The organism is Candidatus Pantoea bituminis, assembly GCF_018842675.1.
In the GTDB taxonomy this organism is placed as follows: Bacteria; Pseudomonadota; Gammaproteobacteria; order Enterobacterales; family Enterobacteriaceae; genus Pantoea; species Pantoea phytostimulans.
The window spans coordinates 2072795-2130465 of the sequence record NZ_JAGTWO010000004.1 but is presented as its reverse complement, the minus strand read 5'-3'; the positions used below and the strand labels follow the sequence as shown (position 1 = coordinate 2130465).

41 protein-coding genes, 3 tRNA genes, 1 other RNA gene and 14 pseudogenes (2 of these 59 running past the window's edge) are annotated in these 57671 nt (G+C 49.4%); 29 read left to right on the top strand and 30 right to left on the bottom strand.

Annotated elements, in window-relative coordinates; translation table 11 throughout:
- On the top strand, positions 1-365 hold the end of the coding sequence (locus KQP84_RS13750) for a protein adenylyltransferase SelO (protein WP_215846944.1). It extends 1072 nt beyond the left edge of the window; 365 of the gene's 1437 nt are visible here — the last part of the coding sequence; its start codon lies off the left edge, out of view; it ends in the stop codon at positions 363-365.
- Position 366: 1 nt separating this feature from the next.
- Here KQP84_RS13750 and KQP84_RS13745 read toward each other — a convergent pair whose 3' ends face one another.
- Both KQP84_RS13745 and ppsR read right to left on the bottom strand, forming a co-directional pair.
- Positions 367-1413, bottom strand: coding sequence for a 3-deoxy-7-phosphoheptulonate synthase (locus tag KQP84_RS13745; protein ID WP_215846943.1), 1047 nt, complete (start codon positions 1411-1413; stop codon positions 367-369).
- Between the two features lie 163 nt (positions 1414-1576).
- Positions 1577-2404 (bottom strand): posphoenolpyruvate synthetase regulatory kinase/phosphorylase PpsR, encoded by an 828-nt coding sequence (ppsR, locus tag KQP84_RS13740; protein ID WP_215846942.1) that lies wholly within the window; start codon positions 2402-2404, stop codon positions 1577-1579.
- A 451-nt stretch (positions 2405-2855) separates the two neighbouring features.
- Here ppsR and ppsA point away from each other — a divergent pair.
- A pseudogene (gene ppsA, locus KQP84_RS13735) lies at positions 2856-5239 on the top strand (phosphoenolpyruvate synthase).
- Positions 5240-5302: 63 nt separating this feature from the next.
- Here the strand turns inward: ppsA and rprA are convergent.
- Together rprA and ydiK are read right to left on the bottom strand one after the other, a co-directional pair.
- Positions 5303-5391: antisense sRNA RprA (gene rprA / locus KQP84_RS13730), an RNA gene on the bottom strand.
- A gap of 293 nt (positions 5392-5684) precedes the next feature.
- Positions 5685-6800, bottom strand: a complete 1116-nt coding sequence (gene ydiK / locus KQP84_RS13725; RefSeq protein ID WP_215846941.1) for an AI-2E family transporter YdiK — start codon at positions 6798-6800, stop codon at positions 5685-5687.
- 210 nt (positions 6801-7010) lie between these two features.
- Between ydiK and ydiJ the strand changes: the two are divergent.
- Positions 7011-10062 (top strand): annotated as a pseudogene (ydiJ, locus tag KQP84_RS13720) (D-2-hydroxyglutarate dehydrogenase YdiJ).
- Between the two features lie 33 nt (positions 10063-10095).
- Here ydiJ and KQP84_RS13715 read toward each other — a convergent pair.
- Positions 10096-10500 (bottom strand): hypothetical protein, encoded by a 405-nt coding sequence (locus KQP84_RS13715; RefSeq protein WP_215846940.1) that lies wholly within the window; start codon positions 10498-10500, stop codon positions 10096-10098.
- 390 nt (positions 10501-10890) lie between these two features.
- Between KQP84_RS13715 and sufA the strand changes: the two genes are divergently transcribed.
- Genes sufA through KQP84_RS13680 form a run of 7 tightly spaced genes read left to right on the top strand, consistent with a single transcriptional unit; the run spans position 10891 to position 17560 of the window.
- Positions 10891-11265, top strand: a complete 375-nt coding sequence (gene sufA, locus KQP84_RS13710; protein WP_215846939.1) for a Fe-S cluster assembly scaffold SufA — start codon at positions 10891-10893, stop codon at positions 11263-11265.
- 7 nt (positions 11266-11272) lie between these two features.
- Entirely contained in the window at positions 11273-12766 is a 1494-nt protein-coding gene (gene sufB, locus KQP84_RS13705; protein WP_215846938.1) for a Fe-S cluster assembly protein SufB, read from the top strand.
- 43 nt (positions 12767-12809) lie between these two features.
- Complete coding sequence (gene sufC, locus KQP84_RS13700) at positions 12810-13556, top strand: Fe-S cluster assembly ATPase SufC (protein WP_215846937.1); 747 nt, start codon at positions 12810-12812, stop codon at positions 13554-13556.
- A complete protein-coding gene (gene sufD, locus KQP84_RS13695; protein WP_215846936.1) occupies positions 13531-14808 on the top strand; it encodes a Fe-S cluster assembly protein SufD in 1278 nt (425 codons plus the stop codon). Before sufC ends, sufD begins: the two co-directional genes overlap by 26 nt.
- Complete coding sequence (sufS, locus tag KQP84_RS13690; protein WP_215848290.1) at positions 14808-16031, top strand: cysteine desulfurase SufS; 1224 nt, start codon at positions 14808-14810, stop codon at positions 16029-16031. The genes sufD and sufS overlap by 1 nt, the downstream gene beginning before the upstream one ends.
- Positions 16032-16052: 21 nt before the next feature.
- Positions 16053-16469, top strand: a complete 417-nt coding sequence (sufE, locus tag KQP84_RS13685) for a cysteine desulfuration protein SufE (protein WP_215846935.1) — start codon at positions 16053-16055, stop codon at positions 16467-16469.
- A gap of 56 nt (positions 16470-16525) precedes the next feature.
- Positions 16526-17560 (top strand): L,D-transpeptidase family protein, encoded by a 1035-nt coding sequence (locus tag KQP84_RS13680; RefSeq protein WP_215846934.1) that lies wholly within the window; start codon positions 16526-16528, stop codon positions 17558-17560.
- A 68-nt stretch (positions 17561-17628) separates the two neighbouring features.
- On the opposite strand, the gene KQP84_RS13675 is transcribed toward KQP84_RS13680, so the two are convergent.
- From KQP84_RS13675 to KQP84_RS13650, 6 genes and pseudogenes are all read right to left on the bottom strand, one after another.
- Positions 17629-17865, bottom strand: a complete 237-nt coding sequence (locus KQP84_RS13675; RefSeq protein WP_006118977.1) for a major outer membrane lipoprotein — start codon at positions 17863-17865, stop codon at positions 17629-17631.
- A 302-nt stretch (positions 17866-18167) separates the two neighbouring features.
- Positions 18168-19580 carry a pyruvate kinase PykF gene (gene pykF, locus KQP84_RS13670; RefSeq protein ID WP_215846933.1) on the bottom strand — a complete coding sequence of 471 codons (1413 nt, stop codon included), beginning with the start codon at positions 19578-19580 and terminating at the stop codon, positions 18168-18170.
- Between the two features lie 344 nt (positions 19581-19924).
- A tRNA-Val gene (locus tag KQP84_RS13665) sits at positions 19925-20001 on the bottom strand.
- Between the two features lie 10 nt (positions 20002-20011).
- Positions 20012-20088: transfer RNA gene (locus KQP84_RS13660), tRNA-Val, on the bottom strand.
- A 3-nt stretch (positions 20089-20091) separates the two neighbouring features.
- Positions 20092-20168: transfer RNA gene (locus tag KQP84_RS13655), tRNA-Val, on the bottom strand.
- 153 nt (positions 20169-20321) lie between these two features.
- Positions 20322-21694: pseudogene (locus KQP84_RS13650) on the bottom strand (MATE family efflux transporter).
- 203 nt (positions 21695-21897) lie between these two features.
- On the opposite strand from KQP84_RS13650, the gene KQP84_RS13645 reads away from it, so the two are divergent.
- Complete coding sequence (locus tag KQP84_RS13645; protein WP_215846932.1) at positions 21898-22551, top strand: riboflavin synthase subunit alpha; 654 nt, start codon at positions 21898-21900, stop codon at positions 22549-22551.
- A gap of 44 nt (positions 22552-22595) precedes the next feature.
- Here KQP84_RS13645 and cfa read toward each other — a convergent pair whose 3' ends face one another.
- A complete protein-coding gene (gene cfa, locus KQP84_RS13640; protein WP_215846931.1) occupies positions 22596-23744 on the bottom strand; it encodes a cyclopropane fatty acyl phospholipid synthase in 1149 nt (382 codons plus the stop codon).
- A 313-nt stretch (positions 23745-24057) separates the two neighbouring features.
- A complete protein-coding gene (gene punC, locus KQP84_RS13635) occupies positions 24058-25260 on the bottom strand; it encodes a purine nucleoside transporter PunC (protein ID WP_215846930.1) in 1203 nt (400 codons plus the stop codon).
- A 107-nt stretch (positions 25261-25367) separates the two neighbouring features.
- Between punC and punR the strand changes: the two genes are divergently transcribed.
- Complete coding sequence (gene punR, locus KQP84_RS13630; RefSeq protein WP_215846929.1) at positions 25368-26273, top strand: DNA-binding transcriptional activator PunR; 906 nt, start codon at positions 25368-25370, stop codon at positions 26271-26273.
- Here the strand turns inward: punR and purR are convergent.
- On the bottom strand, positions 26270-27295 hold the full coding sequence (gene purR, locus KQP84_RS13625; RefSeq protein WP_215846928.1) for an HTH-type transcriptional repressor PurR: 1026 nt from the start codon (positions 27293-27295) through the stop codon (positions 26270-26272). The genes punR and purR overlap by 4 nt on opposite strands.
- Positions 27296-27571: 276 nt before the next feature.
- Here purR and cydH point away from each other — a divergent pair, with 276 nt between their 5' ends.
- Positions 27572-27664, top strand: coding sequence for a cytochrome bd-I oxidase subunit CydH (gene cydH, locus KQP84_RS13620; protein WP_215846927.1), 93 nt, complete (start codon positions 27572-27574; stop codon positions 27662-27664).
- A 42-nt stretch (positions 27665-27706) separates the two neighbouring features.
- Here cydH and KQP84_RS13615 read toward each other — a convergent pair.
- A pseudogene (locus KQP84_RS13615) lies at positions 27707-28482 on the bottom strand (C40 family peptidase).
- 361 nt (positions 28483-28843) lie between these two features.
- Here KQP84_RS13615 and KQP84_RS13610 point away from each other — a divergent pair.
- Positions 28844-29179, top strand: a complete 336-nt coding sequence (locus KQP84_RS13610) for a Grx4 family monothiol glutaredoxin (protein WP_208612774.1) — start codon at positions 28844-28846, stop codon at positions 29177-29179.
- A 36-nt stretch (positions 29180-29215) separates the two neighbouring features.
- Here KQP84_RS13610 and rnt read toward each other — a convergent pair whose 3' ends face one another.
- The 4 genes from rnt to KQP84_RS13590 form a co-directional block, all read right to left on the bottom strand.
- Positions 29216-29884: a ribonuclease T gene (gene rnt / locus KQP84_RS13605; RefSeq protein WP_215846926.1), complete on the bottom strand. Its 669-nt coding sequence runs from the start codon at positions 29882-29884 to the stop codon at positions 29216-29218.
- A gap of 125 nt (positions 29885-30009) precedes the next feature.
- Complete coding sequence (gene gloA / locus KQP84_RS13600; RefSeq protein WP_215846925.1) at positions 30010-30417, bottom strand: lactoylglutathione lyase; 408 nt, start codon at positions 30415-30417, stop codon at positions 30010-30012.
- A gap of 114 nt (positions 30418-30531) precedes the next feature.
- Positions 30532-31629, bottom strand: a complete 1098-nt coding sequence (locus KQP84_RS13595) for an alkene reductase (RefSeq protein ID WP_215846924.1) — start codon at positions 31627-31629, stop codon at positions 30532-30534.
- 92 nt (positions 31630-31721) lie between these two features.
- Positions 31722-32318: a TetR/AcrR family transcriptional regulator gene (locus tag KQP84_RS13590; RefSeq protein ID WP_215846923.1), complete on the bottom strand. Its 597-nt coding sequence runs from the start codon at positions 32316-32318 to the stop codon at positions 31722-31724.
- A gap of 172 nt (positions 32319-32490) precedes the next feature.
- Here KQP84_RS13590 and KQP84_RS13585 point away from each other — a divergent pair, with 172 nt between their 5' ends.
- The 4 genes and pseudogenes from KQP84_RS13585 (at position 32491) to KQP84_RS13570 (ending at position 34883) form a co-directional block, all read left to right on the top strand.
- The gene (locus KQP84_RS13585) at positions 32491-32730 is read left to right on the top strand and encodes a DUF1289 domain-containing protein (protein ID WP_215846922.1); all 240 of its coding nucleotides are present in this window, start codon (positions 32491-32493) and stop codon (positions 32728-32730) included.
- A gap of 65 nt (positions 32731-32795) precedes the next feature.
- A pseudogene (locus tag KQP84_RS13580) lies at positions 32796-33691 on the top strand (aldo/keto reductase).
- Positions 33692-33773: 82 nt separating this feature from the next.
- A pseudogene (gene sodC, locus KQP84_RS13575) lies at positions 33774-34285 on the top strand (superoxide dismutase [Cu-Zn] SodC).
- Positions 34286-34415: 130 nt separating this feature from the next.
- Positions 34416-34883, top strand: a complete 468-nt coding sequence (locus KQP84_RS13570; protein ID WP_215846921.1) for a hypothetical protein — start codon at positions 34416-34418, stop codon at positions 34881-34883.
- Here KQP84_RS13570 and KQP84_RS13565 read toward each other — a convergent pair whose 3' ends face one another.
- The 3 genes and pseudogenes from KQP84_RS13565 to KQP84_RS25975 form a co-directional block, all read right to left on the bottom strand.
- Positions 34884-36884, bottom strand: coding sequence for an FUSC family protein (locus tag KQP84_RS13565; RefSeq protein ID WP_215846920.1), 2001 nt, complete (start codon positions 36882-36884; stop codon positions 34884-34886).
- Entirely contained in the window at positions 36881-37738 is an 858-nt protein-coding gene (locus tag KQP84_RS13560) for an efflux RND transporter periplasmic adaptor subunit (RefSeq protein ID WP_215846919.1), read from the bottom strand. Before KQP84_RS13560 ends, KQP84_RS13565 begins: the two co-directional genes overlap by 4 nt.
- A 4-nt stretch (positions 37739-37742) precedes the next feature.
- Positions 37743-37981: pseudogene (locus KQP84_RS25975) on the bottom strand (DUF1656 domain-containing protein).
- A gap of 145 nt (positions 37982-38126) precedes the next feature.
- Here KQP84_RS25975 and slyA point away from each other — a divergent pair.
- Entirely contained in the window at positions 38127-38564 is a 438-nt protein-coding gene (gene slyA, locus KQP84_RS13550; protein WP_215846918.1) for a transcriptional regulator SlyA, read from the top strand.
- 74 nt (positions 38565-38638) lie between these two features.
- Here the strand turns inward: slyA and KQP84_RS13545 are convergent.
- Positions 38639-39105, bottom strand: a pseudogene (locus tag KQP84_RS13545) (outer membrane lipoprotein).
- A 285-nt stretch (positions 39106-39390) separates the two neighbouring features.
- Between KQP84_RS13545 and anmK the strand changes: the two are divergent.
- Positions 39391-40511 (top strand): annotated as a pseudogene (gene anmK / locus KQP84_RS13540) (anhydro-N-acetylmuramic acid kinase).
- A gap of 298 nt (positions 40512-40809) precedes the next feature.
- A pseudogene (gene katE, locus KQP84_RS13535) lies at positions 40810-43073 on the top strand (catalase HPII).
- Between the two features lie 139 nt (positions 43074-43212).
- Here katE and KQP84_RS13530 read toward each other — a convergent pair.
- From KQP84_RS13530 to aspT, 3 genes and pseudogenes are all read right to left on the bottom strand, one after another.
- On the bottom strand, positions 43213-43470 hold the full coding sequence (locus KQP84_RS13530; protein WP_215846917.1) for a hypothetical protein: 258 nt from the start codon (positions 43468-43470) through the stop codon (positions 43213-43215).
- A 339-nt stretch (positions 43471-43809) separates the two neighbouring features.
- Positions 43810-45404, bottom strand: a pseudogene (locus tag KQP84_RS25425) (bifunctional aspartate transaminase/aspartate 4-decarboxylase).
- A 42-nt stretch (positions 45405-45446) separates the two neighbouring features.
- Positions 45447-47138, bottom strand: coding sequence for an aspartate-alanine antiporter (gene aspT / locus KQP84_RS13515; protein ID WP_215846914.1), 1692 nt, complete (start codon positions 47136-47138; stop codon positions 45447-45449).
- Positions 47139-47962: 824 nt separating this feature from the next.
- On the opposite strand from aspT, the gene KQP84_RS13510 reads away from it, so the two are divergent.
- The 3 genes and pseudogenes from KQP84_RS13510 (at position 47963) to KQP84_RS13500 (ending at position 51853) form a co-directional block, all read left to right on the top strand.
- Positions 47963-48487: a phenolic acid decarboxylase gene (locus KQP84_RS13510; protein WP_252515279.1), complete on the top strand. Its 525-nt coding sequence runs from the start codon at positions 47963-47965 to the stop codon at positions 48485-48487.
- Between the two features lie 70 nt (positions 48488-48557).
- Positions 48558-49761: pseudogene (locus tag KQP84_RS13505) on the top strand (FAD-dependent oxidoreductase).
- A gap of 309 nt (positions 49762-50070) precedes the next feature.
- Positions 50071-51853, top strand: a pseudogene (locus tag KQP84_RS13500) (sensor domain-containing phosphodiesterase).
- A gap of 58 nt (positions 51854-51911) precedes the next feature.
- On the opposite strand, the gene KQP84_RS13495 reads toward KQP84_RS13500, so the two are convergent.
- From KQP84_RS13495 to KQP84_RS13485, 3 genes and pseudogenes are all read right to left on the bottom strand, one after another.
- On the bottom strand, positions 51912-52268 hold the full coding sequence (locus KQP84_RS13495; RefSeq protein ID WP_215846913.1) for a hypothetical protein: 357 nt from the start codon (positions 52266-52268) through the stop codon (positions 51912-51914).
- A 230-nt stretch (positions 52269-52498) separates the two neighbouring features.
- The gene (locus tag KQP84_RS13490; RefSeq protein WP_215846912.1) at positions 52499-52732 is read right to left on the bottom strand and encodes a hypothetical protein; all 234 of its coding nucleotides are present in this window, start codon (positions 52730-52732) and stop codon (positions 52499-52501) included.
- Positions 52719-53599 (bottom strand): annotated as a pseudogene (locus KQP84_RS13485) (alpha/beta fold hydrolase). Before KQP84_RS13485 ends, KQP84_RS13490 begins: the two are co-directional and overlap by 14 nt.
- A 283-nt stretch (positions 53600-53882) precedes the next feature.
- Between KQP84_RS13485 and KQP84_RS25970 the strand changes: the two are divergent.
- The 5 genes from KQP84_RS25970 (at position 53883) to hchA (ending at position 56902) form a co-directional block, all read left to right on the top strand.
- Entirely contained in the window at positions 53883-54173 is a 291-nt protein-coding gene (locus tag KQP84_RS25970; protein WP_309140153.1) for an ABATE domain-containing protein, read from the top strand.
- Entirely contained in the window at positions 54170-54469 is a 300-nt protein-coding gene (locus KQP84_RS25965; RefSeq protein ID WP_309140152.1) for a CGNR zinc finger domain-containing protein, read from the top strand. Before KQP84_RS25970 ends, KQP84_RS25965 begins: the two co-directional genes overlap by 4 nt.
- Positions 54470-54646: 177 nt before the next feature.
- Entirely contained in the window at positions 54647-55327 is a 681-nt protein-coding gene (locus KQP84_RS13475) for an SOS response-associated peptidase family protein (protein ID WP_215846911.1), read from the top strand.
- 265 nt (positions 55328-55592) lie between these two features.
- The gene (locus KQP84_RS25420) at positions 55593-55835 is read left to right on the top strand and encodes a hypothetical protein (protein WP_243078040.1); all 243 of its coding nucleotides are present in this window, start codon (positions 55593-55595) and stop codon (positions 55833-55835) included.
- A gap of 215 nt (positions 55836-56050) precedes the next feature.
- Positions 56051-56902: a glyoxalase III HchA gene (hchA, locus tag KQP84_RS13470; RefSeq protein WP_215848288.1), complete on the top strand. Its 852-nt coding sequence runs from the start codon at positions 56051-56053 to the stop codon at positions 56900-56902.
- An 8-nt stretch (positions 56903-56910) separates the two neighbouring features.
- Here hchA and KQP84_RS13465 read toward each other — a convergent pair whose 3' ends face one another.
- A protein-coding gene (locus tag KQP84_RS13465) for a LysR family transcriptional regulator (protein ID WP_215846910.1) crosses the window boundary here: on the bottom strand, positions 56911-57671 show its 3' portion. 163 nt of this gene lie beyond the right edge of the window; 761 of the gene's 924 nt are visible here — the last part of the coding sequence; its start codon lies beyond the right edge, outside the window; its stop codon occupies positions 56911-56913.

Below are 57671 nucleotides of genomic sequence, written 5' to 3'. Positions count from 1 at the left end.
ATTACACCCTGACTTTCCGCATGCTCAGCGATACGCAACAAAATGAGGCGCGTTCACCTTTGCGTGATGAATTTATTGATCGGCAAGCTTTTGATGATTGGTATGAGAGCTATCGTGTGCGTCTGTTGCAAGACGAAGTCAGCGATGAAACACGACAAGCGGCCATGAAGAAGGCGAATCCGGCGCTGGTGTTGCGTAACTATATGGCACAGCAGGTCATTGAAGAGGCGGAGAAGGGTGAAAAAAGCGCGTTAGCGCAATTGCATCAGGCGTTGCAGCAGCCATTCAGTGATGAAACGGCCGCTGAATATCGTCAGCGACCGCCAGACTGGGGCAAAACGTTAGAAGTGAGTTGTTCCAGTTAAGTTAAAAACGGCTTGAAACCGCCTCGGCCAGCAGGGCAAGCACATCTTCGCTGTCCTGCCAGCTGAGGCAAGGATCGGTAATCGACTGGCCATAAACCAACGGCTCGCCGCTTACGACTTTCTGATTGCCTTCCTCAATAAAGCTTTCAATCATTACACCCGCGACCGCATGCGAACCAGATTGAATCTGTTGCGCAACCTCAATCGCCACATCGCGTTGACGACGATGCTGTTTCAGGCAGTTACCGTGACTGAAATCAATCACCAATTGTTCGGGTAAGTTGAATTCACGCAGATTTGCTGCCGCCTCTGCGACATCGCTGGCGTGATAATTAGGTTGCTTACCACCACGAAGAATAACGTGGCCGTGCGGATTACCGCTGGTTTGATAAATCGTCATCTGGCCATTTTTATCCGGTGATAAAAACATGTGGCTGGCGCGCGAGGCACGAATGGCATCGACGGCAATCCGCACATTCCCGTCAGTCCCATTTTTGAAGCCTACCGGGCAGGAGAGGGCAGAAGCCATTTCACGGTGAATCTGACTTTCAGTGGTGCGGGCACCGATGGCACCCCAGCTAATCAAGTCGGCAATAAACTGGCCGATCACCATATCGAGGAATTCAGTCGCGGTGGGCAGGCCGAGGGCATTAATGTCAATCAGCAGCTGCCGCGCAATCCCAATGCCGCGATTCACATCAAAACTGCCATCAAGATCCGGGTCAGAAATTAATCCTTTCCAGCCAACCACGGTACGCGGTTTTTCGAAATAGGTGCGCATCACAATTTCCAACCGATCCTGGTAGCGTTCACGCAGCGCGTTAAGGCGCTTAGCGTAATCCAGGGCCGCCTCGGGATCGTGCAAAGAGCAAGGGCCGATAATCACCAGCAGGCGGGGATCTTCTCCGGTTAAGATGCGCGCAATGCGTTTACGTGCGGCGGTAACGTTCTCGGCAATAGCCGTGGAAATCGGATGTTCTGCTGCCAGACTGGCTGGCGTTATCAGGCCGCCAATACGTGCTGTACGCAGTTCGTCAGTTTTGTTCATGGGTTTCTCGAAAGCTGTTCTTCGCAACGGTGAAATACCGGGAAGTGATGAGGGTCACAATAAACCATTAGCCTGCGAATTCAACCCAAGTACCCGAAAAGAGGAGATAACTTACGGCAGCGACGCTTTACATCGCCGCCGTAGTTAATTAATACATGGTTAATTAATACATGCGACGAGTCAGCCCCATGATATCGAGGATTTTAGTGGCGATCTCTTCAACCGAATAGTTGGTGCTGTTGAGATAGCGAATCTGGTGCGTGCGGAACAGCGCTTCCACTTCACCCACTTCCAACCGACACTGGCGCATCGAGGCGTAACGGGTATTTTCCGCACGCTCCTGCCGAATGGCAGCCAGACGTTCGGGGTCAATGGTAAGTCCAAACAGTTTGTGCTGATGTTCTCGTAATGCAGGCGGCAATTTAAGGTTATCCATATCATCTGCAATAAACGGGTAATTTGCTGCACGGATGCCAAACTGCATCGCCAGGTATAAGCTGGTGGGCGTCTTACCGCAACGAGACACGCCCAGCAAAATGACCTGCGCCTGCTCCAGTCCTCGCAACGAAATGCCGTCATCGTGCGCCAGGGTGTAATCAATTGCCGCAATACGCGCATCGTATTTACCGAGGTTGGTGGCATCCAGGCCGTGAGTTCGGTGCGCGACAGGCGCTGGTGATAAGCCCAACTCCTGCTGCAATGGTGCGACCAGTGCCTGAACTATGTCCTGACAAAACCCCTCACTTTGCACGATGATATCGCGCACTTCTGGCGTCACAATCGAGAAGAACACCAAGGGCCGAACCCCACTTTGTTGATAAAGCGCGTTAATCTGCGCTTTGACGGCTTGCGCACGCTGGACGTTTTCCACAAAAGGTAGCGTCAGGCTGGTGATGTTTACCGGAAATTGCGAAAGCACGGCATGCCCCAGCACCTCAGCGGTGATAGCAGTACCATCTGAAATATAAAAAACGCTTCTGTCAGTACTCATAATCGATGCCTGCCTCTGACGTAGAATGTAAGGAATAGGACGATTCACATAAGATTAAGTAAAACAAAAAATCCATATTTTATTTTTATGAATATTTCATTTTTTTAATAATGATACGGATTCATCCCGCATAAATAAATGAAATGCTGTTTCTTAAATTTTTATTTTGCGGCCCACTTCAATATAAAGCAGAAATAGCACTGATTTCTGTTGCGCAACAAAAAATAGCGCATAAGTGGCTGAAATCGAGCCAATTACATTGCCATCAGTCAGTTAGCAAAAAATAAGCTGTTTGCGCAACGTCCAGCAATAATAGGTACAATTCCGAAATTAAGAATTATCGTTAGCTTTAACGATTCAACACTTAGTCTTTATTTGGGCAATGTGCCAGGCTGTTTTGGCAAATTGCAAGATATTCCATGTGCCCACTCATTTTTAAAGGATAAGCTCAATGTCCAATAAAGGCGAACAGCCGCTAGTGCTCTGGTATAACCAGCTTGGCATGCATGATGTTGATCGGGTGGGAGGCAAAAATGCCTCCCTGGGTGAAATGATTACCAACTTGTCGTCGCTGGGTGTTTCCGTCCCCAATGGTTATGCGACCACATCTTATGCATTTAATCTGTTTCTCGATCAAAGCGGGCTGAACCAGCGTATCTATGAACTGCTGGACAAGACCGATATTGATGACGTTGATGAACTGGCGAAAGCCGGTAAGCAGATTCGTCAATGGGTTGTGGATACGCCATTCCAGCCGGAGCTGGAAGCCGCCATCCTCGAAGCCTACCAACAACTTTCCGCTGATGATGCGGAAGCTTCATTTGCGGTGCGCTCCTCAGCCACTGCGGAAGATATGCCTGATGCCTCTTTTGCCGGTCAGCAGGAAACGTTTCTGAACGTACAGGGTATTGATGCGGTGATGATTGCAGTGAAGCACGTTTATGCTTCATTGTTTAACGATCGCGCTATCTCTTATCGCGTGCATCAGGGTTACGATCACCGAGGCGTGGCGCTGTCTGCAGGTATTCAGCGTATGGTGCGTTCTGATCTCGCTTCTGCGGGTGTGATGTTCACCATTGATACTGAATCGGGCTTTGATCAGGTGGTGTTTATCACGGCTGCCTACGGCCTTGGCGAAATGGTGGTGCAGGGTGCGGTCAACCCGGATGAATTCTACGTACATAAACCGACCCTTGCGGCTAATCGTCCTTCGATTGTGCGTCGCAACATGGGATCGAAAAAATTCGCATGGTGTACGCTGATTCACAGGAACATGGTGAACAGGTGCGTATTGAAGATGTGCCTGAAGCTGAACGCGATCGCTTTAGCTTAAGCGACGATGAAGTACAGGCGCTGGCGCATCAAGCCGTGTTAATTGAGCAACACTACAAGCGTCCAATGGATATTGAGTGGGCTAAAGATGGCCATACCGGCAAGCTGTTTATCGTTCAGGCGCGCCCGGAAACGGTACGTTCAAACGGCCAGGTGATGGAGCGCTATAACCTGCAAGGCAAAGGCAACGTTGTAGTAGAAGGTCGTGCGATAGGGCATCGCATTGGTGCGGGTGAAGTTAAAGTCATCCACGACATCAGTGAAATGAACCGCATCGAAAAAGGCGACGTGTTAGTGACAGACATGACCGACCCTGACTGGGAACCGATCATGAAAAAGGCGTCAGCCATTGTCACCAATCGCGGCGGGCGTACTTGTCATGCCGCCATCATTGCACGTGAGCTGGGTATTCCCGCCGTTGTTGGTTGTGGCAATGCCACCGATTTACTGAAAGATGGCCATAAAGTGACGGTTTCCTGCTCTGAAGGGGATACCGGCTACGTTTACGACGATTTAATCGATTTTGATATCACCAGCTCGCAGGTCGATGAGATGCCTGATCTGCCGCTGAAAATCATGATGAACGTCGGTAATCCCGATCGCGCCTTTGATTTTGCCTGTTTACCGAATGAAGGCGTCGGCCTGGCGCGTCTGGAGTTCATCATCAATCGCATGATTGGCGTGCATCCCAAAGCGTTGCTGGAATTTGATCAGCAAACGCCTGAGCTGCAGCAGCAAATTCGCAAGATGATGAAAGGCTTTGATGATCCCATCGAGTTCTATATCGCTCGTCTAACGGAAGGCATTGCAACTCTGGGCGCAGCCTTTGCGCCGAAGCGCGTTATTGTGCGTTTGTCGGACTTCAAATCTAACGAGTATGCCAACTTAGTGGGTGGCGAGCGTTACGAACCGCATGAAGAGAACCCAATGCTGGGATTCCGTGGCGCGGGCCGTTATGTTGCTGACAGCTTCCGTGACTGTTTTGCACTGGAATGCGCAGCCGTTAAACGTGTGCGTAATGATATGGGGCTGAAAAACGTCGAAATCATGGTGCCTTTCGTCCGTACCGTTGCGCAAGCCGAAGCGGTGGTTGAAGAGCTGGCGCGCCAGGGACTGAAACGGGGTGAAGATGGACTGAAAATCATCATGATGTGTGAGATCCCTTCAAATGCTCTGCTGGCCGATCAGTTCCTGCAACATTTTGACGGCTTCTCTATCGGCTCAAATGATATGACGCAGCTGGCGTTGGGATTAGATCGCGACTCAGGTGTGGTTTCTGCACTGTTCGATGAGCGCAACGAGGCAGTGAAAGCGCTGCTGTCGATGGCGATTCGTGCCGCGAAGAAGCAAGGGAAATATGTCGGTATTTGTGGACAAGGACCTTCAGATCACCAGGATTTCGCAGCCTGGCTTATGGAAGAGGGCATCGACAGTTTGTCGCTTAACCCAGATACTGTAGTTGAAACCTGGTTGAGTCTGGCAGAGTTAGATAAGCCTGCATAACCATCCCGAGAGAGACCAATACAGGGAAAGGTCAGCATTGCTGGCCTTTTTTATTGTCTGACAGACAAAAAAAGCCCATCACAGGGGATGGGCAAAGACTACACACAGCAATTCTTTTCTTACTCAGGGAAATAAGGTTGTTTTAGAAATCAGGGGTTTGATTCAAAACATAAGAAACATGTTATTCACCCGGCCCTCTGGCGTCTTTAAGAATCCTCTTATTAGTTTAAAGCCAATAATATTTTGTCACGTTTACCAGGCCGTTTGGGTTAAAAAACAGTGCATAAAATAATCTTTTTTAAGCATGTTAGCGGTAATTTGCCCGGAAACTGGCTTTTTTCTTAAAATTTGCTAATGGATAAAAATAATATTGTGACGAAAAAGAATCAGGGCGGTTAACTACCATTAACCACCCTAATCATTGTAAGGAGAAAGGATAAAGGGATTAGACGACTGGATTTTCTTCGTCGTGCTCGGCGAGTTCTTCGACCACAGCCAAGGGATCATCGCTGGGCGGAGGAGCTTCATGCGTCCAGACTGACACCAGACGATAAGAGACTGCCAGCACCACGGGACCAATAAACAGTCCAATCATGCCAAAGGCGATTAATCCGCCAATCACGCCAGACAAAATCAGGATCATTGGCAAGTCAGCGCCTAGTCGGATCAGCATCGGACGCAGCACGTTATCCAGCGTGCCGACCACGCAACTCCAGATAAGTAGAACCGTGCCCCAGGTGGTGTCACCGCTCCAGTAAAGATAAATGATGGCGGGCACCAAGACTAACAGCGGGCCGATTTGCACCAGGCAGCAAAGAATCATCAATACGGTTAGCAACGTGGCGTAAGGGATGCCAGAAATGGCCAGCCCAATGCCGCCCAATATGCCTTGCACTAACGCCGTCACCACCACGCCCAACGCCACAGCGCGAATCGCTTGTCCAGCCAGTAATACTGCCGCATCACCACGCCTGCCTGCCATACGAAAGGCAAAGTGGCGGATACCGTGTGCAGCTTGCTCACCGCGCCAGTAAAGCAACACGCTAAACAGCAACATGACCGCAAGGTGGATCATGAAGCGGCCAAAATGGCCAGCTTGTGCCACGAAAAATCCGGTGGTGCGGCCAATATAAGGCTGCACTTGCGTCATGATTGCCGCACCGCCACCTGCCACTAACTTGTGATAGCTGGAATAAAGTTTCTCGCCAATCATCGGAATGCTGTTCAGCCAGGTCAGCTCTGGCATCATATGGCTTTGCGTTGCCCATGCAAAAACGGGCGCGCTATTATCGATCAAGCTGTTGACCAATAACGCGATGGGAAAGATAAACAGCAGCAGCAAAATAATCGTCATGGCGATGACCGCTAATGAGCGTCTCCCCCATAAAAGGTTTTGTAACTTCAACATCAGTGGCCAGGTTGCAATCACCACCATACTGGCCCAGGCAAAGCCCAGAATAAAAGGCTGCACCACCCATAAACAGGCAGCGATCAGCAGGAGAATAAACATCAGGGTGAACAGTATCTGCGGTAGATCCATATCCCGGTACAGGCTTTTCATAAGTGACTCATGACCTCGTTTGAATCCTTCAATTCCGGGCTTTATGCGCCCAGCCTAATCATGGGCTATTTAATGCCGTTTAAACAGGGTGCAAAGGAAACGATTTTACGTTTCTTGAAAAAACGGCAGCCCGATTAAAAATGTGATAAAACGAAGGATTAACGCAAATAATGCAGACGCAAACGTTTACAACATCTCGGTCTCACACTCATGATCCCACAGATTTCCCAGGCGCCAGGCCTCGTTCAACTGGTGCTGACGTTCCTTGAGTCGCTGAAAGAGCAAGGCTTTACCGGCGACACCGCGACCAGCTATGCCGATCGTCTTTCGCTGTCCACCGACAACAGCATTTATCAGTTGCTGCCTGATGCGGTGCTTTTCCCCGTTCAACTGCTGATGTGGCGCTTATCGCCCGTTTAGCGGGTGAGGAGCGCTTCGGCAGCTTGATCTTTACGCCACGCGGCGGCGGGACTGGCACCAACGGACAGTCGCTCAATCAGGGCATTATTGTCGACATGTCGCGACACATGAACCGCATTTTGGAAATCAATCCCGAACAAGGATGGGTGCGGGTTGAAGCGGGCGTGATTAAAGATCAGCTCAATGCCTATCTAAAGCCGTTTGGCTTCTTCTTTTCGCCGGAATTATCGACCAGCAACCGTGCGACACTCGGCGGGATGATCAATACCGATGCTTCAGGTCAAGGTTCGTTGGTTTACGGTAAAACGTCCGATCACGTTTTAGGTTTACGCGCGGTGTTGTTAGGCGGCGATATTCTTGATACCCGGCCGATGGCAACCGCATTAGCGGAAACGCTGGCGCAAACCCAAACTCCGGAAGGTCGCATTTATCAGCAGGTGTTAACCCGCTGTCGCGACCAGCGCGAATTAATCCTGGAAAAGTTCCCCAAGCTCAATCGATTCCTGACCGGATATGACTTGCGCCACGTCTTTAGCGACGATTTGCAAACCTTTGACCTGACGCGTCTGCTGTGTGGCGCAGAAGGCACACTGGCTTTCATTACCGAGGCGCGACTGGATATCACACCCATTCCGAAAGTACGTCGACTGGTTAACATCAAATATGACTCTTTTGATTCAGCGTTGCGTAACGCACCGTTTATGGTTGAAGCAAAAGCGTTGTCGGTGGAAACGGTCGATTCAAAAGTGTTGAATCTGGCGCGTGAAGATATCGTCTGGCATTCCGTTAAAGAACTGATCGCGGATGTGCCGGATAAAGATATGCAGGGACTGAACATCGTAGAGTTTGCGGGTGATAACGCCGAACTCATTGAGCGCCAGATCAGTGGTTTGTGTGTGCGGCTGGATGAATTAATGCTTCAGCAGCAGGGCGGCGTGATTGGCTATCAGCTTTGCAACGAACTCGACGGTATAGAGCGCATCTATAACATGCGTAAAAAAGCAGTGGGATTATTGGGTAATGCCAAGGGCCGCGCCAAACCGATTCCCTTTGTGGAAGATACGGCAGTGCCGCCAGAAAATCTTGCTGACTATATCGTTGAGTTCCGCGCGTTACTCGATGGTCACGGCTTGAGTTACGGCATGTTTGGTCATGTGGATGCCGGTGTTTTACATGTGCGTCCAGCGCTGGATATGTGCGATCCTCAACAGGAGATGCTGATGAAACAGATCTCCGATGAAGTCGTGGCGCTGACAGCACGCTACGGCGGTTTGTTGTGGGGGAACACGGTAAAGGCTTCCGCGCACAATACAGTCCCGCCTTTTTCGGCGAAACGCTGTTCAACGAACTGCGTCGTATTAAAACGGTTTTCGATCCGCATAACCGTCTGAACCCAGGCAAAATTTGTACACCCTTCGAAAGTCATGCGGAAATGATGCAGGTTGATGCGGTGAAACGCGGTACTTACGATCGTCAGATTCCGCTGACGGTGCGTAACGACTGGCGTGGTGCAATGGAATGTAACGGCAACGGCTTGTGCTTCAATTTTGATGCGCGCAGTCCGATGTGTCCGTCGATGAAAATCACCCGCAACCGCATTCACTCGCCGAAAGGGCGCGCTACGCTGACACGTGAATGGTTACGGCTATTGGCAGAGCAGGGCGTTGATCCGCTTGAGTTGGAAAAACAGCTGCCTGAAAATCGGGTTTCAATGCGTACCTTTATAAGTCGCACGCGTAACAGCTGGCATGCGAATAAAGGTGAATATGATTTTTCGCATGAGGTCAAAGAGGCGATGTCAGGCTGCCTGGCCTGTAAAGCGTGTTCGACACAGTGCCCGATCAAAATTGATGTGCCTAACTTCCGCTCACGCTTCCTTCAGCTTTACCACACGCGCTATCTGCGTCCGATAGGCGATCATCTGGTGGCTGCGGTAGAGAGTTATGCGCCGCTAATGGCGAAAGCGCCAAAGGTGTTTAACTACTTCCTCAGGCAACCCTGGATGCGTGATATGAGTAAAAAGCACATTGGCATGGTTGATTTGCCGCTGCTTTCGTCACCTACGCTTAAGCAGCAGCTAAGTGGTCATTCCGCCATGAATATGACGCTGGAACAGCTGGAGGCCGTAAACCATACACAGCGTAAAGAGTATGTGCTGGTGGTGCAGGATCCGTTTACCAGTTTCTATGAAGCGAAGCTGGTTAATGACTTTGTGAAGCTGATTGAGAAGCTAGGCTATCGTCCGGTGCTGCTGCCGTTCTCTCCGAACGGCAAAGCGCAGCATGTGAAAGGTTTTCTGCAACGCTTTGCGCGTACCGCCAGTAAAACGGCTGATTTCCTGAATCGTATGGCAAAACTGGACATGCCGATGGTGGGCGTCGATCCCGCTACCGTGTTGTGTTATCGCGATGAATATCGCCAAACGTTGGGTGAAGCTCGCGGCGACTTCAACGTTCAGCTGGTGCATGAATGGTTGCAAACTGCGCTAGCTGAGCGAGCCGTGCAGAACAGTAGCGGAGAAGCCTGGTATTTGTTTGCGCACTGTACGGAAGTCACTGCGTTACCTGCCACGCCTAATCATTGGCAAGATATTTTCTCCCGCTTTGGCGCTAAGTTAGAAAACGTCAATGTTGGCTGTTGTGGCATGGCGGGAACTTACGGTCACGAAAGCAAAAACCTCGAAAACTCGTTAGGGATTTACGCACTTTCCTGGCACCCACAGTTGCAAAAGCTCCCGCGACAGCGCTGTCTGGCAACGGGGTATTCCTGCCGCAGCCAGGTGAAACGCGTTGAAGGTAATGGCATGCGTCATCCACTTCAGGCATTGTTAGAGATAGTGTAAAAAAATTGTGCGCGACGTCACGACGTGGCTGGATTAGAATATCCAGCCCGCGTGGCGGACAAAGTCGCTTTGCAGCGTGGTCGCTTTGTCCCACTCGCCGACCATCGCCAGTTGATGACAAAGACGAGTGAGTGATAAACGCGCAAGTTGGTAGGCCTGAATGCGGAACAGGCGATCGCGATCGGCATTACCCATTTCCTGCACTAAACGGTGATGCAGTTTACCCATTGCATGCAGATAGCTGTGATCGTCACCATTGAGCTGGCAGATTTCAGCCATATCCAGACAGGTATCGTTGAACTGGCGTAACTGTTGAATAGTACAGTCGGCCCGATCAAGTTTTGCCTGCGACATATAAAAGTCGACGGTGATATCGCGCATTGAAAACGTATATTCGTCGATTTTGTGCTGAAGCCAGGCTGAGACAGAAAGCGTCATAAAGCCATCCTGAAGCGTGAATGATAATAATTATCATATTCAATTAGGTCAGGATTGCAATTGCCGGGCAGAAATATTTATCGATTTATCTCGCCTGTTAAAACAATTGGAAATAACAATCTGTTTACATCGCAGAAAGGCGTAACCTATCAATTACGCTTTTACCAGAAAGTGGTGAAAATAAATTTCACTATTTATTAACAGGTTACATCATGCCTCTTCATATTGGCTGTCTCACCGCAAAGTGAGTTGAAGAGGCTATGCTTAATAAAGCAGCAATTAAAAACAGCACAAGATGATTATCCCTGCAAAACAAGAGGTTGAAGTGATCACGCAGATCACTACCATAGGGGGATAGCCTGAAAAGGTCCGGACTCAAGAGGTATCAACATGGCATCTGTTAATGCAGACTCTTTCTCACCTGACGATTTCGTCTGGAAAGGGTTAACACTGACCGAAACCGCAGCGCAGCAAATTCTCAATCTGGTCGCACAGGACCCGGAAGTCAAGGGCTTGCGACTGGGCATCAAACAATCCGGCTGTGCCGGTTTTGGTTACGTTATGGATCTGGTTAAACAACCAGTCGATGACGATCTTCAGTTCTCGTTTCATGGCGCAACTCTGTTTGTGCCGCTTCAGGCGATGCCGTTTGTTGATGGCACCGAAGTGGATTACGTTCGCGAAGGCCTGAATCAGATCTTTAAATTCAATAACCCTAAAGCTCAGCACGCCTGCGGGTGTGGTGAAAGCTTTGGCGTCGAGTAAGTGAAATATGTCACGACACAGCGAAGCATCTGACGATGTACAAATGTGGGAAGGCAAGCTCAATTACAAAGAGGGCTTCTTTACCCAATTGCAAACCGAAGAATTTGCTCACGGCATCAATGAAGATGTGGTGCGCGCGATCTCGGCTAAGCGTAACGAGCCAGAGTGGATGCTGGAGTTTCGTCTAAAAGCCTTTCGCGCCTGGCTTGAAATGGAAGAGCCGCACTGGCTGAAAGCGCATTACGAGAAGCTCGATTATCAGGATTACAGCTATTACTCCGCGCCTTCTTGCGGTAACTGCGATGACAGTTGTGAATCTGAACCGGGAGCAACCCAAGCTTCTGGCAGCACACCTGCCAGCGATTATCTGACGCAGGAAGTTGAAAACGCGTTTAACCAGCTGGGCGTTCCGGTACGTGAAGGCCGGGAAGTGGCTGTGGATGCCATTTTTGACTCCGTTTCCGTCGCCACGACCTATCGCGGCAAACTGGCTGAGCAGGGTATTATTTTCTGCTCATTCGGCGAAGCGATTCATGATCACCCTGAGCTGGTGAAAAAATATCTCGGCACGGTTGTCCCGCCGAACGATAACTTCTTCGCCGCGCTGAACTCTGCAGTCGCCTCTGATGGCACCTTTGTTTACATCCCGAAAGGGGTGCGTTGCCCAATGGAGTTGTCGACCTATTTCCGCATCAATGCGGCGAAAACGGGTCAGTTTGAGCGCACTATTTTGATTGCCGACGAAGACAGCTACGTCAGCTATATCGAAGGATGTTCTGCGCCTGTGCGTGATACCTATCAGCTGCACGCAGCGGTAGTAGAAGTGATCATCCACAAAAATGCCGAAGTAAAATATTCAACGGTCCAGAACTGGTTCCCAGGCGGCGAAGGCGAAGGCGGTATTTTAAACTTCGTTACCAAGCGCGCGCTGTGTGAGGGCGACCACAGCAAAATGTCGTGGACGCAGTCTGAAACCGGATCGGCAATTACCTGGAAATACCCAAGCTGCATTCTGCGTGGCGACTATTCGGTTGGCGAATTCTATTCCGTTGCCTTGACCAGCGGTCGTCAGCAAGCGGATACCGGCACCAAGATGATTCACATTGGTAAAAACACCAAGTCGACCATCATCTCTAAAGGTATTTCTGCCGGTAAGAGCCAAAATACCTATCGCGGGCTGGTGAAAATTATGCCAACCGCAACGAATGCACGTAACTTCACTCAGTGCGATTCCATGCTTATCGGCCCTGATTGTGGCGCACATACCTTCCCGTATGTTGAAACGCGTAACAATACGGCGCAGCTTGAGCACGAAGCGACGACGTCACGTATCGGCGAAGATCAGATGTTCTATTGTCTGCAGCGCGGTATCAGTGAAGAAGATGCGATTTCAATGATCGTCAATGGTTTCTGTAAAGACGTTTTCTCTGAGCTGCCACTGGAATTCGCCGTGGAAGCACAAAAACTGTTAGCTATCAGTCTTGAGCACAGTGTGGGCTGATTGCCGGCACATGCGTTGCCGGAAGCAATGTGAAGGATTAAGTATGTTAAGCATTAAAGATTTACAGGTTAGCGTTGAAGACAAAGCCATTCTGCGCGGTCTGAACCTTGAGATTAAACCGGGTGAAGTTCACGCCATCATGGGCCCGAACGGCTCCGGTAAAAGTACGCTGTCAGCTACGCTGGCGGGGCGTGAAGATTACGAAGTAACTGGCGGTTCGGTAACGTTCAAAGGCAAAGATTTGCTGGAACTGGAACCTGAAGAACGCGCAGGCGAAGGCATCTTCATGGCGTTTCAATATCCTGTAGAAATTCCAGGCGTCAGCAATCAGTTCTTCCTGCAAACCTCGGTAAACGCGGTACGTAAATATCGCCAGCAGGAAGAGTTAGATCGCTTTGATTTCCAGGATTTCATTGAAGACAAAATTCATCTGCTGAAAATGCCAGAAGATTTGCTGACCCGTTCAGTCAATGTTGGCTTCTCCGGCGGTGAGAAAAAACGTAACGATATTCTGCAAATGGCCGCGCTGGAGCCAGAGCTGTGCATCCTTGATGAAACCGACTCAGGTCTGGATATCGATGCGCTGAAAACCGTAGCAAACGGCGTAAACAGCCTGCGCGACGAGAAGCGTGCTTTCATCATCGTTACGCACTATCAACGTATTCTGGATTACATCAAACCAGATTTCGTGCACGTGCTGTATCAGGGCAAAATTGTTAAATCTGGCGATTTCTCGCTGGTGAAACAGCTGGAGGAGCAGGGTTATGGCTGGCTTACCGACGAAGAGTGAGAACGCGCTGCAACAGTGGCATCACCTGTTTGAATCACGTGGTGAAGTCCGTTCGCTGCAGGCTCAGCAACATTGGCAGCAGCTAATGCGTGTGGGTTTACCGACCCGCAAGCATGAAAACTGGAAATACACCCCGCTAGATACGCTGCTGTCTCAGCAGTTTGTTCTCCCGCAGGGGCAAGCGCTCAGTGCCGAACAGGTTGATGGTTTTGCCTTACCGCTTGACGCTATCCGCCTGGTGTTTGTTGATGGCCGTTTTCAGGCCGCTTTAAGCACACGTGATACTGAACTGTTTGAGATTCAGCACAGCCTGGCGGCCGAACGCCGTCCGCTGCCTGCACCTGTTCAACCGGAAGTCTTTTTGCACCTGACGGAAAGTCTGGCGGAAGAAGTGACGTCGATTCGCCTGGCGCGTGGCAAATCTGCGGCGCGTCCGCTGTATTTGCTGCATATCACCAGCGGTCAGCAAGATGGTATGAACACGGTACATCACCGTCATCATCTGCAGCTTGAACAAGGCGCCGAGGCGGAAATCATCGAGCATTACGTGACGCTGAATGCGACCACGCATTTCACGGGCTCACGTTTTACTTTTGACGTGGCTGATAACGCACGGTTGAAGCACACCAAGCTGGCGTTTGAAAGCAGCGAAAGCTATCACTTTGCGCACAATGATATTGTCATTGGTCGTGATGCAGACGTCAGCAGCACCAGCTTCTTGCTGGGCGCAGGCCTGACGCGTCACAACACCAGCTCGCAGCTGAACGGTGAAAACACCCAGCTGGCAATTAACAGCTTGGTGTTGCCAGTGAAACAGGAAGTAGCGGATACCCGTACTTATCTGGAGCACAACAAAGGCTATTGCACCAGTCGTCAGATGCACAAAACCATCGTGCGTGACAAAGGGCGTGCGGTATTTAATGGTCATATTAAAGTGGCCAAGCACGCGCTGAAAACTGACGGGAAGATGACCAACAACAACCTGTTGCTGGGACGTTTGGCGGAAGTGGACACCAAACCGCAGCTCGAAATTTATGCGGATGATGTGAAGTGTGGTCACGGTGCAACGATAGGTCGCATTGATGACGAGCAGATGTTCTACCTGCGTTCACGCGGTATTAAACAGGATGCAGCACAGACCATGATCATTCACGCTTTTGCGGCGGAATTGACTGAAACACTGGAAAATGAGGTGCTGCGTGTAGCAGTACTGCAGCGTATTGCTGAACGCTTTCCTGGAGGCGATGCATGATGAAATTCGATCTCGAGCGGATCAGGGAGGATTTTCCTATCCTGAAGCGTGAGGTCAACGGTCATCCGCTGGCCTACCTTGATAGCGCGGCCAGCGCACAACGTCCGCTGGCGGTGATTAATGCCGAAAGCCATTTTTATCAGCACGGCTATGCAGCCGTGCATCGTGGCATTCATACCTTGAGCGCCCAAGCGACCAGTGACATGGAAAACGTGCGCGATCAAGCTGCACGTTTTTTGAATGCCTCTTCGCCAGAAGAAATTGTATTTGTTAAAGGCACCACAGAAGGTATCAACCTGGTTGCTAACAGCTGGGGCGGCAGTCAGCTGCAGCCTGGCGACAACCTGATTATTACCGAGATGGAGCATCATGCCAACATCGTGCCGTGGCAGATGGTGGCTGAGCGTACCGGTGCTGAAATCCGCGTTCTGCCATTAACCGATAACGGTGAACTGGCTGTAGATCAGCTTGCAGGCTTGATTGATAACCGTACGCGCCTGCTGGCGGTGACGCACGTTTCTAACGTGCTTGGCACGATCAACCCTATCAAAGCGCTTGTGGCGCAAGCCAAAGCAGCAGGATTGGTCACGCTGATTGATGGTGCGCAAGCAGTGATGCACGACAAAGTCGATGTGCAAGATATTGACTGCGACTTCTACGTCTTCTCCGGCCATAAATTATATGGACCCACCGGCATTGGTATCTTGTACGGCCGCAAAGCGTTGCTTGACGCGATGCCACCGTGGGAAGGCGGCGGCTCAATGATTTCCAGCGTAGTGCTACCAACCGGCACAACGTGGAACACGTCGCCATGGCGCTTTGAAGCGGGTACACCGAATACGGGCGGCATTATCGGTTTAGGCGCGGCGTTAGCTTATGTGCAAGCATTGGGACTTGATACCATTCATCAACGTGAAAGCGTGTTGATGAACTATGCGTTAGACAAGCTTTCGTCGGTACCAGATATTCAAATTTATGGGCCGCCAACACGCACAGGCGTGATCGCCTTTAACCTCGGCAAGCATCACGCGTTTGATGTGGGCAGTTTCCTCGATCAATACGGCATTGCGATTCGTACTGGACATCATTGCGCCATGCCGCTGATGCGCCATTACGATGTACCAGCGATGTGCCGCGCCTCTTTCACTTTCTATAACAGTGAAGAGGAAGTGGATCGCCTGGCGGCAGGCCTGACGCGTATTCATCGTCTGCTGGGTGGTTGAGTAGAGTAAACGGAGTCACAAATGGCGAATTTGCCAGAAAAAGAGAAGCTGGTGCGCAACTTCAATCGTTGCGCTAACTGGGAAGAGAAATATCTTTACATCATTGAACTGGGCGCAAAACTTCCAGAATCCTCTGAAAGCTTGCATCAGCCTGAGAACGTGATCTCAGGGTGCCAAAGCCAAGTGTGGATCAAAATGACGCCACAGGCAGATGGCACCATCACCTTTGAAGGTGACAGTGATGCGGCGATCGTTAAGGGATTGATTGCAGTGGTTTTTAGTTTGTATCAAAACCTCTCTGCGGCTGATATTTTCGCGCTCGATGTGCGTCACTGGTTCGGTGAACTGGCCTTGATGCAGCATCTTACGCCCACGCGTTCGCAAGGGCTGGAAGCGATGATTCGGTCTATTCGCCATACCGCTCAGAACCTCTCCTAAGCTAAACTCCACAGACGCCAACCGGCGTCTGTTTTTTTATCTAAAGAGAAAATTGCATGAAACCTGCTTTATGTATGGCCGGTGCATTGCTGCTGACCTGTTTTGGGCTCTCTGCACCCACATTTGCCACGGAATATCCTCTTCCTCCCCCTGATAGTCGCCTGATTGGTGAGAATACGCTTACCCAGGTTCCCGATAACAAACGTCCTCTTGAAGATATTGCTGCCCGATATAAAGTAGGGCTGCTGGGCATGCTGGAAGCGAATCCCGGTACCGATCCCTGGCTACCGAAAGCGGGAACACAACTGACCGTACCGCTACAGATGATTCTGCCTGACACGCCGCGCGAAGGCATTGTGGTTAATCTCGCGGAGTTACGCCTTTATTACTATCCGAAAGGCGAAGACAAAGTGATCGTTTATCCTATCGGGATTGGCCAGTTAGGTGCAGCAACGCCAACGATGGTCACCAGCATCAGTCAGAAGGTCCCTAACCCGACCTGGACGCCTACCCAGAACATCCGTAAGCGTTATGCGAAAGAGGGCGTTACGTTGCCTGCTGTAGTGCCTGCTGGCCCCGATAATCCGATGGGCCTCTTTGCGTTGCGTCTGGCGCGCGGAACAGGTCAATATCTTATTCATGGCACCAATGCAAAATTTGGTATCGGGATGCGCGTAAGTTCTGGCTGTATTCGCCTGCGTACTGAAGATATCGAAGCGCTGTTCAATAGCGTGCCAAAAGGTACGCGGGTGCAAATCGTGAACCAGCCGGTGAAGTATGCGGTGGAGCCTGACGGTAAACGCTATGTGGAAGCGCATCAGCCGCTGTCACGTACCGACAAAGATGACCCACAAACCATGCCGATTGCGTTAAGCGCTAATCTCAAAAGCTTTATGAAAAGTGATAAGAGCGACACGGCACTGATCAAGGCGACAATAGAACGCCGCTCAGGGATGCCGATATTGGTGAGTAGCGGTGAGAAGGTTAAGGATGATACGCCGCTGCCAGCTGTGCTGCAGGGAGCGCAGGAAGGACAAAGCGCGACCATCAGTCAGGCAATGGGTGAGAGTGCTGAGACTTTGCCTCAATAATACATTTGAGTCAGGAACGATAAGCAAAAAAATGGCGCCTCAAGGGCGCCATTTTTAAACCAGAACTCTTACTTGCGGTAAGAGTGAGCCTGGTTGTCCAGACGCTGGTTAGCGCGTGCTGCGTCATCTTTAGCAGCCTGAACGTCTGAACGCACTGCGTTCACGTCGTTGCTCAGTTGGTCAACTTTAGCGTTCAGAGTCTGAACGTCTGAAGACAGCTGGTCGATTTTAGCGTTGCTTGAGCAACCAGCCAGCAGAGTTGAACCCAGAATTACCGCGCCCAGTACCAGTTTAGTACGATTCATTATTTATACCCTCTAGATTGAGTTAATCTCCATGTAGCGTTACAAGTATTACACAAAGCTTTTTAAGTTGAGAATAAATTTTTCATGAGAAGATGCTTAAACATGATCGTTCGCTCAAAGAAGCAGCGGTTAGCAGAATATGATAAAAAATTTAGCGAAAACAGAGAGATTTAATCGGATTAACCTTAATTTAAAGCGAATTTGAATAGTTATTTTCTATTGGAATTTTCCTGCATTTGTATTAAGTACAAAATAAAAAAAGCGCCCCTGAAGGCGCTTTTAAATAAATACTCAATTATTAATTAAAGTACGTGTACTGAGGCAGTATTTGTGGTTCCACTTGGTACTAACGCACCGGATACCAGCACGACAACATCGCCTTTCTGACCATAGCCACTTTCTAATGCCGCTTCTTTACCCAGACGATAGAAATCATCCGTTGAAGCAATTTCGGACACTAAACGCGTTTCTATCCCTTTGCTCAGAATTAACTGACGCGCTGTGGTCGCGTTGGTAGTCAGCGCCAGAATGGTGGCGTTAGGGAAATATTTACGTACTGCTTTCGCTGACTTGCCGCCTTCGGTTGCAACCACAATCAATGGCGCTTCCAGTTTTTCTGCGGTTTCAACAGCACCACGACAAACGGCTTCGGTAATGCGCAGTTTGCGGGTGTCGTTTTGGCTATCGATGCGTGATTTCATGACGCGATCGGTACGTTCGCAGATGGTCGCCATGATGGTGACCGATTCCAGCGGATATTTACCTTTAGCGCTCTCACCAGACAGCATAACGGCATCGGTGCCGTCCAGAATGGCGTTGGCAACGTCACCCGCTTCAGCGCGAGTAGGGCGTGGGTTTTTGATCATCGAATCCAGCATCTGCGTAGCGGTAATCACCACTTTGCGTGCTTTATTACATTTTTTGATCATCATCTTCTGAGCGAAGATCACTTCTTCAACCGGGATCTCAACACCTAAGTCACCACGTGCAACCATGATGCCGTCAGAAGCTTCAAGGATTTCGTCGAAGTTGTTCAGGCCTTCCTGGTTTTCAATCTTAGAGATGATCTGGATATGCTCGCCGCCATGCTGCTTAAGGTGCTCACGGATTTCCAGCACATCAGAACGTTTACGGATGAAAGAAGCCGCAACGAAATCTACGCCTTGCTCACAACCGAAAATCAGGTCGCGCTTATCTTTTTCAGCTAATGCAGGCAGTTGAATAGATACGCCTGGCAAGTTTACGCCTTTGTTTTCACCGAGATCACCGTTGTTCAACACTTTGCAAACCACGGTGTTTTCAGTGACTTCGGTTACTTCCATGCCGATTAAGCCGTCATCTACTAATACCGTGTTGCCGATTTTCAAATCAGCGGTAAAGCCTGCATAAGTCACAGCAACGCGTTCGCTATTACCAATGACGCTTTGATCGGTAGTAAAGGTAAAGGTTTGACCCGCTTTCAGGGAAGCATCATTGCCACCTTCAAGCTTCATGGTACGAATTTCAGGACCTTTAGTGTCCAGCAGGATGGCTGCCTGATGACCGGTTTTTTCAATCACGGCGCGCATGTTAGTAATACGTTGGCCATGTTCGGCGTAGTCGCCGTGAGAAAAATTAAGGCGCATAACGTTCATGCCTGCTTCAAGCAGTTGGGTCAACATCTCTTCAGATTCGGTTTTTGGACCGATAGTACAAACGATCTTAGTCTTTTTCATGACAGGATTTCTATAAGTTGTGATGGATGATAAAGGTTGAGATTCGATGGCGATGCACCGAAGTGAAAATTCTGATTGAAATCGAAACGGGCGATACAGAGTAAGAATAGGTGACGAAGGCCAGGCGTGCAGGGAAGTTGTGCGGTTACGCTAGATAACCACCACGTTGTTGTTGCGCAAATAATCTGAGTTATCGCAGTAAGCACGTGATCGCTGAAACCTTTCAAGTGAACAACGCGGCACAGTATAATCGCTAAGTATGCGAAAACCAATTAAAAAGCGGTACGGGTTTGCGATGTAGATCAAGAAAAACGGGGTTTGCGCAACAGGATAAAAAATGAGAGTGGTGCGCTCTAGTGGACTCGAACCACCGACCCCCACCATGTCAAGGTGGTGCTCTAACCAACTGAGCTAAGAGCGCATTTAAAAATTGGTGCGTCCGAGTGGACTCGAACCACCGACCCCCACCATGTCAAGGTGGTGCTCTAACCAACTGAGCTACGGACGCACTTGGTGCGCTCTAATGGACTCGAACCATCGACCCCCACCATGTCAAGGTGGTGCTCTAACCAACTGAGCTAAGAGCGCAACATGCTGTCAGGGCGACAGCGGGGACGAATATTAACGGCACGCTAAGAGACTGGCAAGGGGAAAAATGTTTTTTTCGTGATGACTGTCGAGCAACTGCGCTATGCGCCGTTTTTTTAGACACAACGGGCCTTTTCAGGCCCGTTCAACGACTTAGCGCGCCGCGCGTGTCAGAATTAATTGCGTAGGTAACTGCTGTAAACGTCGGATGCGCCACAGCATCATTATTGCGGCGGAGGTTAGGCCAATAATAAAGCCACACCAGAAGCCTGCCGGACCCAGGCGTGGCAGCACCCAATCAGTCATTGCCAGAATATAGCCCGTTGGAAAGCCGAGCAGCCAGTATGCAATAAACGTGATAAAGAAGATTGATCGCGTATCTTTGTAACCCCGTAAGATACCGCTGCCAATAACCTGAATAGAATCAGAGAATTGATAGATAGCGGCCAACAGCATGAGTTGGGCTGCTAATGTAATAACTTCAGGGTTATCGGTATAAAGCAGCGCAATATCGTGGCGGAATGTCACGGTAAAGAGCGCTGTTATCGCCGCCATGCTGATGCCAACGCCCTGGGCCGTCCATGCTGCCACGCGAGCCTGCTCGGTGGAACCTTGCCCTAACCGGTAACCCACGCGAATGGTAGTAGCGACCCCCAATGATAAGGGCAAGACGAACATCAGAGAACTAAAGTTCAGCGCTATCTGGTGGCCTGCGACATTGATAATACCAAGCGGTGAAACCAAAAGTGCAACGACCGCAAACAGCGTTACTTCAAAAAGAGTGCCAACGCTACGGGCAGCCCCAGCGTGACCAAACGGCTAAGGATAGGACGCGAAGGAGGTGACCAGCGGCTCTCTATGCGAATGTCGCGCATACTGCCCATTCTGCGAACCCAAAAGCGCATACAGATGAACATCACCCAATAGACCGATGCTGTTGCCACACCACATCCCACACCACCCAGCGCGGGCATACCGAAGTGACCATAAATAAAGATGTAATTTAATGGGATATTCACCAGCAAACCGAGGAATCCTAATACCATGCCTGGTTTGGTTTTTGACATTCCCTCGCACTGGTTACGCAGGACCTGAAAAAACAGATAGCCCGGCGCGCCGAACAGCAGCGCATGGAGATAGCCCTCGGCTTTAAGGGCTAACAGCGGATCGATGTCATGCATCGAACGAATCAAATAGCCCGCATTCCACAGCACCAGCATGATTAAAATAGAGACAAAAAAGGCCAGCCAGAATCCCTGGCGAATTTGTTCGCCGATGCGTTCGCGGCGACCTGAGCCGTTGAGTTGCGCAACGGTGGGCGTCAATGCAAGAAGAAGACCATGGCCAAACAGGATGGCCGGAAGCCAAATGGAAGTGCCGACAGCAACGGCGGCCATATCCGTGGCGCTGACTGCGCCGGCCATAATGGTATCCACAAATCCCATTGCGGTTTGAGCCACCTGAGCCAGGATGACTGGAATCGCAAGGGCCAGCAATTGACGCGCTTCTGTTAAATACTTCTGCACGTAAACACCTGACTTATTTAATTAATGAAGGGACGTTGAAAGCCCCGGAGAAAAGCGCGGCTTAGTGTAACTGGCGTGACAAGATTCGCCAATCTTTGTCACACGATGCGTTTTGCTAAGCTGTAAAGCAACACGCAGGGCTGAAACCTAACAGCCTTCAATAGCTGTGATAAACTAGCGCAAACTTCGCAGAGGCAAAGACTATGTTTACCGGTATTGTGCAGGGCACCGCAGAAATAGTGTCCATTGAAGAAAAAGAGTTGTTTCGTACCCATGTAGTCAGACTGCCGCAAGAATTATTGCCAGGTTTAGCATTGGGCGCATCGGTAGCACATAACGGTTGTTGTTTAACCGTTACTGCTATTGAGGGCGATCTGGTGAGTTTCGATTTAATAAAAGAAACATTGCGCGTAACCAACCTTGGCGATCTACAGCCGGGCGATATCGTGAATATAGAGCGGGCAGCGAAATTCAGCGATGAAATTGGTGGCCATCTGATGTCAGGTCATATTATGACCACTGCTGAAATCTGCAAAATTATCCAGTCTGAAAACAACCGTGAAGTCTGGTTTAAAATTCAGGATCCGGCGCAGATGAAATATATTCTGCATAAAGGTTTTGTCGGCATTGATGGTATTAGTCTAACAGTGGGTGATGTCACGAAAACCAAGTTTTGTGTCTACCTGATCCCAGAAACGCTGGAGCGGACAACGCTCGGTGCGAAGACCTTTGGGGATCGAATCAACATTGAAATTGATCCACACACACAGGCGATTGTGGAGACGGTAGAGCGCGTTTTGGCTCAGCGTGAGTCCGCCGCGATTAAAGCATTATCCGAGCAGGGCGATCGAGAATAAAAAGCAGAAGGCGCATTGAGCGCCTTCTGCTTTTAATCCAGACTTCAGCGTGCCACGCGTAACCCACCTTCGACACCGCGGCTAAACACCACTTGCCATAACTGAATGTCTCGAGCACGAAACGCGCCCGCACACGCATTCAGATAATATGAGAACATGCGCTTAAAGCGTTCACCATAATTATCTGCCAGCTCAGGCCATGCCTGTAAGAAACGCGCGTACCAGGCCATTAATGTCGTGTCATAATCAGCACCAAAGTTGTGCCAGTCTTCCATAACAAAATGCGGCTCGCTGGCGTCAGCAATATGGCGCATTGAGGGTAAACAGCCGTTAGGGAAGATATATTTATCAATCCATGGATCAACATTCATATCCGTTACAATGGCGCCAATAGTGTGAAGTAAGAAAAGGCCATGAGGCTTTAAATTACGATCTACTACATCGAAATAGGTCGCGTAATTTTTGGGGCCGACGTGTTCAAACATACCCACTGAAACGATGCGATCAAATTGCCGATCAAGGTCGCGATAATCCTGAAGCAGAATAGTGACATCCAAGCCTTCACAGCGCTGCTGGGCCAGTTTTTGCTGTTCAGCTGAAATCGTGACGCCATGTACCTTAACGCCATAATGACGCGCCGCATAAGCGGCCAGTCCGCCCCATCCGCAACCAATATCTAACAAAGACATACCCGGCTCAAGCTGCAGCTTGCGGCAGATCATATCTAGTTTGGCTTCCTGAGCAGCCTCTAAGGTTGTTGCGTCTTTCCAGTAAGCACAGGAATATTGCATATAGGGATCGAGCATCAGCGTAAATAAATCATTGCCTAAGTCGTAATGCTCTTTACCTACCATCCATGCGCGCTTTTTCGATTGTAGATTCGTTAATCGCGCGGCAGCAATACGCAAAGTATCTTTGAAATGGTGCGGTAATTTCTGGTCCAGTTTGTGCTTTAGCACGCGGTGAAAAAATATATCCAGCTGTTCACACTCCCACCAGCCATCCATATAACTTTCGCCTAAACCGAGCGAACCTTCCTGCAAGACACGTTTGAAAAAATCAGGATTAATAACCTGAATATCCCAGGGGCGAGTACCATTGATTTCGATATCTGCTTGTTCCAGTATTTCATGAACGATGCGATACCAATGGTTTTCTTCAAGGCTCACTTCTTCTATAAACGATGAACTCATAGCTTCTCCATCACCTGTCCAACCTGAACCTGAGAAAAAGAATAGCCAATTTCTCAGGGGTTTTGAGAAAAGTCACGGAATGGCCCGTGCGCCTGATATCCGACGTATTACAGAGGATTGAAAAGGAACAATGTTGGTCTCTCACAATAGAAAACAGAGATATTGTGCAGACGCCATCCCAGCGACAAAGTCGCTAAAAACACTCTAATTATGTTGTTGATTTGTAGCAGATTTATTGACCCGAATGAGTATATTATCACTCGGGTCAGTATTCAATGACTTATTGTTAGGTTGCTAATTAAAATCTTTCGCCTCAGTGATTATCCTGGCAAACGGATTTTGACGAGGCAACATCAGTTTGTGCGCTGACCTGGCGTTGGATGCGGTATCCCAGCAGGGCAAGCAAGATCGTCAGTGCCATAATCATTGTGGTGGTATGTAAGGCATGTTGCAAACCCGCAGAAACGGCAAGGCTGGCGGCGAAACATAATCCTAATTGCAAACAGTTTTGCAGCGCTGCCGCTTTGCCCGTTGCATGAGGAAAAGGTTGTAGGGCGCTGGAAACGACAATGGGATAAATTGCACCGTTAGCTAACGCCATGCCGCAGAACGGCAGTAGCAGCGCCGTCAGGTTATTGACACCTGCCAGTGCAACAGCAAACAGCACCAGAATGCTCACGCTGTAAATGACTAACATCCACGGCAATAGCTGCGCACCGTTAAAGCGATTGAGCAGGGTGCGACAACCAAAGCCACCGATCAAAAAGGCGATGGTTTGCGGCACATAGCTCAAGCCAATATCGGCAGGCGTTAATCCGATGTCTGCCAAAATAAAGGGCGAACCGGTTAACCAGGCAAAAAAGCTGGCCGAGCAGGCAGCGTAAATTATGACGTTTCCGCGATAAACCGAAGAGCGAAGCAGGGTGATAAAACCGGGCTTTTGCTGATCGTTATTGGAGACTTTACGTGTGGAGGGTAAACGCAACGTCACGGCAATCAGTGCAACTGCTGTGAGTGTTAAAACCAAAAAAATTGAACGCCAATGAAAATGACCGATAAGCCATGCGCCCAGCAGCGGCGCAAGTGCAGGTGAAAGTGCCACCAAAGGCATAATCGTCGCGAATACCTTATTCGCGCGCGCCTGCGGATAGCGATCAACCACTAAAGCCTGCCAACTCACCGCTGCGGCACAAACACCTACCGCCTGAATAAAGCGCAGCACCAGCATCAAAATAGTGTCAGTCACCCACAACATGCCTGCACAGCCCAAGGCAAACAGCGTCAGGCCTGCGAGTAAAACGGGCTTGCGCCCAATGCGATCAGACAGCGGTCCCCAGAAAAGCTGCGCGCAGGCGAATCCCGCAAGGAACAAGCTCATGCTGGCACTGATGATACCCGGTGACGTATTAAACGTTTGTTGCATGGCGCCGAACGCAGGTAAATACATGTCTGTTGCTAAAAAGCCCAGCATACTGAGCAGCGCAAGGTAAGGGATAAAGCTCTTATTCGATAACATCTTTTTCTCATTTTTGCAGAATGAACGCGGCAGAGTGTAAAAGGTGCGTTTAAACCTGTGAAACGTTAATATTTGCCACTGGCTGTTAAAAATTTTGAAGGCAGATTATGTGGTCAGAATATGCATTAGAAGTTGTGGATGCGGTAGCGCGCGGTGGAAGTTTTAGCGCAGCCGCACAGGAACTACACCGCGTTCCTTCTGCCATCAGCTATACGGTACGGCAGCTTGAAACCTGGTTGGCGGTTCCGCTATTTGAACGTCATCATCGCGAAGTGGTTTTAACCCCCGCAGGCGAACATTTTGTCCGCGAAGGACGCACTGTTATCAAAAAAATGCTGGCAACCCGACGTCAGTGTCAACAACTGGCAAATGGCTGGCGCGGGCAGTTAAGCATCGCGGTAGACTGCATTGTTAAACCAGAACGAACGCGGCAGTTAGTGAAAGACTTTTATCGTCATTTTCCCGACATGGAATTAATCATCAGTTACGAAGTGTTTAATGGTGTGTGGGATGCCTTAGCAGACGGGCGAGTTGACGTCGCGATTGGGGCAACCCAGGCTATTCCTGTGGGCGGACGCTTCGCCTTTAAAGATATGGGCGCGCTCAACTGGCGCTGCGTAGTGATGCGTGAGCATCCTTTAACACAGGCAGAGGCATTAGATGATGACACTTTGCGCAGTTGGCCGTCGTTGGTATTAGAAGATACATCACGGGCGCTGCCGCGTCGTATGACCTGGACGCTGGACAATCAGCGACGTTTGGTCGTGCCGGAATGGCAAACAGGGTTGGATTGTGTTTTGGCGGGGTTATGCGTTGCCATGGTGCCGGGGCATCTGGCTCGCCCGTTACTCGATTCAGGTGAACTGGTTGAGCTCACGTTACCGGAAAGTTTTCCAGAAAGTCCTTGCTGCGTAAGCTGGGCGGAAGATCGCGCATCACCGGCGCTGGGTTGGTTGCTCAGCTATCTAGGTGATGCGCAAACACTTAATCAGGAATGGTTAAGTGAGGATTAACGGCGGTAATCGCGGAAAGGGCCATAACCGACTGAGCGACGCTCAATCAGTGTGGGATGAACCTCAATGGTCTGAGACTCTTCGCGTTTACTGGTAATACGATCCAACAACATATCCAACGCTTTTTCCCCCAACTCCGCTTTTGGCTGATGCACGGTAGTTAATGCGGGTGCGAAATAGCGTGCGTTGCGCACGTTGTCATAACCGATCACGGAAATATCTTGTGGGACGCGTAATCCCATTTCATCTGCGGCACAAATGGCACCCATCGCCATGATGTCACCACCACAAAAAACGGCAGTCGGTCTTTGTTTCTGCGAGAGGATTTGCTGCATCGCCTGATAACCTGACTCAGGCTCGAAGTCACCTTGTACGATCCACTCTGCGCGAGGCTGGATATTGGCTTCTTCCATGGCCTTCAGGAAACCTGCGTGACGTCCGCCACCCGTGTTGCGTTCCATTTGGCCCGGAATTGCGCCAATGTCGCGGTGTCCACGTTCGATTAAATAGCGCCCGGCAAGATAACCGCCGTGGAAGGCGTTATCGAGCACAGTGTCGGTAAAATCGCCACGCGATTCACCCCAATCCATGACCACCATGGGAATATTGCGATTTTCTTCCAGCATCTTCAGCAGATCGTCTGGATATTCGGAGCACATCACCAATAAGCCATCAACGCGTTTCTGCGCCATCATGGACAGGTAAGCGCGCTGTTTTTGCAAATCGTTATGCGCATTACCTAAAATCAGGGTGTAGCCTTTGTCAAAACAGTGATTTTCCACAGCCTCAATGATTTCAGCAAAGTAGGGCGCTTCGCTGGAGGTGGCGAGCAATCCCAGCGTTTTGGTGTGATTTACCTTCAGGCTTCGCGCCACTGCGCTCGGCGAATAATGCAGCTCCTGAATGGCTTGCCAGACCGCATTACGCGTTTCCTCTGCCACGAAACGCGTTTTATTAATGACGTGAGAGACGGTCGTTGTAGAAACTCCCGCGCGTTTCGCCACATCTTTGATTGTTGCCATGAAAAAGAGACTCCCGAGCTTATCTTAACTAGTTGATAAGCATGATGTTAAACGTTTGCGTCAACGTAGGGTTTTGCCCGCAAATATACTGCTTTTTTGCCGGTAATATGGCGTCTGTGCGGAAAAAAAGCCAAAGGAAGACAGCGAACGGAACCGACGTTGCGCGCGTTGCGCAACAAAGGCGGGATTCTAACAAGGCTGAACGGATAAAACGAGATTTTTACTGGGCCTTATGGGAAAATGCTTTATCCACACAAACTGTGAGGCCAAGGAGAGATGATGAGTACCGAGATGAAAATGGCATTGATGACCACTGGCGGGGCATTATTAATGATCGTCGCTTTTAGCTTTACCGCTATTTTGCATTAATAAAAAAAGCCGGTTTAACCGGCTTTTTTATGCTCAATGATTCTATCGTATGGTTTTCGGCGTCATCATTCGTCGGGCACCAATATAATGGCGCTGCCAGTAATCTTCGCCTAATGCGCTGATCTGAATATCTTTGCCGGTGCGCGGCGATTGAATAAACTTCCCATCGCCTAAATAAACGCCAACGTGATCGGCGGTGCCGCGTCCATTGATGCGAAAGAATACTAAATCACCTTTCTCAAGCAATTCTCGCTTGATCGGCGCAGCATCACGCAGGTGATACATCTCATTGGCGGTACGTGGGATTTTAAACTTCAACAAATCTTTGTAGGCATACCATACAAGACCGCTGCAATCGAACCCGGTATGTGGAGAAGTACCGCCCCACTGATAAGGTTTGCCCAACTGACCCATGAGTTTTGCCATCGCTGTCTCGCGCGCTTTTTGATAACGCTGACGATGGGCCTTACTCATCTTAATCGTACCGAGCTCATTGGTTTCGGCTGCGATAACTTTCGATGAACGCTGGCGACCGTAATGTTTACTTGAGGATTTAAGCGTAATTTTTTTAGCGGAGGTATTATGTGCAACTAACTCGACTTTCTTCTGTTTTTTGAGTTTAAGTTTTTGAACGGAAGTCAGACGGGATTTCTTAACTGCGGTTTTTACCGGGCGTCGTTTACGCCGCTCATCTTCGCGTGCACTTTTTTCTCTACTTTATGCTGGCTGGCCTTAACCGGCGCATGCGGTGAAGCAGATGCGACGTTAAAGAACAGCTGGGCAAAAGCCAGTATGAAAAGCGTAATGATTAGACGCATAGTCCGGTTACAGTTGAGCTGTCAGGTTAAAAACGGCCATAACAGGGTTGGAAAAATCTGATCCAGGATCAGTGCCGAGGCCATTCTAGTCCAGATGTTTTTAAAAAAGTAAGTCCTTTTTCTATTAATCTGTTAGCTGATTGAAATTGGAGCGAAAATGAGCAATTTCAGCACCTTATATCAGCGAAATTATTGCTAATTATTAATACATTAATGCGCATTAATGATATGAGAGTGTTATTTCTTATACAGCGACTTAACAAACATGGCGGTTTGACCTTCCGAAAGTAAATTCTCATTTTCAGTCCGAGGGCGAAGTCGCTACAATAAACAAACACGAAGTGACGAATTAAGGAAGGCAATTATGAGTACTGTAGAAAAAATTCAGCGCCAGATCGCAGAAAACCCGATCCTGCTGTTCATGAAAGGCTCGCCGAAACTGCCAAGCTGTGGTTTCTCTGCTCAGGCGGTTCAGGCGCTGTCAGCCTGTGGTGAGCGTTTCGCTTACGTGGATATTCTGCAGAATCCAGATATTCGTGCTGAACTGCCGAAATACGCAAACTGGCCAACTTTCCCACAGTTGTGGATTGATGGCGAACTGGTCGGCGGTTGTGACATTATCGTTGAGATGTTCCAGCGTGGCGAACTTCAATCGCTGATCAAAGAAACCGCTGAGAAGTTTAAAGAAGCGGAATAAGAAAAAGGCCGACAAATGTCGGCCTTTTTACGTTATCTATTCTGAGGCGCTTTCAGCCGCATCGCCTTCTGCAAAGGGTAAGGGCCATCCACCCAGCCGCTTCCAGCGATTAACCAATTCACAAAACAGCGTGGCAGTTTGCTCAGTATCATAAAGAGCAGAATGCGCCTGTGTGCTGTCAAACTCCATGCCTGCCGCTTTACACGCTTTCGCTAAAACCGTTTGTCCCAAGACTAAACCGCTCAAGGCTGCGGTATCAAAAGTAGCAAAGGGATGAAAAGGATTACGCTTGAGGTTGGCCCGTTCAGCAGCAGCGTTCATAAAGTTCAAATCAAAGGTCGCATTGTGCGCCACCATAATGGCACGGTTACAGCCGGTATCCTTGATCCCTTTGCGCACCATTTTAAAAATGGCATGCAGTGCGTCATGTTCATCGACAGCGCCACGTAGCGGGTTATGCGGGTCGATGCCGGTAAAAGCCAACGCTTCGGGATGCAACAGCGAGCCTTCAAAAGGCTCAACGTGAAAATGCAGCGTCTGGTCGAGGTGAATCCAGCCATCTTCATCCATTTTCAGCGTTGTAGCGGCAATCTCTAACAGCGCGTCGGTTTGCGCATTAAAGCCAGCGGTTTCAACATCGATAACCACCGGAAAGAAGCCGCGGAAGCGTTGATTGAGCGCGTTTGGGGAATTCGATTCAGACATCAGGATCTCATTGCAGGGAATGGGCAGCGCGCATTATGACAAAAAACAGCGTTGGGTGCAGCAGGCCACAAAGGGCTGGGAAATATCAGCCTGCCGACAACAAGGGCAGGCTGAGACAATCTTGTTTAGTGACCAAGACCTTTACCGGCGTCTTTATTCTCGATTAACTCGATTTTATAGCCATCTGGGTCTTCCACAAAAGCGATGATCGTAGAGCCGCCTTTGACCGGGCCCGCTTCACGGGTGACTTTTCCACCGTCGTTGCGAATACGATCGCACGCTGCAGCGGCATCATCCACGCCCAACGCGATATGGCCATAAGCATTACCCAGATCGTAGCTCTCTACGCCCCAGTTGTAGGTCAATTCAAGCACGGCACCTTCGCTCTCTTCGGTATAACCTACAAACGCCAGCGTATATTTATATTCGGTATTTTCGCTCTGACGCAGTAAACGCATACCCAGCACGCGAGTATAAAAATCAATGGAGCGTTGCAGATCGCCAACGCGAAGCATGGTGTGAAGTAAACGCATAACATCCTCTTTAATCAAAACGTCATCGAATGATGACACAAGCGCTAAGTATAGCGACGAACAGAGTGAAAGAATAATCGCTGCCGCAACAAAACGTTACGACAGCACAGCCACTTACAGCGTGGGATAATCGGTGTAGCCTTCAGCACCGCCGCCGTAGAAGCTTTCTGGGCGCTGAGGATTAAGTGGCGCATCTTGCTGCAGGCGCTCGACCAGATCGGGGTTGGCGATATAATCGCGACCAAACGCCACGGCATCAATCAGGCCACGCGCAATCAGGTCATCCGCTTTTTCTACCGTATAGGCACCGGCACCAATGATGACGCCAGGGAACAGCTTCCGCACTTTCTCACGGAACGCGTCGGTGTACGGCGTGCCGCCAGCCCAGTCAGGCTCAGACATATGCAGATAAGCAATGTTACGCTTCGCCAATTCACCGATATACCACAGTGCAGCTTCTTCTTCGTCTGGACCGTTATCCAGATTCTGGAAGCTACCAATGGGAGAAACACGAATACCTATGCGATCGGCTGACCAGTTTGCAATCACAGCATCAACAACTTCCAGCGCAAAACGGCCACGCTTCTCAATGCTGCCGCCATATTCATCGGTACGCGGGTTTGAACCTGGCGCAAGGAACTGATGAATCAGATACCCGTGTGCTGAGTGAAGCTCAAGCAAATCGAAATCGGCTTCACGCGCGTTTGACGCCGATTGACCAAAATCTTTTACGATCTGCTGGATTTCCGCCACGCTTAATTCGCGCGGTGTCGAGGTATCTTCACGATAAACGCTGCCATCAGCAGCGCGAAGTGAAGTACGCGTACCTGCAGGAATAGCCGCTGGCGCTACCGGTGCGTTGCCTTCTGGCTGCACGCTGTGATGCGAAATACGTCCGGTATGCCAAAGTTGTACAGCACTGTGACCGCCCGCTTCATGAATACCGTTATTGATCTCTTTCCATGCCGCAATTTGTGGCTGGGTGTGCAATCCCGGCGCGCCGGCATAGCCCTTAGCCTGGAAAGAGATCTGCGTGGCTTCGGTGATAATCAAGCCTGCGCTGGCACGTTGACGATAATATTCGCCCATCAGTGGCGTCGGTATATCGCCTGGCTCAATGCTGCGCAAACGGGTCAGCGGCGCCATGAAAACACGGTTTGGAACGGTGATTGCACCGACTTTTAGCGGACGAAACAGCTGGGTACTCGCCATGTAAACTCCTTATTAGTAGACCGGTCATCTATTAAGTGGCATTTTAAAAAACAAAATTGTCTTTTTAAAATCTCAAAAGTGCCATTTTAAAATCAATGCGCATTTAGCCACTGTTCGATGGTACTGAGTGCGAGATGCATAGGTTGCACCTCACGGGAAATCTTGCTTTGTAAACTTGCGCCCAACCATAAAAGGTAGAGTAATTCGGCCATTTGCGCAGGCTGTTGCGGCAAGTTGACCGCTTCCTGCTGCTGCGCGGTCTGCAAAGTTTGAGCATAAACAGCAATGATTTTACTGGCGCCGAGTTGCAAAGCCTCTCGCATCGGTTCAGAGAGATCACACACTTCGGCTGAAAGCTTAACGCCTAAACAACCCACAATATGACCTTCTTCACGAAACAAACGCTCTGCGCGACGAAAATGGTTAAGCAATCGTTCTCGGGCACTTCCGGTTTCTTGCTGCAACTGATACTCAACATCTTGCAAATAGCGTGCAAAGTAACGTTCCAGCAAGACAACACCAAACACTTCCTTTGATCGGAAGTGATAATAGAAAGAGCCTTTCGGTACTTCTGCTAGCGTCAGCAGTTCGCTCAATCCCATGCCGGTAAAACCGCGTTGCAGACAAAGCTGCTCGCCTGTAACCAGCAAATGTTCTCGGGTATCGTTGCGTTGTCGCGTTATGTTCATGTCGGCCAGACTATTAGACCAGTTGGTCTATTGCAATGCCAAATTGCGCTTTCGGCACATACTGTTTAGTTTGTAGGGAGAGCAATAGCGCAAATTACGCCCGTTTATTGGGGTTTCTTGCTTAAAAACACTACGCTCTTTTTAGACCTCATATTTTTTATTCGGAGATGCGGTGGCGGAGCAACTTGAATTTTTTCCCGTTCCCAGCCCTTGTCGCGGCATTTGTCAGACGGATGCGCGCGGCTTTTGTGTGGGATGTTTGCGCAGCCGTGATGAGCGGTTTAACTGGATGCGCTTCAGCGATGGACAAAAGCGTGAAGTATTGCGCTTATGTCAGCAACGCCGTATACGCATGCTGCGCCAGAAGAAAATAGACGAGCCGCTTGATCCTGAACAACCTTCATTGTTCTGACGCGTTCCCCGTTTCCGTTATACTCCCTTACACGCCTTCAGCCCTTTCAATACAGGATGTTCACGATGTTAGAACCGCAATTGATCGCACCGCACGGACCCACTTTTTCGCCGCTAATTATGGGCTATTGGCGCCTGATGGAATGGGACATGACGCCGCAGCAGCGGGTGGCCTTTATAGAACACCATCTTGCGTTAGGCATTACCACTGTTGATCACGCCGATATATACGGTGAATATCGCTGTGAGGCTGCCTTCGGTGAAGCGATGAAACTGGCGCCAGCATTACGCAAACAGATGCAGATCGTCACTAAATGCGGTATCGCCACGCGCGCTAAGCCAGAGCACCACATTGGTCACTACAATACTGACAAATCCCACATCCTGAGCAGCGCTGAAAAATCACTCAGCCATTTAGCGACCGATTATTTAGATCTGTTATTGATTCACCGTCCCGATCCGTTAATGGATGCAGATGAAGTCGCTGAAGCGTTCATTGCGCTGCATCAGAGCGGTAAGGTGCTGCATTTTGGCGTCTCCAACTTTACACCTACACAGCTCACGCTATTGCAAACGCGCTTGCCTTTCTCTTTAGTGACAAACCAATTAGAAATATCGCCGGTTCAGCAAAGTGTGTTACTGGATGGATCGTTGGATCAATGCCAACAACATCGCATTCGCCCAATGGCCTGGTCATGTTTGGGGGTGGACTTTTATTCAGCGATCCACATTATCAACCGCTGCGTGATGAACTCGAAACGGTGCGGCAGGAGATAGGTGCGTCAAGTCTGGAACAGGTGGTGTATGCCTGGGTGATGATGCTGCCCAGCAAGCCATTGCCCATCATTGGTTCGGGTAAAACACAACGCGTTAGCGAAGCTGCAGGTGCTGTGCAATTGAAGATGAATCGCCAGCAATGGTTCCGCATTCGTAAAGCGGCGCTGGGTTACGACGTGCCCTAAAGCGTAAAATTGCGTCAAACTTGAGCAAGATAACGCATCTAAGGCCAGGCTTATGGAACCCTGGAATGTAAAAGGAGTAACAATGAAAACGATAGCGTTATTGGCAATATTAACGTGTGGCGCAGCACAAGCGGCTTCAGAGCAGGTCACCCTCCATCAGGTTACGGCTGAAGGCATCGGTAAAACGGTTGGTACAGTGACAATCGAAGAAACGCAGTATGGTTTACAGTTCACCCCTAAATTACAGGGATTAACACCCGGTATTCATGGTTTCCATGTTCATGCTAAAGGAGCTGTGAACCGGGGCCTTCTGAAGGCAAAACGGTAGCGGCCGGTGCAGCGGGTGGGCATTTGGATCCCGCCAACACAGGTAAACACCTCGGCCCATACGGTGAAGGCCATTTAGGCGATTTACCGGCTGTTTATGTTGATGATAAAGGCATGGCCAATTATCCGGTGCTGGCACCGCGGATCAAATCGCTCAGCGAGGTCAAAGGTAAAGCATTGATGGTACATGTAGGCGGTGACAATCATGCTGACCATCCTAAGCCTTTGGGCGGCGGCGGGGCACGTTATGCCTGCGGCGTAATCTGACTTTACGGGCGGCTAGCCTTTGCCGCCTGCTTTCCTCTACGTTGTTTACTCTTTAGCGCTATCATCATAAACAGTTCCCCCTATGATATTGATTCAAGTAAGAAAGGTTGATGAGCTAAGGAGCAGGTGAATGAAACAATCGGGCGCATTATTATTGTGTCTGCTGCTAGTGGGATGCGATCAACCTAATGACACGCAGTTGGTGACCGAAACTGGGCGGCAACTTCAACGCACCATCGATACTAATCCGATGCGCGGTGTCTGCGAAAATATTGCTAAAGGCCGTGAGTGGCTGAGCAAAAACACCGTGCGCAAGCTGGAAGCCAAAGGCTGTCAGGATGTGTTGCGCAGCGCCACTGAAACCAATTTCACTGATACCACCATCACGCACCGCGCCATGACCATGGTGTGCGGCGGAATTGAAGGCAAAAGCTTTACCGGTACCGCTATTATCAGGCGCTTTATCTTTTCACCTGATGAGAAAGCGCTGGTGATTCAGCCGATGGCGGAAGTGGACAAAACGCGTTTCGAAGGGCACAAAACGTTGCAGCAATTGCAGGATGAATTTAGCCGCCAACAGCAGCAATATTGCCGGTAATTAATCAGGTACAGCCTGTTTAAGTTGTGCCAAAGAACAGCGTAAACGCCAGAGAATTCCCGCTAATGTATTGGCCTCACTGTTTTCTTCCGTCAGTAGCTTATCAATAGTCGTGGCCAGTTCATCCAGCGTATTGTCGAGCGAGCCATGCCGCACACCATGGCTGCTGATAATTTGCTGTAAATTATGCAGACTGCCCTCGCGTATTTGCCCAAGCGAGGGTGATGAAGGCTGCCAGTCACGTAATTGCCAGACGATGTGCGAACAGTTAAGCAAAACCACGCCCCAGCGCAGTAACCAGACGCGCGCCTGCTCATCACGACTGTTACTCAGTTGGCTGATGTGGTGATAAATTTGTGACTCAAACCGATCTTCGCTTAAGCGCGGCCGCCGTCGTAGCTGATCGAGAAACGCCACGCGTAGCGCACGAATATGACGGCGACTGCGCCGTGCATCCGAACTCGGTCGTAAAATCTGAAACGCCAACCATGCCAGTAATACACCACAGACTTTCGCAATGTTGTCATTGAAGAAGTCTGCGTAATCCCAACTGGGTGGATTGGTCACAGCAATAAACGATCCCATAAAGACAATAAATTGCCCCCACATGCCTGCCCGCTGTTTTTGTTGCAGCTTAAAGAGTTGCAAAGTGATCAGGAGCGGAAACAGCAACAGCAGAAATTGCCACAGCTGATTGATCTGCACCATAAAGCCAAACTTCATCACAAAGCTGAACACGAACAGCCACAGCAGCGTTTTCAGTAACAAGCTCACGCTGCCACTGGGCGAAGGGGCGGAAGAGTAGAGCACACAGGCGATGGCCGTTAAGGTCAAGGCAGACGCGCCAGATGACCATTGGGTGTTAATCCAGAAAGCACAGCCTAATACGATGACGCTAAAGGTGCGAAGCGCGCTCCAGCCCGCCTCAGCGCTGTCGCTTTCACGGGCCAGCGAAGCCACGCGCGGCGGCTGAAAACGGGTGTCAGCATCGGCGTGTTCAAGTAAGCGGATCCAACGCGAAACGTTTAAGTACATCCAGCAGAAGTAGCGCAGGCGCTGGCAGAATGCGCGCTGACGATAATCACCGTCTGCGGCGGGGGTGATAGTGCGCAGTATTTGTGCCAGACGATATTTATTGCAGTGCGGCGTGGCCAACTCTTCTGTGAGTTGCTGCATAGCAGCGTAAAGCGCTGCGGGAGCGTCCGGCCAGTTCAATAACATACGGCGTAAACTTGAGAGCACGCTGGTCAGGCGCAATTGCTGATGCAGTACATAGTTCAGTACATTGTTCTGCCGTCGATAGCGGTAATGACTCCAGAAGGCCTGAATGCGCAATAAATTCATGGTCAGGATCTGGCTAATGACGTTTTCATGTGCCGTTCGCACATTATCGGCATCATTCTGCTGTAGCAGCAGGATGGCATGATCCAGCAAACGCGCGTGCATCTGTTTCAGCGAATTCATAAGGGCATCGCCGTCGGAGGTGCTGGGTAACACCATCATCATAAATCCGGCACATAAAATGCCTGAAATCACTTCACAGACCCGCGCCTGCGTAATAGTCCAGAGATCAGACACATCGGTAATATCAACGCTGCTAAAGGCAATAATTGCAGCGGTATAGCCCGCCAGCGAAAAAGCGTAGGCGACGTTATTTTGATAGTGATTGGCGATCCAGGTACAAAAAGCCAGCCAACCCGCAATAGCAAAGGTAAAAAGCCAGGGTTCGTTCAGTGTATGACCCGCAATCAGCAGTGCAGCTGTTGCACCAAGCAAGCTGCCAACAATACGCCCAAGACTTTTACTGATCGCACCGCCGACGGTAGGAAAGCTAATCACAGCAGCTGAAGTCATTGCCCAGTAAGGCTCATCCAGCTCCAGTCCATACGCAATGCTCAACGCCATACACATTGCCAGCGCATTTCGTAACGCATAGCGCCACTGATTCGCGTTAGCTTTTATCCAGGGCAATTGATCCCAGGCGAGCCACTGAAAGTTCATGGCTGAATGTTGATTGTGCAGGTTGTACCTGCAACTAATGGAACGTTATCGGGAATCGCGGCGAGGCGAATACGCACCGGTACGCGCTGCGCAAGCCGTACCCACGGCACGTTGGGTTTGATATCAGGAACCAGCTGGCTATCCGTATCAATACTTTGATCATAAATGGCGCGACCAATGCTTTCGACTTCGCCTTGCAAGCGTGCGCCATTGCTGTACAGCACAATTTGCGCCGCTGCGCCGGGACGAATATGACGCAGTTTGGTCTCTTCAAAATAGCCCATTACGTAGTAAGAGTGGCTGTCGACCAGCGCAAACAGCGGCGTTCCGGCAGTGGCGTAATTCCCTGGACGCAAAGTGAGGTTACTGATCCAGCCGTCGGTTGGCGCGGTAACGGTGGTTTGCTGGAGGTTCCAGCGCGCTTGATCCAACGCCGCCTGCGCAGCTTTGGCACTTGCCGCCATGGCATTGGCGCTCAAACGATAGGCATCTAAATCTTCGGCAGAAATCACGTTGCGCGGCAGGCTGGCACGGCGATTAGCTTCATGTTGCGCTTTAGCGAGATCGGCCTGCGCTTTGTTTAACTGCGCCTCCGCATTATGCAGCGCGATTTCCCATGGCACGGTATCGAGAGTGAGCAGTTGCTGGCCTTTATGCACGAACTGGTTGTCTTTCACCGCGAGGCTCACAATGCGTCCTGAAACCTGCGGTGTAATATCCACCAGCTCAGCGCGCACTTTGCCATCTCGTGTCCACGGTGACTGCATGTAGTAATTCCAAATCCACCAACCTGCCAGCAGGGCTAAGGTGAAGACAATCAGGGTTGAGAAATACTTTACCGCATTGAATTTCATATAATTATCCGTGACCAATAATCCAAAGTGCAGCGGTAACGCACAGCACAAACAGCGAGAGATCGAATAAAGTGGGATGCCAAACATCGCCCGAATAAACCCAACCGCGTATCAAGGGATGGATGAGCAACCAAAAAAGAAGCCAAGTAGCACCGCTTTAAAGAGGAGGAAAGAAGAGTGAAGCACCAAAAACCAGTCAGTAAGCGGTTTGGCGCCAGCAAAATGAGATGTGGGCACGTTCATCATCCTTTGTAAACCCAGGTGTCTGTCTCAAAAAGCGTAGATGAGAGGCAGCGACTTGGCCTGAGATTTGTAATTTGTCCTTTAACCTCGCAAAATAGTGTAAAATCTGGCTTGATAGCTAGCAAGCTAATTATAAGGAGATGAAATGGATACGCCCCTCGGAACGGATTTATCTCGCCTGGTGCGCATCTGGCGCGCGTTGATTGATCAGCGTTTAAAACCGCTTGAGCTGACCCAAACTCACTGGGTGACGTTGCACAATATTCATCAACTGCCGCCAGAGCAGTCGCAAATTCAATTAGCCAAAGCCATTGGTATCGAACAGCCATCGCTGGTTCGTACGCTTGATCAGCTTGAAGAAAAAGGGCTCATTACCCGTTCGACGTGCGCCAATGACCGCCGTGCCAAACGCATTAAACTGACACGTCAGGCTGAGCCGATTATCGAAAAAGTTGAAAATGTGATCGATGCAACCCGCGACGATATTCTTGCAGGAATCAGTCGCGATGAGATTACGCAGATGGTAACGCTGATCACCCGACTCGAAAAAAACATTCTGGAACTGCAGAATCGCGAGAAATAATGCGGAAAGTCGTATGAGGAGTCACGCGAGCAGTAAAAAAACCGACGCCCGGCGTCGGTTTTTTTATGCATTGTTTAGCGAGGTGAAACAGTAATCTGGCTGCCATTCGACGCCATTACGACGCGTTGACCCACTGAGTAGCGCGTGGCGGCTTGTTTTTGCACCACCATGATGGTGTTGCCGTCATCTTTGCGAATTTCAAGCTCAACGCCGTCGGCTTTGTTAACCGCACCTTGCACGCCTTGACCCGCTACGCCGCCTAATACCGCACCACCGGCTGTTGCCAGGCTGCGACCCGTGCCGCCGCCGATGGTATTGCCCAGGAAACCGCCCAGCACAGCACCCCGATCGCACCAATTACGTTATTCTCATCGCCACCCTGAATCTTAACCGGGCGGACAGAAACCAAGGTGCCGTAAGAAACGCTCTGGACCTGTTTAGCTTCATTTGCGCTATAGGTATCACCTGACAAGGTATCTGTATTGCTACAACCTGCCAGCATCACACCGGTCAAAGCGACCACAATTACACGCTTAATCATTTAAAAACTCCTTTAATCGAGAATGCGCCACGTTTATCGCGATATCCTGAAAACAGTATAAGCACAAACCTGGCAAATTAATCTTAGTCCGAAAAAAACGCGGTTGGCGGAAGCATAGACTACGAGGCGTCAACAATAATTCAATCGATGACAAAATAGTGTTGCCCTAAGGTATTTGCTGCTGTGTCACGGTAGAAAGAATCATTTAATCATAGAATTAGCCAGCAGAATTTGTCAGGCTACTCACATCAGCAATGAACTTCCCGGCGGAAGTAAGGAATGACAATGAAATCAGGACGTTATATTGGCGTAATGTCCGGCACCAGTCTGGATGGTGTCGATGTCGTGCTGGCAGCGATTGATGAAAATATGGTTGCACAACAGGCGAGCTACTGCCATCCAATACCGCAGGCATTGCGTCATGAGGTTTTGGCGATTTGCCAGGGACAAACATTAACACTGTCGCAGTTGGGCCAATTAGATGCACGTCTGGGCAAGCTGTTTGCTGAAGCGGTCTTGACCTTAATGCAGCGTGAATCGCTGGAAGCCAGCGATGTGGTCGCTATTGGCTGCCATGGGCAAACGGTTTGGCATGAGCCGCTAAGCGCAGCACCCAATACCTTACAAATTGGTGACAATAATCAGATTGTCGCGGCAACCGGCGTTACCGTGGTGGGCGATTTTCGTCGGCGTGATATGGCGTTAGGTGGACAAGGCGCGCCGCTGGTACCCGCCTTTCATCAGGCGCTGTTAATGGATGCCACTGAACGTCGCATGGTGCTGAACATTGGCGGTATCGCCAATCTCTCTTTACTGATCCCTGGCCAGCCGGTGCGTGGTTTTGATACCGGGCCAGGCAATATGCTGCTGGATGCCTGGATTTGGCGCAATCAGGGCAAGCCTTACGATAAAGATGCACACTGGGCCCGAAGCGGTACGCTGATTTCTGCGCTGCTGGAGAATTTACTGCGCGAACCCTGGCTGGCTTTACCGCCGCCCAAAAGCACCGGGCGTGAATATTTTAATTTAGGTTGGCTGGAGCAGCATCTGCGTGCCTTTCCTGGTGTGGCCCCTCAAGATGTTCAGGCAACACTCACTGAATTCACGGCATTAACTATCGCACAGCAGGTTCAACTCAATGATGGCTGCGATCGGTTAATGGTGTGTGGTGGCGGTAGCCGAAATCCATTGTTGATGGCGCGTCTTGCGGCACATCTTCCCGGAACCGAAGTCACCACCACCGATGCAGCAGGCATCAGCGGTGATGATATGGAAGCGCTGGCTTTTGCCTGGCTGGCTTTTCGCACGATGTCAGGCATGCCGGGCAACCTGCCTGCCGTAACGGGGCGCGTGAAAAGAGCATTTTGGGTGCGATCTATCCCGCAAACCCTCTCTATCGGCGTTGAGTTTTAGCATCATGTAAACGCGCAGGCAGACGAGTTTATTCCAAAGAATCGCATTATCTGGCGCTGCGGGCGATCTTAAAACGTTGACTGTTTTCAGATGGCTCGCTTACTGCAGATAACGAAGCCCATTAAACTTTATCGGGCGTTCCTTCCGCAAACCGCCATTATTCCGCGTCTCCCACTCTGATTGAACACATCCTCCAGATAAATTACTAAATCCTTGTTCTTTCTCAGTGTATCCAAAAGGGTGTTCTATAGTTAATCGCGTGATAAGCGATAACTACAGGAGAAATGCGCAATGTCGAAAGAGAAAGACAATAAAGAGATGAGCCACCGCGCGCCGTCAACCGGGCCGGAATCTGCTAAACCAGGGTTAGGTTCACTGGCACCTAAAGATGCTTCACATCAACCTTCTTCACATCCTACACCGCCAGGGAAAGAGCCTACGGCGCCCGGGAGTCTTAAGGCGCCTGATACGCACAATGCTAAGCTTGACCAGTTAGCTGCTAACCGAAAAAACGGTGAAAATGCCGCCCTAACTACCAATCAGGGCCTACGAATTTCAGATGACCAGAATTCCTTGCGCGCCGGTACACGCGGCCCGACGCTGCTTGAAGATTTCATTTTACGTGAAAAAATTACGCATTTTGACCATGAACGTATCCCGGAGCGTATCGTCCATGCCCGTGGCTCAGCAGCGCACGGCTATTTTCAGCCTTACCGCTCACTAAAAGATCTCACTAAAGCTGATTTCCTCGACGATCCCGACAAGATTACGCCGGTTTTTGTTCGTTTCTCTACCGTTCAAGGCGGCGCAGGATCGGCCGATACCGTGCGCGATATCCGCGGCTTCGCCACGAAATTTTATACTGAAGAGGGCGTTTTTGATTTAGTCGGTAACAACACGCCGGTTTTCTTTATCCAGGATGCTCACAAATTTCCAGACTTTGTCCATGCGGTAAAACCAGAGCCGCACAATGAAATTCCGCAAGGGCAGAGTGCACATGACACCTTCTGGGATTATGTTTCGCTGCAACCCGAAACGCTGCACAACGTCATCTGGGCGATGTCTGACCGTGGTATTCCGCGCAGCTACCGCACAATGGAAGGCTTTGGTATCCACACTTTCCGGCTGATTAATGCCGAAGGCAAAGCGACCTTTGTGCGTTTTCACTGGAAGCCGGTAGCGGGTAAAGCATCACTGCTGTGGGATGAATCACAGAAGCTCACTGGCCGCGATCCTGATTTCCATCGCCGCGATCTCTGGGAAGCGATTGAAGCGGGTGATTTCCCAGAATATGAGTTGGGGCTACAGCTGATTCCAGAAGAAGATGAGTTTAAGTTTGATTTCGACCTTCTTGATGCCACCAAGCTGATCCCCGAAGCGCTGGTTCCCGTTCAGCTGGTGGGTAAAATGGTGCTGAACCGTAACCCAGACAATTTCTTTGCTGAAACTGAACAGGTTGCATTCCACCCCGGTCATATTGTTCCCGGTCTCGACTTCACGAACGATCCGCTGTTGCAGGGCCGTCTTTTCTCCTATACCGATACGCAAATTAGCCGACTTGGTGGACCCAACTTCCACGAGATTCCGATTAATCGCCCCGTTTGCCCTTACCATAATTTCCAGCGTCAGGGCATGCATCGCATGGAGATCGACACCAATCCTGCCAACTATGAACCTAACTCCATTAATGACAACTGGCCGCGCGAAACGCCACCGGCAGCGAAAGGGGCGGTTTTGAGAGTTATCAGGAACGCGTGGAAGGTCATAAGGTCCGCGAGCGCAGCGCGTCGTTCGGTGAATATTATTCTCAGCCGCGTTTGTTCTGGCAAAGCCAGACGCCTGTTGAGCAGCAGCATATTATCGGTGCCTATTCTTTCGAGCTGAGTAAGGTGGCTCGCCCTTATATTCGTGAACGTGTACTCGATCATCTGCTGCGTATAGATATAAAGCTCGCGCAGGGCGTGGCGGAAAATCTTGGTATTGCGCTGACGGAAGAGCAGTTGAATACGGCGCCGCCAAAAGAGGTGAATGGCTTGACCAAAGACAGTAGCCTCAGCCTTTACGCCACGCCAGGCGGCAGTATCAAAGGCCGCCAGGTCGCGCTGCTGCTGAGTGATGGGGTAAAATCTGCCGATGTATTAACGATTCTGCAGGCACTGAAAGCGCAGGGTGTACATGCAAAACTGCTGGCTTCGCACATGGGTCAGGTTCGTGCAGATGATGGTTCGGTGCTGCCTGTCGACGCAACGTTCAACGGCTTGCCTTCGCTCACCTTTGACGCTGTTATCGTCCCAGACGGCAACATTGACGCGCTGCTGCTCAGCGGTGATGCGCGTTACTTCCTGCTGGAAGCGTATAAGCACTTAAAAGTGGTCGGTTTAAGTGGCGATGCCCGTCGTTTCAAAGCGCAGTTTGGTTTGGGCGATGCTGACGTTGAAGAGGGAATCATCGAAGACAGCAAAGCCGAAGATGCGTTCATGAATGAATTCCTTTCTGCGATGGCATCACATCGCGTTTGGTCACGCAGTCAGAAAGCACTCTCCGTCCCGGCTTAATTGTTTACAGGGGCGTTTTCGCCCCTGTTTGCTTCTCTGCCAGCCGCTGCCGCCAGATTTCCCCTGCCTTTCCAGGTAAACTCGATTAATACCTTATCAGGGCACTTTTTATGGCCGTCTCGCGCTTAAAGGGCCGACATTACCCGCGTGAAGAAAAAATAAAGTGGTTTTCTGTTTCGCTAATCAAGTAGACGTGAGTGGCTTCGCCGCTTGAGGAAACAAATGTTATATCCTGGCCAATGCTCATTGAACTGAACGCCTCCACTGGTTGGGATTGTTTCTGTATTTCAAGCACTATCCGCGAGGGGAAGGATTTATCATTCACCGTGTCAATGTGATAATTTCCTGTAAATTCAATGTCAGGGTTATCCAGTATGTAAAATTGTCCTAGCGGCATAACAATATCCTCTTTGAAATAAGCGAGTTACCAAATTATTAAAAATTAATTGTGCAGGGTATATAACATAATAATATAGCACACGATTATATTACTGGATAAATGAAGGACTTAGCTGAAAAGGGCGATCGCATTTGCGGGTTAATTGCCGCTTGCGCTTGCTTCAATAAATAAGCGCATTATTATCAGTGCTATTAACCTAGGGATAATATCTCTAGCCATCATTTTTATCCAGTGCGCAGGGCAGCTTTATGAGAAGCCCGGTTTCCCGGGCTTTTTAAGTCGATGGCGTACAGAAAATAACGCTTTTAGCATTAAACAGACTTAGCCTTATTTCCGCTATTTTTTCTTAGTCGCAAGGCTATATTCTTTATACGCCTGCTCCATCATCTTGCGTAAAGCCTTACCTATAGCGGCATACTCATATTCATTGAGGTTTGCCAGCGAAATGCGTCCTGCGGGTTTTTGCGTGCCGAATCCTCTGCCTGGCAGCATGACGATGCCGGTTTGCTCTGCAATCTTGAACAGCAGATCGGTTGGGTTAAGCGTTTTATTGACCCATTGGGCAAACTCGTCACCGTAAACCTGACGCGAGATCGCCTCAAGATCCAGCAACGTGTAATAATCTACCGCTTCCTCATTATCGATATGGGAAATACCCAACTCTCGGTATAGCACCGCCTGACGCCGACGAATAATTTCGGACACGGCAGATTTGTAGCCATTTTCGCCATCCATCAATGCAAACAGACTGAATAACACCATCTGCACCTGTTGTGGGGTAGATAAGCCAGCGGTATGGTTCAGCGCCACGCTGCGACTGTCAGCGACCACGCGGTCAAGGAAACGGAGTGCAGCCACATCCGGCGTCAGTGAAACATAGCGTTCGTCTAACCGTTTTTTCTCATCCGCACTGAGTTTGCTGATTTTATCATCAAGAATATTTTGTTGATGCGTGGCAATCACGCCCAGTCGCCAGCCGGTTGCGCCAAAATATTTTGAAAACGAATAGACCAGAATTGTGTTTTGCGGACAGGTAGCAAACAGAGATTTAAAGTTATGTGCAAAGGTGCCGTAGACATCATCAGTAAGGATGATCAGATCGGGCCGTTTCTCTACGATACTGCTCATCTTTTCTAAGCTGCGCGCGTCCATTTTCACCGACGCGGGATTGCTGGGATTGACGCAGAAAAAATCTTCACGTCGGGATCCAATAGCTTATCGAGTTCTTCATCCGGGTATTGCCAGTTTTCTTCAGGAGAGGCGTTGATCATCACACTCTCCAGCTGGTAATCCTCAAGCTGTGGAATTTCGATATAAGGCGTAAAGATAGGCGCACCCATCGCCACCTTATCTCCCGCTTTAACAAGCCCGTTGGTTCGCAGCGTATTGAACAAATAGGTCATGGCTGCGGTGCCACCTTCCACAGCGAACAGATCAACATCTTCAGCAGAAATAAGCCCGCCTATCATCTCCTTAACGATATATTCACGGGTCACTTTTTCGCTGAGTCTTAGCATTCGCGGCGGAACCGGATAATTTGCGCCAAGAATACCTTCCACCATCTCATGTAGAAAGTCTGAAGCTGAAAGACCTAACTGATCGCGAACGTAGCTGACAGCGCGTGAGAGAAAGGCGACACCAGGATGCTCATGCTCACGTGACAAATAGGCGTCAAAGCGCGCCTCAATGCCTTCAAGACGCGGCAGGCCACCAATGCCATGAGGCAGATAAGAGTAAGAAAGCTCCGCCTCTTCGGTTGCAAACAGCCCGAGTCGCCAAAAGGCACGCCGAGGCAGAGTGGCAAGGAAATTAGGATTGCCCCGGCCCGCATTGAGCATTAGGCGGTCGGATTTGCTTGAGGCCAGCTCAATCAGCGCGTCCTTGAGTTCAAAGGGGCTAAGTGATGCATATTTCTCGTAAGGATTGGACATGATAATACTCTCCTGAAGGAAGCATTTACGTACAGGGAAAGGTCAGACCAGCGCAACAATAAGCGGGCCCAGCAACGTGAGAAACACGTTTGCCAATCCATAGGTCACCGCAAACGGCGCGGTAGGAATGGAGTTGCCCGCCTTATCAAGGATTTCACCAAAGGCAGGGTTCGCGCTGCGCGTACCGGAGAGCGCGCCGGCAAAAACAGCAGTGTTGTCGTAATGCAGAAGGTAGCGGCCAATGAGCAGGGTGATCATCAAAGGCACCACTGTCACCACAATGCCGATTAAAAAAATTGAAATGCCGTTAGTCATCACGGTCTGCACGGCCTGCAGGCCCGATTGCAACCCCACTACAGCAACAAATCCTGCCAGACCGAGATCACGCAGTAAGCCTGAAGCGGGAAGCGGCATATTACCGATAAGCGGTTTGCGGGCCTGATACCAGCCAAACAGCAGGCCTGAAAGTAATGCACCGCCGCCGCTGCCCAGCGTGAGCGGCACCGCCCCGATGCGCAGCACCAACAAGCCCAAAATCAAACCAAAAGAGAGTCCCAAACCATGAAACATAAGATCGGTCTTGGGACTTTTAATAAGCACCGGACCGGCTAACGTCGCGGCACGTTGAATATCCTGTTCGCTGCCGTACAGCGTCACAACGTCATTATGCTGAATGACGGTGTCTTCTTTTACCGGAACCAGGGTTTCCCCGCGCTTAAGTGCTGCCACATAAATGCCGTGTCGAACTTCGCCGGAGATTTGATGGCGAAGCTCACCAATGCGTTTTCCCACTAGCGAGGGATTTGTCAGCAGGGTATCCGTAGTTTGCATGGTCATCTCTGGCCCTTCATCCGCAGCCAGTTCTTTTCCGAAGGAAGGGGCGAGAGAAATAATGCCTTTACGGCGACCCACTAACAGCAACACATCGGTCTCGTTCAACCGCATTTCAGGTGTGACAGCAATCACCTTATCGTTGCGTTTTAAACGCTCTAACGTGACGGGAAAAAGGGGATCTGCGCTGGCCTCAATTTCTGCAATGGTCTTGCCTCCAGCCGGCCCAGCGAGAAATACCCGTCCGACTAATTCGGGCAGCGCTGGCTCCTGACCGGGTGCAAGCACCGTGGTTCCCTGCATCAGTTCAAGTTCTGCCTTGAGGGCATCTTCACGTATGGAACGACCCATGATCCTTGGCAGGATGTTCACGCAGATGATGATGGCGCCCAACGATCCAAATATGTATGTCACCGCATAGCCAACAGCGACATTACCCTGCATTTGTTGCAGCTGTGTTGGATCAAGACCCAGTTTGGCTATCGCCGCACTGGCCGTGCCGATGATGGCCGATTGGGTAAGTGCACCCGCAGCAATACCTGCCGCGATGCCTTTATCCAACGCAAACACTTTGGCCATCGCCACTATGGTAACCAATGACGAGATAACCAGAATCAGCGCCAGAGCAATTTCCCGAATCGTCCGTCGCCCTAATGAGGAGAAGAATTTAGGACCGCTTTCAAAACCTACCGCATAGATAAAAACGGCAAACAGGACATTTTTAATGCCACTGTCGATGGTGACTCCAACCTGGCTAATCAACACGGCAACCAGCAGCGCACCGGCCACGCCGCCCAGCTGAAAAGCGCCCAGTTTGAACTTACCAATCCATGTGCCGATAGCGAGCGAAAGAAACAGGGCGAGTTCCGGCGACAGACGAAATACTTCATGAAGCAAGTTCATAGAAGGGTATCCTGCAATACGGTTCATGGGGTTCTACAGGCAATGCTATGCCTGAAGAAAATATATTCATTAAAGGGTTTCATTATTAATAACACCCTAAACAGGGTAGCTGCATCTGTTAGCATTACAAATAAAATTCGCTCTGTTAGATTAATATTTTTTATTTCAGCTTGATGTGGAAATTGCAGGGCGTTCTATTATGATTTCTAAAACAGACTGATTTTAACAAGGGTGAACCTATAATTTTATTCGGCGATATACGTCCTGTTAGTTATGTTCAGGGCCAGATTTTATTGCTGTTTTTCAATTATTTTGGAATGACGGTCACAGTTCGAACCCCATAAATGAGACTGCCTGAGGTATCACTTGATGGGATTAACCTGACAAAAATAAAGGCGAAAAGGGCACGGCTGAATTAACGCTTGCCAGTAGGTTTATATAAATTTCAATGTCATTGATATTATGTTTAAGTTACTTTTTTCTTTAAGTTTCAATAACATTTGTATTTTATTTGTAATAAAACCGTCATCAAAGAGTGGGTTTAAAAAGTATAATTAAAATACTACTTATCAATTTAGTTACAAACTATTACGTTAAGAATATTTATACCCATTAAAAATTATTCGGTTATAAAGTAATGCATAAATGCTGATCTAACTGTTGCTTGTTTTTTTGACTGGATCGAAATTTATTGTGTTTTTAACATCAGTGCCTGCGTTAATGCGTAATGCAGCTATCAGTATAAAAAGCATCTTTTTATTTCTCGGCGTTAGCGCTATCAGGCGCTAAACATAACCTTTCACCTGGCGTAAATGAGGCGTTCTATGTCTATTGATCCTAATCAAACTATATCAAATGATTTGTCGAACTTTGTTGGTACACATTTTGTTTATACTTATGATAATGGCTGGAAATATGAATGGTATGCGCGCAATGACAACACTTGTGATTATCGAATTCACCAAGGCTTGGTAGGTGGCAGGTGGGTAACTAACCAAAAAATGCATGCTGTACAGTTTGCACCGGGTATTTTTAAAGCTGACTGGCACGAACCCACAGGCACATGCGTGAGTCTGCTGTTTGACCTGAACAGGAAGATTGTGCATGGCACGATATTCTTTCCGCAATGGATAGCCGGAGAAGGGCAACATCCCGAAAAAACCATCTGCTATCAGAATGAGTTCATTGATGATATGCATCGTTTTAGAGATGAAGGACCGGCTTACCCCTATGTGATCATTCCTGAATTTGCTCAGGTAACCTATATGAAAAATGAAGGGGCTGATAATGACGACGTCATTAATATGGCGCCCGGTCAGCTGCCGGAAGACTTTTTTGAAGGAAAGTAAGCTGACTCTCTCCTTGTCTAAATGATAATTATTATCATAAACTGACTTCATACAAAATGAAGGATTCGCTATGAAGTCATCCTCTACTGAAATCATCTCCTCTGATTGTTGTATCGTCGGCGCTGGCCCGGCAGGTTTGATGCTTGGCTACCTGCTTGCCCGCGCAGGCTTGCGCGTTGTGGTGATCGAAAAACATCCCGATTTCCTGCGCGACTTTCGCGGCGACACCATTCACCCCTCTACGTTGCAAATCATGCATCACCTTGGGTTACTTGAAGCGTTGCTTAAGTTACCTCATCAACGCGCGGAAAAACTTCAGGCAGAAGTGGCGGGGCAAGAAGTCACCATGGCTGACTTTTCACGTCTGCCGGTAAAGTGCCGCTTTATTGCTTTTATGCCACAGTGGGATTTCCTGAATTTTCTGGCAGAGAAAAGTGCCCAATTCCCCAGCTTTACTTTGCTTAAATCGACCCGGTTTGATGACTTCCTGTATGAAAAAGAGGCGGTTTGCGGGGTAAAGGCCTCAGCAGAACATCGGCTGTTCGCTATTCGTGCACGCGTAGTAATTGGCGCCGATGGACGTCGTTCAGCGGTCAGAGAAAAACCGGTCTGACAAGCCGGGTATTCGGTGCATCACGCGATGTCATTTGGTTTAGCTTGCGTAAACAGCAGGGCGATCCGAAATGGGAAATGGGACACAAAGGCCCGCGTCAAAATTTCATCATCATCGATCGCGGCGATAACTGGCAATGCGGCTATACCATTCCGAAAGACCATTTCACTGCATTGAAATCGGCGGGTCTGCCCGCGTTAAAAAGAGCATTGCGTCGGTCGCCCCTTTTTCCGAAACGCGTATGAATGAACTCGTTGAGTGGGATCAGCTCAAGCTGCTTTCTATCCGCATTGACCGGCTTGATAAATGGATGAAGCCCGGCGTGCTTTGCATCGGCGATGCGGCACATGCGATGTCGCCCATTGGTGGTGTCGGTGTCAATCTGGCCATTCAGGATGCCGTTGCGACGGCCAACGCGTTAACCGCGCCGTTGCTAAAGGGCGAAGTGCAACTGCGCGATCTGGAGAAAGTACAGAAGCGGCGGCAGTTCCCTACGGTTGCTACCCAATTTCTGCAGATAAAAATGAGCAGCAACAAGGGAAAATCCACGGGTAAAAGCAAGATGCCCACCCTGATTCGCCGCCTTCCTTTTCTGCGCTTCGTTTTCGGCCGGCTGATTGGGTTGGGATTCAGAACGGAAAAGCCGCAAAACTTTCGATAAAACAGGGCTGACAGGGCATGTACACCTCTTTTTAGCTCGCTGCATATACCCTTTCATGTAGAGGGTTGGAGCAGGCTGAATCGTTTAACCTTTTTTGCGCATAAAGCGTTTTTTCAATGAAATCCTGACGACAGTGGATCTATAATTCTTTTGACTTGGGTGAAATACGAATCGTCTTGATTCAGATGTAAATGTTAGTAAGGAATTGCGGAGCCTGTGATACAGTTTCGCGCATAAACTAATAGAAGTGGATGCTATTTTCTTCCTCTATTTTTGGCGTTAATTTTTTGTGTTTTTCGCCCGCAGTCGATGGAGGCTTCAGTGCAAAGTAATCAAAGTGGCTACGAAGAAAGACGTCTCAAAGCGGTTAAAGCGCTTATGTCACCTGATGAAAGCAGGGATCTGGTGCTGGAAGAGTTTGTTCATCTGGCCGGACAAGTGCTAGGCATTTCAGGAAGTTTCATTTCCATCATTGATGATGACAACCAATATATTAAAGCTGCACGCAATTTTGCGCTTAAACAGTCAACCCGAGAAGATTCTCTTTGTCGTCATGTGATAGAGGGAGAGGGGCAACTTGTCATTCATGACACGCTGCTCGATGCTCGCTTTTCGGCGCATCCTTTTGTCGAAGGTGAACCGCATATTCGATTTTATGCGGGCGTTTCACTGATGAATAATGAAGGTTCCGCGTTGGGAACGCTTTGCGTCACAGATGTGCAACCTCACGAATTCAGTGAAGCCAAACTCACCACGCTAAAATTAATGGCAAATCTGGTGATGTCATTTCTGGATGCCTGGAGCCATGCCGGTTTCGCAGATTTCATGACGCATTTGCCTAACCGCCAACGGCTGATCAGAGATATTCAGCAACTTGTGGTCAATCAGCCTCATCATACCTTTAGATTGATATTGATCGATTGCATCGATATTCCGCGCTCTTATGAACTCGCACGCACGGTAGGCATTGCTCCGGTTGAGAAATTGCTCCGGCAGATGGCCTCGTTGGTGGCCGATCGACTTCACTTACAAGCGGGGAAAAAGCTTTATTCGTTTGCTCCAGGTCGCTTTGCGATCATTCAGGAGAGTGAAGGGGCTTTGAACGCGGAAAAAGTTAGCCAGCTCCTGCAAGGTATGAATGCGGAATTGGCCGAAAATATTGCGATTGAACTGGAGGTTTATACCGGAGAAACGGTGTTTACTCCCGCTGAGATGTGTGCCAATGAGATACTACGTCAGGCAGTGAGTGCGCTGCATGAAGCCATTGGACAAGACATTAGCGCGATGTCTTTCGATGAATCTTATGACACACGCCACACCGATGATTTTCTTATCATGAATGATCTCGCCGTGGCGCTGAAAAAGGACGAGGGCCTGTATGTTGCTTATCAGCCGAAGGTTTGCCTGAAGACCGGCAAAACAGTGGGACTCGAAGCCTTGATTCGCTGGAATCATCCTGAAAGAGGGGAATTATTCCCGGCAGATTTTATTCCATTAGCGAAAAAACCAACCTACTCTCTGATCTCACCGAGTGGATTATTAGTCGGGTCATTGATCAATTAAAAAATGGAACGTCGAGTATACGCTGATTCCCGTATCGATTAACGTCAGTGAAAAAGACTTCTCTAAAGCTGATTTTGCCAGCACGCTAGCAGCAAAAATAGATGCAGCGGAACTGCCGAGAACGCTCATTGGTATTGAATGTCTGGAAAATGAGCTGATCACTGAAAGCGATGTCGCTATTAAAGGGTTGGAATCGCTCAAATCCTACGGCTTTATTATTTCACTGGATGACTTTGGTACCGGTTATAGCAATATCAGTTATCTTCAGGATATTCCGTTGGATGTCATTAAAATTGATATGTCATTAATTACACGTCTGGGAAATGATGCTCCATCCAACATTATTGTCAAAAGCATTATTCGCATGTTAAAAGAGCTGGACTATACGGTATTAGCCGAAGGGGTCGAGACAGAAGCGACTTTGCGCCTGCTTAAAGAGTATGGTTGCGACCAAATTCAGGGCTACTTCTTTTCGAAACCGCTGCCAGCCAGCGATATGGAACATTGGCTCTATCAAAAAAGAGCCTAATGGCTACGCGCACGGGTTAGTACCCGTGCGCGTAGAATCGTATCAGCCATTCACCGCATTACAGACAGGCTTTGAGAAGTGACAGACGATCGCTCTGCACGGAATCACCCATTTCAAAGGTTTTATAGAATTTCACTTCAGACCCTTTTCCTCTTGAATAGATATCAGCAAACATCGAATCTTCCCAGGTATACACGCTGATTACCTGCTCTGTTTTTTCGATATGAGATGTCTCATCTTTAGCAATAACGGCAGTTGTTGACCAGGCATTATAAATACACTCGCTTAATTGCTGTGAAGATCTATTGCTATGCATCTGGAAAGCAGCAGGCTTATTTCTTGCGTCATCAGGTGTAACCTGACAACCGGTGAGTAAAAGTGAAATGACCAGAAAAGGAATTCGGAGCTGGATCATAGTAAACCTCTAGCGATCGCTGAATTACCTATTTAATTTTGCTGTCATTTCACCGCATATTCATCTGGCAGGTGAAGGCAGCACATATCCATCTTTAATGCTTTGCCTGAGGATTGATGCTCAATGCATTTTCAATGCAAAAAAGAACAGCGTAATTATTAGGATGGTTATCCACCGTCTGTTAAAAATCTTCACATTAAACATATTGAAAATAATATTAATGCGTCATTTTAAAAAAAGATTCTCATCGAATACGCTAATAACGAAAGGGCAACGGTTTTCATAATCTTCCAACCAATTATAACCTGAGTGTTAACGGTCAACGGGTAATCTGCATTATTTGCTAGGTAGGTCACAGAGCAAAAAGCGTTGAGCGCATTTATCGCTTTATCGGTTGGGTTTATTAACGGTAAAACTGCCATGACGCGCACGGCAGTTTCAGAAAAAGGATCAACGTTGTTCACCGCCAAGCACGTCGCGGATGCGTTTGGCAATCACACCAACATGGGTTTCAAGCGCAAAATGTCCGGTATCCAGCAGCTCAACCACCGCATTGGCATTATCACGCTTGTAAGCTTCAGCGCCCGGTGGAATAAAGAAGGGATCGTGCTCCCCCAAATAATCAGCGCAGGTAACTGCGTTTTACGGAAGAAAGCCTGAAAATCGGGATAACGTGACAGATTGTTTGCATAATCCAGAAACAGATCGAGCTGAATTTCCTTGTTGCCGGGACGCTCAAGCCACAAAGCATCCAAATAATACGCTTCCGGCGCGACGCGTTCCGGCTCTGTTACGCCATGCAGATACTGCCAACGCGTGCCTTCCAGGTTCAATATGGCGTCATGAACAACCTGGCGATTCTCCTTACTGGGATTAGCCCAGTAAGCTTGAACCGGTGCCCATGCGTCACCTAACCCTTCCAGATACGCATTACCGTTTTGCGAAACGAAACCCGTTACCCGTTCAGGATAATTAAGGGCAAGCCGCAAGCCCGCAGGTGCACCGTAATCAAAGACATATAACGCATAGCTTTCCAGCCCCAGAACATCAACAAAGTCCGTTAAGGTTTGGCCAAGTGAATCGAAACTGTAGTGATAATGACGTTCTGGAGGAACTTCAGTTAAACCGAAACCGGGCAAATCAGGGGCAATCAGATGAAACTTATCAGCCAGCAAAGGAATCAACTCACGAAACTGGTGAGAGGAGCTTGGAAAACCGTGTAATAGCAGCAGGGTGGGATGAGAAGGTTCACCGGCTTCGCGGTAGAAAACCCGGACGCCATCGGCTTTGGCAAATTGATAGCGCACCGGGAAATGCTGATTCATTGTCATGGCTATATTCCTTAAGGGTAACTGTTAAAAATAGATTTAGTGGTTACGGTGTTCAGTATGCGCGCCCGTTGTAACCAGTCAATTGCTAATTTAAGGGTTACGGAGTTTGCCAAAGCGATTCTTATATAAATTATTTTATAAAAATATTGCTAATCAATGGCATATGCAGATATCGAGACACTATTTTTATTTGTTAAGTCGTTGAGCAGGCTATGCAGTAACTGTTCAAATTGGATTTTATCGGTTACGATGGCGATAGATTTTTACAGTTTTGAGGTGTTCAATGTCTTCTCTTGTTCAAACGCACTCAAGAAGCGGCCCGTGGTATCTCGCGGATCATGCTGCGCTTGATTTCATCAATACAGTGGCGCAGGTCGATGGACAACCGCATGATTTTTTCCAAACAGATGACGATGTTAAAACCTGGTTCACACAAGCTGGGTTGAACGGGCTATCCGACTCAACCGAATATGAATCCGGCGCACTGTTGCAGGAAGCGCGCCAACTGCGCGAAACGATCAGACGTTTGGTATTGCACAAAAAAATGGTGAGCGGCTTCATCCTGAAGAGTTGAACCGTTATTTGGCGGTGGCAAACAGTTATAAAAAGCTTGTCACGGACGAACAGGGTTCGCTGAGAATTACCCGGATTTATGCCAGTCAAACGCCCGCTCAGTGGCTGGAGCCGATGGCGGATCTTGCTGCTTCACTGCTCGCAGAAAAGGATTTCAATTTGGTGCGTGAATGTGAACATCCAGAATGCACGCTTTGGTTTTTTGACCGCACCAAAGCACATCGCCGCCGCTGGTGCAGCATGGCGCTGTGCGGTAACCGAGCAAAAGTCGCTCGGTTCCGTCAGCAGCAAAAATAGATGGCGTCGTTGTTCTGCAACGTATGGCTCGCGATACGCTGCGCATTCTCTGGCTTAACACCGTCAGCCAGTGACGACGTTATGCATAATGCCTCATGAAAATTATGCTCAACGCCAATTCATTTTCTGCTTTGCTATGCTTTGAATATTGAGCAATCACATCGTTGAATAAACACCATGTGTGGACGTTTTGCGCAGTACAACAGCAGAAATGAATATTTTGATGCATTAAAGATCAAAGATGACGAAATCATTTACGACCCGCAGCCAATAGGGCGATTTAACGTTGCACCTGGCACTAAAGTCTTGCTGTTGAATGAAAGAGATGAACATCTTCATCTGGATCCGGTTTACTGGGGTTATGGTCCAGATTGGTGGCATAAACAACCGCTGATCAACGCGCGCGGCGAAACGGCAGCGAGTGGTCGTATGTTTAAACCGCTGTGGCACCATGGACGCGCTGTTGTACCTGCTGACGGTTGGTTCGAATGGAAAAGAGATGCCAGCCACAAGCAGCCCTATTTTATCTATCACCAGAACAAGCAGCCGCTGTTCTTTGCGGCCATCGGCAAAGCGCCTTACGACAAAGATCATGGTCATGAAGGCTTTGTGATTATTACGGCGGCCAGCAATAAAGGCATGGTCGATATTCACGATCGCCGGCCCTTGGTGCTCTCATCGGATGCCGTTGCCGAATGGCTAAGCCCTGAAACAACGCCTGAACGTGCGGAAGAAATTGCGCAAGACGCCGCACTGCCGGAAAAGGCGTTTGCCTGGCATCCGGTTGATAAAGCCGTCGGCAGCATTAAACATCAGGGGGCAGAGTTAGTAGAAAGGATTGATCATCCCCTGGTTTGATTGCCTATCAAAACGACACCGCAATTTACCCTGATTACGCCTTTTTTTGCGGCTAAAAGGCGACTGTAAAGTGGCTAATAATCCGAGCGTGCTGATTACCTGCAGCAGTTCAACGCGCATTCCCGTCCGTGCCCAATAACAACCGTTAACGGTGAATGGTTCTCTCCACAAGCATTAGCTATCAGCCGAGCTGATAAGCGAAGGCTATCGCATTGAAAATAAATACCGTCTGGCCGGGAAGGGGTTGTGCAGGAATAATCAGGTCATGACCACATATCGTGTACGAGTCGGGTTTCATAACCCATCAGCCCTGACATTCATGCAGTTGGATGAAATTCTTGAGCCGCAAAGATTTTGGAGAACGGACTCTTGCGGCGGACGGTTCCGTTATTTCATGGAGTATGAATATGAATCAATGAGAGACCTTTGTTCTGTCTGTTCACTGGCTTATTCGCAGGCATGCAAAGTGAAGAAGTGCCCGCTGATACTGGTCGAAGTCAAAAGCTAACCCCAAAAACGCAATGCAGCCGATGAGCTTAATGAACGCGAGAACACTCAGTAAGCCTTATCAGCATCGGCTGCTGCTGACTTCACGATAAGCTAACTCACCCAAGCAACAGCGAACGCACACAGAAAACATAAGCCCGTCAACATGGTTTGTGGTTTCAAAATGCACGGCTGCGATGTTCTATGCTTAACCGTAACTAGCATGGAGATAAAATGATGTCAGCCGAACTCAGCAAATTACCCACGCCCGATAAAGCGGAACACAACGCCTATTTTCCTTCAGCGTATTCGCTCAGCCAGTTTACGCAGCCTAAATCTGACCTCAACGACACCGAGTACGAAAAGCCTTACGCAGGCAATAAAAAAATTCTGGTGATCTGCACCGATGAGCGGTATCTGCCGCTTGAAAACGATACGCTCTTTTCAACCGGGAACCATCCGGTTGAAACGCTGCTTCCCTTGTATCACCTGCATCAGGCGGGTTTTAACTTTGACGTTGCTACCCTCTCAGGGCAAATGGTCAAGTTTGAGTTTTGGGCCATGCCAGAACAGGATGAAGCCGTAGTGGGATTTCTTAACCGTAGCTTGCCGCTGTTTCGTTCGCCTCTGAAGTTGAGCGAAGTGGTTAAGGCACTCAATCCTCACTCAGACTATGCGGGGATATTTATTCCGGGTGGACATGGCGCTTTGATTGGTCTGCCTGAAAGCCAGGCAGTTGCTGACGCTATCCGCTGGACGCTGGCAAACGACCGCCATCTGATTTCAATTTGCCATGGGCCTGCGGCGTTTATCTCTCTGGATAAAGGGGATAACCCATTGCAGGGTTACGCCATCGCTGCTTTCCCTGATGCTATTGACAAGCAAACGCCGGATATCGGTTACATGCCTGGACATCTGACCTGGTATTTTGGTGAAAAACTGGAAGCGCTGGGTCTTAAACTCATAAACGACGACATAAAAGGCACGGTGCATAAAGACCGCAAAGTACTCACCGGGGATAGTCCGTTTGCCGCTAACGCGTTAGGTAAACTTGCGGCAGAGACGTTGTTAAAAGCGCATGTTGAATGACGCTGGCATTACGCTTCGCTGCCAGCAATGCGCATTGACGCGCCTTTAACGCGCAGCGCATCAACCACCAGTGAAAACGCGGGCGACGGCTGGCGACGGCTGGGGTAATAGAGGTAATAGCCAGCAAAAGGGGGACACCACTCTTCAAGCACCCGCACCAATTTACCTTCGCTAAGATAAGGCGAAAACTCCTCTTCAGGCAGCCAGGCAATGCCGTGCCCCGCCAACGCGGCATCCACCACATGCAGAGAGGTGTTGAAAATCACTTGCCCATCAACCCGAACGTTCACCTGCTTACCCTGATGTTCGAAGTCCCAAACGTAAAGTCCCCTGCCGCTTACCATCCGCACATTGATACAACTGTGCTGCATAAGATCACGCGGCGTAAGGGGAGGCGAGTTCTGTGAGAAATAGGCAGGCGAGGCCGCAACCGCCATTCGCAGTTGCGGCCCAATCGGTACAGCAATCATATCTTTATCGATGGTATCGCCAAGACGCACGCCCGCATCAAATCTTTCCGCGACAATGTCGGTGAAACCATAATTCACGTTGAACTCAATTTTTATATCCGGATATTGATGCATCAGAGGCGTGAGTTTCGGTAACAGCGTGGTACGTAAAATATGATCACCACTGGTAATGCGCACTGTGCCGGCCGGTTTTTCTCTGAGTTCAGTAAGAATCTCCAGTTCCGTCTCGATTTCATCGAATCGATGCCCAATCGCCAGCAATAAGCGCTCTCCAGCAACGGTGGGCGATACGCTGCGCG

What these genes read in the sequence shown, in the direction of transcription:
- KQP84_RS13745 (WP_215846943.1), bottom strand. Translation starts at nt 1,413, where the DNA reads ATGAACAAAACTGACGAACTGCGTACAGCACGTATTGGCGGCCTGATA.
- ppsR (WP_215846942.1), bottom strand. Translation starts at nt 2,404, where the DNA reads ATGAGTACTGACAGAAGCGTTTTTTATATTTCAGATGGTACTGCTATC.
- ydiK (WP_215846941.1), bottom strand. Translation starts at nt 6,800, where the DNA reads ATGAAAAGCCTGTACCGGGATATGGATCTACCGCAGATACTGTTCACC.
- KQP84_RS13715 (WP_215846940.1), bottom strand. Translation starts at nt 10,500, where the DNA reads ATGACGCTTTCTGTCTCAGCCTGGCTTCAGCACAAAATCGACGAATAT.
- sufA (WP_215846939.1), top strand. Translation starts at nt 10,891, where the DNA reads ATGGCATCTGTTAATGCAGACTCTTTCTCACCTGACGATTTCGTCTGG.
- sufB (WP_215846938.1), top strand. Translation starts at nt 11,273, where the DNA reads ATGTCACGACACAGCGAAGCATCTGACGATGTACAAATGTGGGAAGGC.
- sufC (WP_215846937.1), top strand. Translation starts at nt 12,810, where the DNA reads ATGTTAAGCATTAAAGATTTACAGGTTAGCGTTGAAGACAAAGCCATT.
- sufD (WP_215846936.1), top strand. Translation starts at nt 13,531, where the DNA reads ATGGCTGGCTTACCGACGAAGAGTGAGAACGCGCTGCAACAGTGGCAT.
- sufS (WP_215848290.1), top strand. Translation starts at nt 14,808, where the DNA reads ATGAAATTCGATCTCGAGCGGATCAGGGAGGATTTTCCTATCCTGAAG.
- sufE (WP_215846935.1), top strand. Translation starts at nt 16,053, where the DNA reads ATGGCGAATTTGCCAGAAAAAGAGAAGCTGGTGCGCAACTTCAATCGT.
- KQP84_RS13680 (WP_215846934.1), top strand. Translation starts at nt 16,526, where the DNA reads ATGAAACCTGCTTTATGTATGGCCGGTGCATTGCTGCTGACCTGTTTT.
- KQP84_RS13675 (WP_006118977.1), bottom strand. Translation starts at nt 17,865, where the DNA reads ATGAATCGTACTAAACTGGTACTGGGCGCGGTAATTCTGGGTTCAACT.
- pykF (WP_215846933.1), bottom strand. Translation starts at nt 19,580, where the DNA reads ATGAAAAAGACTAAGATCGTTTGTACTATCGGTCCAAAAACCGAATCT.
- KQP84_RS13645 (WP_215846932.1), top strand. Translation starts at nt 21,898, where the DNA reads ATGTTTACCGGTATTGTGCAGGGCACCGCAGAAATAGTGTCCATTGAA.
- cfa (WP_215846931.1), bottom strand. Translation starts at nt 23,744, where the DNA reads ATGAGTTCATCGTTTATAGAAGAAGTGAGCCTTGAAGAAAACCATTGG.
- punC (WP_215846930.1), bottom strand. Translation starts at nt 25,260, where the DNA reads ATGTTATCGAATAAGAGCTTTATCCCTTACCTTGCGCTGCTCAGTATG.
- punR (WP_215846929.1), top strand. Translation starts at nt 25,368, where the DNA reads ATGTGGTCAGAATATGCATTAGAAGTTGTGGATGCGGTAGCGCGCGGT.
- purR (WP_215846928.1), bottom strand. Translation starts at nt 27,295, where the DNA reads ATGGCAACAATCAAAGATGTGGCGAAACGCGCGGGAGTTTCTACAACG.
- cydH (WP_215846927.1), top strand. Translation starts at nt 27,572, where the DNA reads ATGATGAGTACCGAGATGAAAATGGCATTGATGACCACTGGCGGGGCA.
- rnt (WP_215846926.1), bottom strand. Translation starts at nt 29,884, where the DNA reads ATGTCTGAATCGAATTCCCCAAACGCGCTCAATCAACGCTTCCGCGGC.
- gloA (WP_215846925.1), bottom strand. Translation starts at nt 30,417, where the DNA reads ATGCGTTTACTTCACACCATGCTTCGCGTTGGCGATCTGCAACGCTCC.
- KQP84_RS13595 (WP_215846924.1), bottom strand. Translation starts at nt 31,629, where the DNA reads ATGGCGAGTACCCAGCTGTTTCGTCCGCTAAAAGTCGGTGCAATCACC.
- KQP84_RS13590 (WP_215846923.1), bottom strand. Translation starts at nt 32,318, where the DNA reads ATGAACATAACGCGACAACGCAACGATACCCGAGAACATTTGCTGGTT.
- KQP84_RS13570 (WP_215846921.1), top strand. Translation starts at nt 34,416, where the DNA reads ATGAAACAATCGGGCGCATTATTATTGTGTCTGCTGCTAGTGGGATGC.
- KQP84_RS13565 (WP_215846920.1), bottom strand. Translation starts at nt 36,884, where the DNA reads ATGAACTTTCAGTGGCTCGCCTGGGATCAATTGCCCTGGATAAAAGCT.
- KQP84_RS13560 (WP_215846919.1), bottom strand. Translation starts at nt 37,738, where the DNA reads ATGAAATTCAATGCGGTAAAGTATTTCTCAACCCTGATTGTCTTCACC.
- slyA (WP_215846918.1), top strand. Translation starts at nt 38,127, where the DNA reads ATGGATACGCCCCTCGGAACGGATTTATCTCGCCTGGTGCGCATCTGG.
- KQP84_RS13530 (WP_215846917.1), bottom strand. Translation starts at nt 43,470, where the DNA reads ATGCCGCTAGGACAATTTTACATACTGGATAACCCTGACATTGAATTT.
- aspT (WP_215846914.1), bottom strand. Translation starts at nt 47,138, where the DNA reads ATGAACTTGCTTCATGAAGTATTTCGTCTGTCGCCGGAACTCGCCCTG.
- KQP84_RS13510 (WP_252515279.1), top strand. Translation starts at nt 47,963, where the DNA reads ATGTCTATTGATCCTAATCAAACTATATCAAATGATTTGTCGAACTTT.
- KQP84_RS13495 (WP_215846913.1), bottom strand. Translation starts at nt 52,268, where the DNA reads ATGATCCAGCTCCGAATTCCTTTTCTGGTCATTTCACTTTTACTCACC.
- KQP84_RS25970 (WP_309140153.1), top strand. Translation starts at nt 53,883, where the DNA reads ATGTCTTCTCTTGTTCAAACGCACTCAAGAAGCGGCCCGTGGTATCTC.
- KQP84_RS13475 (WP_215846911.1), top strand. Translation starts at nt 54,647, where the DNA reads ATGTGTGGACGTTTTGCGCAGTACAACAGCAGAAATGAATATTTTGAT.
- KQP84_RS25420 (WP_243078040.1), top strand. Translation starts at nt 55,593, where the DNA reads ATGACCACATATCGTGTACGAGTCGGGTTTCATAACCCATCAGCCCTG.
- hchA (WP_215848288.1), top strand. Translation starts at nt 56,051, where the DNA reads ATGTCAGCCGAACTCAGCAAATTACCCACGCCCGATAAAGCGGAACAC.